This is a genomic window from Mesorhizobium sp. B2-7-3, from assembly GCF_006440715.1.
GTDB classification, from domain to species: Bacteria; Pseudomonadota; Alphaproteobacteria; order Rhizobiales; family Rhizobiaceae; genus Mesorhizobium; species Mesorhizobium australicum.
This window is the reverse complement of the sequence record NZ_VFTY01000017.1, coordinates 1-57,671: the sequence shown is the minus strand read 5'-3', so window position 1 is coordinate 57,671 and position 57,671 is coordinate 1. Positions and strand designations below refer to the sequence as shown.

Annotated in this window: 50 protein-coding genes (1 of these 50 running past the window's edge); 33 read left to right on the top strand and 17 right to left on the bottom strand. The window is 63.0% G+C overall.

The annotated features are described in order from the left end of the window. A protein-coding gene (tsf, locus tag FJW04_RS28110; RefSeq protein WP_015317779.1) for a translation elongation factor Ts crosses the window boundary here: on the top strand, positions 1 to 141 show its end. The gene continues 780 nt to the left of window position 1, outside the view; 141 of the gene's 921 nt are visible here — the last part of the coding sequence; its start codon lies beyond the left edge, outside the window; the stop codon is at positions 139 to 141. 4 nt (positions 142 to 145) lie between these two features. On the opposite strand, the gene FJW04_RS28105 is transcribed toward tsf, so the two are convergent. Then, a complete protein-coding gene (locus FJW04_RS28105) occupies positions 146 to 1,090 on the bottom strand; it encodes a LysR family transcriptional regulator (protein ID WP_140718037.1) in 945 nt (314 codons plus the stop codon). Between the two features lie 117 nt (positions 1,091 to 1,207). Here FJW04_RS28105 and FJW04_RS28100 point away from each other — a divergent pair, with 117 nt between their 5' ends. The 13 genes from FJW04_RS28100 to lpxB all read left to right on the top strand — a co-directional run bounded on the left by FJW04_RS28100 (position 1,208) and on the right by lpxB (position 14,327). Next, the gene (locus FJW04_RS28100) at positions 1,208 to 1,735 is read left to right on the top strand and encodes a nuclear transport factor 2 family protein (RefSeq protein WP_015317781.1); all 528 of its coding nucleotides are present in this window, start codon (positions 1,208 to 1,210) and stop codon (positions 1,733 to 1,735) included. Between the two features lie 35 nt (positions 1,736 to 1,770). Next, a complete protein-coding gene (locus tag FJW04_RS28095) occupies positions 1,771 to 2,880 on the top strand; it encodes an aldo/keto reductase (protein WP_140718035.1) in 1,110 nt (369 codons plus the stop codon). Positions 2,881 to 3,030: 150 nt separating this feature from the next. Next, positions 3,031 to 3,753 carry a UMP kinase gene (gene pyrH / locus FJW04_RS28090; protein WP_140718033.1) on the top strand — a complete coding sequence of 241 codons (723 nt, stop codon included), beginning with the start codon at positions 3,031 to 3,033 and terminating at the stop codon, positions 3,751 to 3,753. Positions 3,754 to 3,861: 108 nt separating this feature from the next. Beyond that, positions 3,862 to 4,416: a ribosome recycling factor gene (gene frr, locus FJW04_RS28085; RefSeq protein WP_015317784.1), complete on the top strand. Its 555-nt coding sequence runs from the start codon at positions 3,862 to 3,864 to the stop codon at positions 4,414 to 4,416. A gap of 32 nt (positions 4,417 to 4,448) precedes the next feature. Next, positions 4,449 to 5,183, top strand: a complete 735-nt coding sequence (locus tag FJW04_RS28080; RefSeq protein WP_140664120.1) for an isoprenyl transferase — start codon at positions 4,449 to 4,451, stop codon at positions 5,181 to 5,183. Beyond that, on the top strand, positions 5,180 to 5,995 hold the full coding sequence (locus FJW04_RS28075; RefSeq protein ID WP_140718031.1) for a phosphatidate cytidylyltransferase: 816 nt from the start codon (positions 5,180 to 5,182) through the stop codon (positions 5,993 to 5,995). The genes FJW04_RS28080 and FJW04_RS28075 overlap by 4 nt, the downstream gene beginning before the upstream one ends. Positions 5,996 to 6,089: 94 nt before the next feature. Continuing rightward, positions 6,090 to 7,232: an RIP metalloprotease RseP gene (rseP, locus tag FJW04_RS28070; protein ID WP_140718030.1), complete on the top strand. Its 1,143-nt coding sequence runs from the start codon at positions 6,090 to 6,092 to the stop codon at positions 7,230 to 7,232. Between the two features lie 217 nt (positions 7,233 to 7,449). Continuing rightward, the gene (gene bamA / locus FJW04_RS28065; RefSeq protein WP_140718028.1) at positions 7,450 to 9,834 is read left to right on the top strand and encodes an outer membrane protein assembly factor BamA; all 2,385 of its coding nucleotides are present in this window, start codon (positions 7,450 to 7,452) and stop codon (positions 9,832 to 9,834) included. Between the two features lie 73 nt (positions 9,835 to 9,907). Further along, positions 9,908 to 10,963, top strand: a complete 1,056-nt coding sequence (gene lpxD / locus FJW04_RS28060) for a UDP-3-O-(3-hydroxymyristoyl)glucosamine N-acyltransferase (RefSeq protein WP_140718026.1) — start codon at positions 9,908 to 9,910, stop codon at positions 10,961 to 10,963. After that, positions 10,956 to 11,423, top strand: a complete 468-nt coding sequence (fabZ, locus tag FJW04_RS28055) for a 3-hydroxyacyl-ACP dehydratase FabZ (RefSeq protein WP_015317790.1) — start codon at positions 10,956 to 10,958, stop codon at positions 11,421 to 11,423. The genes lpxD and fabZ overlap by 8 nt, the downstream gene beginning before the upstream one ends. Before the next feature lie 13 nt (positions 11,424 to 11,436). Further along, positions 11,437 to 12,270, top strand: coding sequence for an acyl-ACP--UDP-N-acetylglucosamine O-acyltransferase (gene lpxA / locus FJW04_RS28050; protein ID WP_140664109.1), 834 nt, complete (start codon positions 11,437 to 11,439; stop codon positions 12,268 to 12,270). After that, on the top strand, positions 12,257 to 13,156 hold the full coding sequence (locus FJW04_RS28045; protein ID WP_224719209.1) for an LpxI family protein: 900 nt from the start codon (positions 12,257 to 12,259) through the stop codon (positions 13,154 to 13,156). The genes lpxA and FJW04_RS28045 overlap by 14 nt, the downstream gene beginning before the upstream one ends. Beyond that, positions 13,149 to 14,327, top strand: a complete 1,179-nt coding sequence (lpxB, locus tag FJW04_RS28040) for a lipid-A-disaccharide synthase (protein WP_140718021.1) — start codon at positions 13,149 to 13,151, stop codon at positions 14,325 to 14,327. The genes FJW04_RS28045 and lpxB overlap by 8 nt, the downstream gene beginning before the upstream one ends. A gap of 87 nt (positions 14,328 to 14,414) precedes the next feature. On the opposite strand, the gene gltA is transcribed toward lpxB, so the two are convergent. After that, complete coding sequence (gltA, locus tag FJW04_RS28035; RefSeq protein ID WP_140718019.1) at positions 14,415 to 15,737, bottom strand: citrate synthase; 1,323 nt, start codon at positions 15,735 to 15,737, stop codon at positions 14,415 to 14,417. A 183-nt stretch (positions 15,738 to 15,920) separates the two neighbouring features. Further along, a complete protein-coding gene (gene gltX / locus FJW04_RS28030) occupies positions 15,921 to 17,345 on the bottom strand; it encodes a glutamate--tRNA ligase (protein ID WP_140718017.1) in 1,425 nt (474 codons plus the stop codon). A gap of 103 nt (positions 17,346 to 17,448) precedes the next feature. On the opposite strand from gltX, the gene FJW04_RS28025 reads away from it, so the two are divergent. Continuing rightward, complete coding sequence (locus FJW04_RS28025; RefSeq protein ID WP_140718015.1) at positions 17,449 to 19,902, top strand: ComEC/Rec2 family competence protein; 2,454 nt, start codon at positions 17,449 to 17,451, stop codon at positions 19,900 to 19,902. On the opposite strand, the gene lexA is transcribed toward FJW04_RS28025, so the two are convergent. Beyond that, the gene (gene lexA, locus FJW04_RS28020) at positions 19,896 to 20,639 is read right to left on the bottom strand and encodes a transcriptional repressor LexA (RefSeq protein WP_015317797.1); all 744 of its coding nucleotides are present in this window, start codon (positions 20,637 to 20,639) and stop codon (positions 19,896 to 19,898) included. The genes FJW04_RS28025 and lexA overlap by 7 nt on opposite strands. 410 nt (positions 20,640 to 21,049) lie before the next feature. After that, complete coding sequence (locus tag FJW04_RS28015) at positions 21,050 to 21,823, bottom strand: GntR family transcriptional regulator (protein WP_140718013.1); 774 nt, start codon at positions 21,821 to 21,823, stop codon at positions 21,050 to 21,052. A 149-nt stretch (positions 21,824 to 21,972) separates the two neighbouring features. On the opposite strand from FJW04_RS28015, the gene FJW04_RS28010 reads away from it, so the two are divergent. Genes FJW04_RS28010 through kynU form a run of 4 tightly spaced genes read left to right on the top strand, consistent with a single transcriptional unit; the run spans position 21,973 to position 26,021 of the window. Next, complete coding sequence (locus FJW04_RS28010; protein ID WP_140718011.1) at positions 21,973 to 22,959, top strand: ABC transporter substrate-binding protein; 987 nt, start codon at positions 21,973 to 21,975, stop codon at positions 22,957 to 22,959. A gap of 58 nt (positions 22,960 to 23,017) precedes the next feature. After that, complete coding sequence (locus FJW04_RS28005) at positions 23,018 to 23,797, top strand: ABC transporter ATP-binding protein (protein WP_015317800.1); 780 nt, start codon at positions 23,018 to 23,020, stop codon at positions 23,795 to 23,797. 5 nt (positions 23,798 to 23,802) lie between these two features. Then, the gene (locus tag FJW04_RS28000; RefSeq protein WP_140718009.1) at positions 23,803 to 24,726 is read left to right on the top strand and encodes an ABC transporter permease; all 924 of its coding nucleotides are present in this window, start codon (positions 23,803 to 23,805) and stop codon (positions 24,724 to 24,726) included. Between the two features lie 47 nt (positions 24,727 to 24,773). Further along, positions 24,774 to 26,021, top strand: a complete 1,248-nt coding sequence (kynU, locus tag FJW04_RS27995; RefSeq protein WP_140718078.1) for a kynureninase — start codon at positions 24,774 to 24,776, stop codon at positions 26,019 to 26,021. A gap of 62 nt (positions 26,022 to 26,083) precedes the next feature. On the opposite strand, the gene kynA is transcribed toward kynU, so the two are convergent. Together kynA and FJW04_RS27985 are read right to left on the bottom strand one after the other, a co-directional pair. Then, positions 26,084 to 26,920, bottom strand: a complete 837-nt coding sequence (gene kynA / locus FJW04_RS27990; RefSeq protein WP_140718007.1) for a tryptophan 2,3-dioxygenase — start codon at positions 26,918 to 26,920, stop codon at positions 26,084 to 26,086. Continuing rightward, the gene (locus FJW04_RS27985) at positions 26,917 to 28,542 is read right to left on the bottom strand and encodes an AMP-binding protein (RefSeq protein ID WP_015317804.1); all 1,626 of its coding nucleotides are present in this window, start codon (positions 28,540 to 28,542) and stop codon (positions 26,917 to 26,919) included. The genes kynA and FJW04_RS27985 overlap by 4 nt, the downstream gene beginning before the upstream one ends. Positions 28,543 to 28,852: 310 nt before the next feature. Here FJW04_RS27985 and FJW04_RS27980 point away from each other — a divergent pair, with 310 nt between their 5' ends. Then, positions 28,853 to 29,683: an alpha/beta hydrolase gene (locus FJW04_RS27980; RefSeq protein WP_140718005.1), complete on the top strand. Its 831-nt coding sequence runs from the start codon at positions 28,853 to 28,855 to the stop codon at positions 29,681 to 29,683. Positions 29,684 to 29,715: 32 nt separating this feature from the next. On the opposite strand, the gene glp is transcribed toward FJW04_RS27980, so the two are convergent. The 5 genes from glp to FJW04_RS27955 all read right to left on the bottom strand — a co-directional run bounded on the left by glp (position 29,716) and on the right by FJW04_RS27955 (position 35,218). After that, positions 29,716 to 30,921, bottom strand: coding sequence for a gephyrin-like molybdotransferase Glp (gene glp, locus FJW04_RS27975; protein WP_140718003.1), 1,206 nt, complete (start codon positions 30,919 to 30,921; stop codon positions 29,716 to 29,718). Further along, complete coding sequence (moaC, locus tag FJW04_RS27970; protein WP_140718001.1) at positions 30,921 to 31,403, bottom strand: cyclic pyranopterin monophosphate synthase MoaC; 483 nt, start codon at positions 31,401 to 31,403, stop codon at positions 30,921 to 30,923. The genes glp and moaC overlap by 1 nt, the downstream gene beginning before the upstream one ends. A gap of 66 nt (positions 31,404 to 31,469) precedes the next feature. Continuing rightward, positions 31,470 to 32,315 (bottom strand): indole-3-glycerol phosphate synthase TrpC, encoded by an 846-nt coding sequence (gene trpC / locus FJW04_RS27965; RefSeq protein ID WP_015317808.1) that lies wholly within the window; start codon positions 32,313 to 32,315, stop codon positions 31,470 to 31,472. A 3-nt stretch (positions 32,316 to 32,318) separates the two neighbouring features. Continuing rightward, positions 32,319 to 33,329: an anthranilate phosphoribosyltransferase gene (trpD, locus tag FJW04_RS27960; protein ID WP_140717999.1), complete on the bottom strand. Its 1,011-nt coding sequence runs from the start codon at positions 33,327 to 33,329 to the stop codon at positions 32,319 to 32,321. Next, a complete protein-coding gene (locus FJW04_RS27955; protein ID WP_015317810.1) occupies positions 33,326 to 35,218 on the bottom strand; it encodes a SurA N-terminal domain-containing protein in 1,893 nt (630 codons plus the stop codon). Before FJW04_RS27955 ends, trpD begins: the two co-directional genes overlap by 4 nt. 143 nt (positions 35,219 to 35,361) lie before the next feature. Between FJW04_RS27955 and tpiA the strand changes: the two genes are divergently transcribed. The 5 genes from tpiA (at position 35,362) to FJW04_RS27930 (ending at position 40,497) form a co-directional block, all read left to right on the top strand. Continuing rightward, the gene (gene tpiA / locus FJW04_RS27950; protein WP_140717997.1) at positions 35,362 to 36,132 is read left to right on the top strand and encodes a triose-phosphate isomerase; all 771 of its coding nucleotides are present in this window, start codon (positions 35,362 to 35,364) and stop codon (positions 36,130 to 36,132) included. 167 nt (positions 36,133 to 36,299) lie between these two features. Then, positions 36,300 to 36,776 (top strand): preprotein translocase subunit SecG, encoded by a 477-nt coding sequence (gene secG, locus FJW04_RS27945; protein ID WP_140616434.1) that lies wholly within the window; start codon positions 36,300 to 36,302, stop codon positions 36,774 to 36,776. Between the two features lie 209 nt (positions 36,777 to 36,985). Next, positions 36,986 to 38,116 carry a L,D-transpeptidase gene (locus FJW04_RS27940; RefSeq protein WP_140717995.1) on the top strand — a complete coding sequence of 377 codons (1,131 nt, stop codon included), beginning with the start codon at positions 36,986 to 36,988 and terminating at the stop codon, positions 38,114 to 38,116. A 195-nt stretch (positions 38,117 to 38,311) separates the two neighbouring features. Beyond that, positions 38,312 to 39,949, top strand: coding sequence for a CTP synthase (locus FJW04_RS27935; protein WP_083883046.1), 1,638 nt, complete (start codon positions 38,312 to 38,314; stop codon positions 39,947 to 39,949). Positions 39,950 to 39,957: 8 nt separating this feature from the next. After that, on the top strand, positions 39,958 to 40,497 hold the full coding sequence (locus FJW04_RS27930) for a DUF1697 domain-containing protein (protein ID WP_140664059.1): 540 nt from the start codon (positions 39,958 to 39,960) through the stop codon (positions 40,495 to 40,497). A gap of 34 nt (positions 40,498 to 40,531) precedes the next feature. Here FJW04_RS27930 and FJW04_RS27925 read toward each other — a convergent pair whose 3' ends face one another. Then, a complete protein-coding gene (locus FJW04_RS27925; protein WP_140717993.1) occupies positions 40,532 to 41,989 on the bottom strand; it encodes an NCS1 family nucleobase:cation symporter-1 in 1,458 nt (485 codons plus the stop codon). 252 nt (positions 41,990 to 42,241) lie between these two features. Continuing rightward, a complete protein-coding gene (locus FJW04_RS27920; RefSeq protein ID WP_140717991.1) occupies positions 42,242 to 43,144 on the bottom strand; it encodes a LysR substrate-binding domain-containing protein in 903 nt (300 codons plus the stop codon). Positions 43,145 to 43,402: 258 nt separating this feature from the next. Between FJW04_RS27920 and FJW04_RS27915 the strand changes: the two genes are divergently transcribed. The 8 genes from FJW04_RS27915 to FJW04_RS27880 all read left to right on the top strand — a co-directional run bounded on the left by FJW04_RS27915 (position 43,403) and on the right by FJW04_RS27880 (position 51,948). Beyond that, entirely contained in the window at positions 43,403 to 44,917 is a 1,515-nt protein-coding gene (locus FJW04_RS27915; protein WP_140717989.1) for a leucyl aminopeptidase, read from the top strand. A 39-nt stretch (positions 44,918 to 44,956) separates the two neighbouring features. Next, on the top strand, positions 44,957 to 45,856 hold the full coding sequence (locus FJW04_RS27910; protein WP_140717987.1) for a proline iminopeptidase-family hydrolase: 900 nt from the start codon (positions 44,957 to 44,959) through the stop codon (positions 45,854 to 45,856). An 18-nt stretch (positions 45,857 to 45,874) separates the two neighbouring features. After that, on the top strand, positions 45,875 to 47,536 hold the full coding sequence (locus FJW04_RS27905) for an ABC transporter substrate-binding protein (protein ID WP_140717985.1): 1,662 nt from the start codon (positions 45,875 to 45,877) through the stop codon (positions 47,534 to 47,536). 55 nt (positions 47,537 to 47,591) lie between these two features. Beyond that, entirely contained in the window at positions 47,592 to 48,608 is a 1,017-nt protein-coding gene (locus FJW04_RS27900; RefSeq protein ID WP_015317822.1) for an ABC transporter permease, read from the top strand. Further along, positions 48,608 to 49,579 (top strand): ABC transporter permease, encoded by a 972-nt coding sequence (locus tag FJW04_RS27895; RefSeq protein ID WP_140717983.1) that lies wholly within the window; start codon positions 48,608 to 48,610, stop codon positions 49,577 to 49,579. Before FJW04_RS27900 ends, FJW04_RS27895 begins: the two co-directional genes overlap by 1 nt. Further along, the gene (locus FJW04_RS27890) at positions 49,576 to 50,535 is read left to right on the top strand and encodes an ABC transporter ATP-binding protein (protein WP_140717981.1); all 960 of its coding nucleotides are present in this window, start codon (positions 49,576 to 49,578) and stop codon (positions 50,533 to 50,535) included. Before FJW04_RS27895 ends, FJW04_RS27890 begins: the two co-directional genes overlap by 4 nt. Before the next feature lie 8 nt (positions 50,536 to 50,543). Further along, positions 50,544 to 51,527, top strand: coding sequence for a dipeptide ABC transporter ATP-binding protein (locus tag FJW04_RS27885; protein WP_140717979.1), 984 nt, complete (start codon positions 50,544 to 50,546; stop codon positions 51,525 to 51,527). Positions 51,528 to 51,645: 118 nt separating this feature from the next. Beyond that, positions 51,646 to 51,948, top strand: coding sequence for a DUF982 domain-containing protein (locus FJW04_RS27880; protein ID WP_015317826.1), 303 nt, complete (start codon positions 51,646 to 51,648; stop codon positions 51,946 to 51,948). 94 nt (positions 51,949 to 52,042) lie between these two features. Here the strand turns inward: FJW04_RS27880 and FJW04_RS27875 are convergent, their stop codons facing one another. From FJW04_RS27875 to FJW04_RS27865, 3 genes are all read right to left on the bottom strand, one after another. Next, on the bottom strand, positions 52,043 to 53,569 hold the full coding sequence (locus FJW04_RS27875; protein ID WP_140717977.1) for an HlyD family type I secretion periplasmic adaptor subunit: 1,527 nt from the start codon (positions 53,567 to 53,569) through the stop codon (positions 52,043 to 52,045). Between the two features lie 3 nt (positions 53,570 to 53,572). Next, on the bottom strand, positions 53,573 to 55,288 hold the full coding sequence (locus tag FJW04_RS27870; protein WP_140717975.1) for a type I secretion system permease/ATPase: 1,716 nt from the start codon (positions 55,286 to 55,288) through the stop codon (positions 53,573 to 53,575). Between the two features lie 113 nt (positions 55,289 to 55,401). Continuing rightward, on the bottom strand, positions 55,402 to 57,671 hold a 2,270-nt coding region (locus FJW04_RS27865; RefSeq protein WP_246674047.1), incomplete at its 5' end, for a DUF5801 repeats-in-toxin domain-containing protein.

Sequence of the window (57,671 nt, the reverse complement as noted above, 5' to 3'; positions counted from 1 at the left end):
GAGAAGGCGCTGCAGGATGCCGAAAAGGAAATCGGCGCGCCGGCCAAGATCACGGCCTATTTGCGCTTCGCCCTTGGCGAGGGCATCGAGAAGGAAGAGACGGATTTCGCCGCGGAAGTCGCGGCGGCGGTCAAGAAGTAACTTCTTACCGGTCCATTTCGCCTGTGTTTTTTCGGCCGGACATCCGCTGGGATGCCCGGCCGATTTCGTTCGCGGTGTCGATAAAGGCCCTGAGTTTGGGCGCCATCGCCGCGCGACGCGGAAAGTAGAGGAAAAGGCCGGGTTCCTCGATCGCTGATTGCGGCAGAACCTGCACCAGGCGACCGGCCGCGAGATCGGCGCGCGCCAGCGGCTCGAACATGTAGGCAAGGCCCACTCCGGCGAGAGCCAGATCGATTGCCGCAAGCGAGTCCGTCACGATGGCCGTACCGCTGGTTTCCATGACCACGTCCTTGCCGTCCCAGGTCAAATCCCAGCGATAGAGGGCACCGGAGCGAACGAGACGGTATCCGATGCAATTGTGGTTCGTGAGATCGGCCACGCTGCGCGGACGGCCATGTCGCCCGATATAGGCGGGCGAGGCGACGATAACGGCTTTGAAGGGCTGCGTCAGTCGGATGGCCACCATGTCCTGGGCGATCATCTCGCCAAGCCGGATGCCGGCGTCAAAACCTTCGCCGACGATATCGACCAACCCTTGATCGGCAAAAATCTCGACCGTGATGTCGGGATATCGCTCGGCCATCGCCGCCACGACCGGCGTCACCGCCAACGGCATTGCAATGTTGGAGGCGTTGATCCTGAGCAGCCCGGACGGTCTGCCCTTGACGCTGCGAATACGATCCATCCGCTCGGCGATATCCTGGAGGGCAGGGGCCGCCGTTTCCACCAGCGCCTTGCCGGCCTCGGTGAGCGAAACGCTGCGCGTCGTGCGCGCAAACAGCGGCTGACCGATCCGCTCCTCGACGAGGCGCACTGCATGGCTGACCGCCGAAGGGCTCATGCCCAGTTCGGCCGCGGCAAGGGCAAAACTGCCGCGCCGGGCGACCGCAATGATGACAGGCAGATGGCTGAGCAGATCCCGGTCCATTCATGAACAGTATCGCATAGTCTTTGCGGACAATGCAATCTTATCGACGCCGAGGCAAAGGTCCACATTGTCGCCAACACATCGGCGATCGGGCTGATGGTATCGAGGAGAAGAGACATGAACGCCTTGAAACACGCTACCTTCGCCGCAGGGCTTGCCTTGGCGCCGCTCGACGCCGGCGGGGCCGAACCGATGGGCTGGCAGGCGCTTGCCGATGACCGCGCCATCATCCGCATCGCCGATGCCATCGACCGCGCGGTCGACGCGCAGGACTGGAAACGCGCGCGCAGCTATTTCGCGGATAGGGTCACCGCCGACTTCAGCAGCCTGTCCGGGCAGCCCGCGGCCAACATCGCCTCCGACGATCTGATCGGCGCCTGGGCCGGCAATCTCAAAGGCAGCAAGACCAGCCTGCATCTGCGCACCAATCACCAGGTCGTCCTTGAAGCGGACACGGCGACCGTTCTGTCGAACGGCTACGCCTGGAACCGGATGGAGGGCAATGGCGACCCGCTCTGGGAGGTCTGGGGCACGTATGAGCATCACCTCACGCGCTCCGCGGCTGGCTGGAAGGTCGATGGCTTCACCTTCCGCATGACGCATGAGCGCGGCAATCCCTGGGTCAAGGCGACACCTGGCCAATGACGCCCGCATCAACCGGACCAAGATCGGAAAAGACAATGACGATGAGCTACTACACACTCGGCAACAGCGGCCTGCGCGTCAGCCGGCTGGCACTGGGCACGATGACTTTCGGGACGGAATGGGGCTGGGGCGCGGACCGGGATACGGCGCGCGCGATGTTCGACGCCTATGTCGAGGCCGGAGGCAATTTCTTCGACACCGCCGACCTTTACACCGGCGGCACGGCCGAGACCTGGCTCGGTGAATTCGTGGCCGAGCGGGGCTTGCGCGACAAGGCGGTGATCGCCACCAAATTCACCATGAACTCGAACCCCGGCAATCCGAACGCCGGCGGCAATGGCCGCAAGAACATCATGCGTGCCGTCGACGCATCGCTGAAGCGGCTGGGTACCGACTATATCGATCTCTATCTCATGCATATCTGGGACAGGCTGACGCCGGCCGAAGAAGTGCTGCGTACGCTCGACGATCTGGTTCGGGCAGGCAAGATACGTCACATCGGCCTGTCCGACGTGCCGGCCTGGTATGCCGGGCGGGCGCAGGCGATCGCCGAACTGCGCGGCCATGAGCCGATCTCGGCGTTGCAGCTTGAATACTCCCTCGCGGAGCGTGCCATCGAGCATGAATTCGTGCCGTTCGGGACACGCCATGGCGCCGGCATCATGGTCTGGAGCCCGCTGGCAAGCGGACTGCTAAGTGGCAAATACCGCCCGGCGCAGGCGGGCAATGCCGGCCGGCTCGACGGCTTCCGCAACACCACCCACCCAGGCTTCCAGAAATTCAGCGAGCACAACTGGGCTGTGGTGGCGGAGCTGGAGAAAGTCGCCGCCGAACTCGGCCGCGGCATGGCTCAGGTCGCGCTGAACTGGGTGGCGACTCAGCCAGGAGTTGCCACCGTCATTCTCGGAGCAACGCGGCTTTCGCAGCTGCAGGATAATCTTGCGGCGCTCGATTTCTCCATACCGCCCGCGCCTCGCCAGCGCCTGGACAAGGTGAGCGGCACGCCGGCACCGTTCCCGCATTCTTATTTCGGTCCCGAGATCCAGGTCCGTGTCGCGGGCGGTGTCGTGACCGGCGACAAGCCGTCAGGCTACGCATTGCCGGTCGTGGTCGAAGGCGAGGCGGTTGCCATCAGCAGCAACTGATCCAGAAAGCCTGGAATTTTGCACAAGGGCGCGGCGTGACATCGCCGCGCCCTTCGTGTATCCGGTCAACCCGTCATGACAGCACCGCCGGGCGAAGCAGGGGGCGTTTTCGCCTTCAGAGCTTGCCACGCCGGAATTTCGAGGAACCAGATGACGGTCAAGCCCCGCTACCGACGTGTTCTGCTGAAAGCTTCGGGCGAAGCGTTGATGGGCGAACAGCATTTCGGCATCGACGTCTCGGTCGTCGACCGCATCGCCGGCGACATTGCCGAGGCCCGTGCGCTGGGCATCGAGGTGGGTGTCGTTATCGGCGGCGGCAATATCTTTCGCGGCGTGGCGGTCGCCTCCAAGGGAGGCGACCGCGTTACCGGCGATCACATGGGCATGCTTGCCACGGTCATCAATTCGCTGGCGTTGCGCACGTCGCTGAACAAGATCGGTGTCGATGCCGTCGTGCTGTCCGCAATTGCCATGCCCGAGCTTTGCGAGAGTTTTTCGCAGCGCCAAGCGACCGCCTACATGAACCAGGGCAAGGTGGTGATCTTCGCCGGCGGCACCGGCAATCCGTTCTTCACCACTGATTCGGCAGCGGCACTTCGCGCGGCCGAAATCGGCGCCGACGCGCTGTTCAAGGGTACCCAGGTCGACGGCGTCTATTCGGCCGACCCGAAAAAGGACCCGAGTGCGGCGCGTTTCGAGCGCATCAGCCACGCCGAAGTCATAAATCGCGGCCTTTCCATCATGGATACCGCTGCGATTGCACTTGCGCGCGAAAACAACATTCCGATAATCGTCTATTCGATCCACGAAAAGGGTGGTTTCGGCGATATTCTAAGGGGCGGCGGCCGCTGCACGGTCGTCGCGGACGAATGATCGGGGCCGATCCCTGGAAGGGGAAACCGGCTTTCGAACATCAGGCTCGAACACGGGGCCCTTGCCCCGAAGCAGTGAACCCGCGGCAAACGGGTCGAGGAGACTAAGATGAGTGGTGAGTACGACGATCTGAAGCGGCGCATGGATGGGGCCATCGCCGCGTTCAAGCATGACCTGGCTTCGCTGCGGACCGGTCGCGCCTCCAGCAATCTGCTCGATGCCATCCAGGTGCAGGCCTATGGCACCACCATGCCGATCAACCAGGTGGCCAACGTTTCGGTGCCGGAGCCGCGCATGATCTCGGTCTCGGTCTGGGACAAATCGATGGTCGGCGCGGTCGACCGCGCGATCCGGGAATCCAATCTGGGCTTCAACCCGATCGTCGATGGCACCAATCTGAGGATTCCGCTGCCGGAGCTCAACGAACAGCGCCGCAAGGAACTGGTCAAGATCTCGCACGGCTACGCAGAGAACGCCCGTGTCGCCGCGCGCCACGTGCGCCGCGACGGCATGGATTTCCTGAAGAAGGCGGAGAAGGACGGCGACATCAGCGAGGACGATCAGCGCAAGCGTTCCGACCAGGTCCAGAAACTTACCGACGAAACCATCAGCACCATCGATCATCTGCTTTCCGACAAGGAAGCTGAAATCATGCAGGTTTAGGGTTGGCCCTTGGCTGACCCGAAAGCGAGATCATGACAACGCCCGCGCATGTCGCGATCATCATGGATGGAAATGGACGCTGGGCCAAGGCGCGCGGTATGCCGAGGCTCGCCGGTCATCGCGCCGGCGTCGAGGCGCTGCGCAAGGCGGTGCGCGCCGCCCCCGGTCTCGGCATCTCCTTCCTGACCGTCTACGCTTTCTCGTCGGAGAACTGGTCGCGGCCGAAGTCCGAGGTCAGCGACCTTATGGGTCTGTTGAAGCTGTTCATCCGTCGCGACCTTGCCGAGCTGCACCAGAGCGGCGTACGGGTCAGGATCATCGGCGACCGCACAGGGCTGCAGGCGGACATCAGGGGGCTGCTCGACGAGGCCGAATCGCTGACGATCCACAACACCTCGCTGACGCTGGTGATCGCCTTCAATTACGGCGGGCGTGACGAGATCGTCCGCACGGCGCGCAAGCTTGCCGCGGCCGTGGCGCGCGGCGAAATGGACAGCGAGGCTATATCGGCTGAAAGCTTTGCCGGCTCTCTCGACACGCAAGGCATTCCCGATCCGGAGCTGGTCATCCGCACCAGCGGCGAACTGCGCCTGTCCAACTTCCTCTTGTGGCAGGCCGCCTACAGTGAACTCGTCTTCCTGCCGTGCTACTGGCCGGATTTCAACCGCGAGCATTTCGCCGAGGCCTTGCGCGAATATGCCGGCCGCGAGCGCCGCTTCGGCGGACTGGGGCCGCAGGACGTCGCTTCGCGGCCGGCCGCGGGATGAGCAACCTTCAGCTGCGCGTCATGTCGGCTGTCGTGCTGGCCATTGTGGCCCTCGGCCTGACCTGGCTCGGCGGCCTGCCGTTCCGGCTGCTGTGCGCCGTCATGGCGGCAATGATCTTTTACGAGTGGACACGCATGTCGCGGCCCGCCGCGGCCGACGGGCTTGGTTTTCTCCCGGAAGCGCTAATGGTCATTTTCGTCGGCGCCTTGATTGCCGGCCTGCCCGCACGGTGGCTGCTGCCGCTCGTTGTGATTCTGGTTGGGACAGCTGCGATCACCGCTGGAGTTCGCAAGATCGGCCAGTGGGACGCCGGCGGCCTTGCCTATGCCTGCATGTCGGGCCTGTCGCTTGCCCTGCTGCGCGACGGCGACCATTCGGGCCTTGTCGCCATCCTGTTCCTGTTCGCGGTCGTCTGGGCAACCGACATTTTTGCCTATTTCGTCGGGCGTGCCGTTGGCGGGCCCAAACTGGCGCCTTCGATCTCGCCAGGCAAGACCCGCAGCGGCGCCCTCGGCGGGGCGGTCGGCGGTGTCGTGGCAGGGCTTCTGCTTGCCGCCTTCGCCGGCGCCGGCAACCTGGCGTTGCTGGGTGTTGTGGCGCTGGTGCTGTCGATTGTCGCCCAGGCCGGCGACCTCTTCGAATCCTGGGTCAAGCGGCGTCACGGCCGCAAGGATTCTGGCGTGCTCATCCCTGGGCATGGCGGCGTCATGGACCGTGTCGACGGGCTTGTCGCGGCCGCTCTTGCCCTATACGTCATCGGCTGGATCGCGGCGGGCGCCGAGCATCCGGCACAGGGGCTGTTTCCCATTTGAACGGTGTCATTCCACGATCTGGCGCGGGCGCCTTGGATTCGCCTGTATTGATGTCACAGTCACGCAGCGACGCGGAAGAACTTGAGGGCCTGAATTGAACGAGATTCTTCACGCGATTTTCAGCACGGAAGGCCTCTTTCTCGGCACGCTCGTGCCGTTTCTCTTCGTTCTGACCGTCGTGGTGTTCGTTCACGAGATGGGCCACTATCTCGTCGGCCGCTGGTGCGGCATCGGGGTCAGGGCCTTCTCAATCGGCTTCGGTCCGGAGCTCATCGGCTTCAACGACAGGCATGGTACGCGCTGGAAGCTTTGCGCCATACCGCTTGGCGGCTATGTCAAGTTTGTGGGCGACATGAACGCCACCTCCAGCCAGCCGACATCGGAAGAACTCGAAACGCTGACCGACGAGGAACGCAAGGTTGCCTTCCACACCCAGGCGATCTGGAAGCGCGCGGCAACGGTGGTGGCCGGGCCGCTGTTTAACTTCCTGCTGACGATCGTCGTCTTTTCCGTGCTGTTTGCCGCGTATGGGCGTTATGTCGCGGAGCCGATGGTCGCGGAGGTTACAACAGACAGTCCCGCGGCCAAGGCCGGCATCTTGCCAGGCGACCGATTCGTCAGCGTTGACGGCAGCAAGGTCGAAACCTTCGGCGACGTGCAGCGGCTGGTCTCCGGCCGCGCCGGCGACACCATCACCTTCGTCATGCTGCGCGGCGGCAAGGAGATCACGGTGACCGCGTCGCCGCAGCTGATGGAGCAGGAGGACGCGCTCGGCAACAAGGTCAAGGTGGCCGTGATCGGCGTCGTCAACAACAAGGAACTCGGCCAGCCCCGCCTCATCACCTACACCCCGGTCGGAGCCGTTGCGGCGGCCGTTGCGGAAACCGGCCACGTCATCGAGCGCACCGGACAGTTCCTGCAGCGCTTCGCCGTCGGGCGCGAGGACAAGTGCCAGTTGGGTGGCCCGGTCAAGATCGCCGACATGGCCGGCAAGGCGGCCAAACTCGGTTTCGAATGGCTGGTGCAGCTCGTCGCGCTGCTGTCCGTTGGGATAGGCATTCTAAACCTTTTGCCGATTCCCCCCCTCGACGGCGGCCATCTGTTGTTCTACGGGGTGGAGGCCGTTATCCGCCGGCCGGTGTCGGAACGGATGATGGAAATGGCCTATCGGGCCGGTCTGCTTCTGGTGCTGTGCTTCATGGGGTTCGTGTTCTGGAACGATCTCTTTGGGTGCTGAAATCATGAAGGAATTTGGCCTGAGCATGGCGGATGTTGAGACGCCGTTTACCATGCACGGGGATATGAGTGACGCGAAAGCCACGCAACAGGGTTAAGTAAATACAAATTAACCAGAAGCCTTGCGTGTAGGGAAAATCCGGTTAATACGGTAGGGGAAATGACCGCACGTCCGGTTTTCTCGCCGTGGGGACTACGAGAAAAGGTTATTAAGCCCGATGAAGGCAGCATCCAAGTTTCTAAACGCCGCGTCAGCGGCGGCACTGTCCGCCGCTCTGGTCGTACCAGGTGCGCTCGCAGTGCAGTTCGTTGCCACATCGGCGGCCGAAGCCGCGGTCGTAAGCCGGGTGGAGGTGAGCGGCAACCAGCGTGTCGACGCCGATACCATCCGCAACTACATCACCATCAAGCCCGGCAAGGCCTTCTCCAGCTCCGATGTCGATAGCGCGGTCAAGGCGCTGTTCGGCACCGGCCTGTTCTCGGATGTCCAGATCAACCAGGTCGGCTCGACCCTGGTGGTCAAGGTTTCGGAATACAAGGTCGTCAACCAGGTGCTGTTCCAGGGCAACAAGAAGCTCAAGGACAATGCGCTTCAGGCAGCGGTTCAGCTGAAGCCGCGCGGCACGTTCTCTCAGGCTACGCTGGATTCGGATGTCGAGGCGGTCAAGGCCGCCTACAGGCGCATCGGCCGTGACGATGCCGGCGTGACCGCGCAGATCATGGAGCTCGGCGACAACCGCGTGAACGTGGTCTTCCACATCACCGAAGGCGATCGCACGCAGATCGCGGCAATCAATTTCGTCGGCAACAGCGCCTATTCCAGTCGCCGCCTGTCTGATGTGATCAACACCAAGCGCTCGTCCTGGGTCTCGTTCATCCTGCGCGACGACGTCTACGACGAAGACAAGCTGCGCGCCGACCAGGAGCTGCTGCGCCGCTTCTATTACAATCACGGTTATGCCGACTTCCAGGTCGTGTCCGCCGTCGGCGAGCTCGACAACGCGACCAACAAATACACGGTCACCATCACCGTCCAGGAAGGCGAGCGCTACAATTTTGGCGACATCAGCGTCGAAAGCACGATTCCGGAAGTCGACTCCAAGTCGCTGGAATCGGTGGTCGAAACCCGCAAGGGCGATGTCTACAATGCCAAGAACGTCGAAGACTCCATCATTGCGCTGACGGAGAAGGTGGCTGGTTCCGGCTATGCTTTCGCCCAGGTGACACCGCGCGGCGACCGCAACTTCGAGAACCACACGATCTCGGTGGTCTACACCGTCGACCAGGGCACCAAGGCCTATGTCGAGCGCATCGAGATCCGCGGCAACGACCGCACGCGTGACTATGTCATCCGTCGCGAATTCGATGTCAGCGAAGGCGATGCGTTCAATCAGGTGCTCATCCAGCGCGCGAAGAAGCGCCTGGAAGACCTGAATTATTTTGACAAAGTCGACATTTCGACCGTGCCTGGCTCGGCCCCTGACCAGGTCGTGCTGGTGGTCGACGTGGTCGAGAAGTCGACGGGTGAATTCTCGGTTGGCGCCGGCTATTCGACCGGCGGCGATTCGGCTGGACCGTCCGTCGAAGGATCGATCACCGAGCGCAACTTCCTCGGTCGCGGCCAGTTCATCAAAGTGTCGGCGGGTGGCGGCAAGAATTCGCGCGACTACAGCCTGTCCTTCACTGAGCCCTATTTCCTCGGGCGGCGCATCGCAGCCGGCTTCGACATTTTCAAGTCGACGCGGGAATACAACAACAATTACGACAGCGACACCACCGGCGCGACGATCCGCTTCGGACTGCCTATCACCAACAGCATCACGACCCAGTTGGCGTACAACATCTCGCAGGAGAAATATAAGGTCGACGATAGTTGCGGCCCTACCGATCCTCCAAATCCTCCCGGCGGCACCTGTAACATCTCGCAGGCCATCCTGGACGGCATCGATCAGAGTCCGTGGATCAAGTCCTCGGTCAGCCTGGGACTGGTTTATAATACGATCGACGACATGAAGAACCCGCATGAGGGTATCTACGCCAATACGACCGTGGAGGTCGCGGGTCTCGGCGGCGATGCCAAATTCGTGAAGATCACCGGGCGCGGCAGCATCTACCAGACGCTGTCCGAGCAGCTTGACCTTGTCGGCCTCCTTTCGGGTGGTGCAGGCCATGTCGAGGGTTACGGCAGCGACGGCGATCTGCGCATCTTCGACCACTTCCAGAGCACCGATCGAATGATCCGCGGCTTTGCCTACGGTGGCATCGGCCCCGTCGCTTCCGGCACCAGTGGCGATCACCTTGGCGGTACGACCTATTTCAACGCTTCGGCCGAGGCGCAATTTCCACTCCCGGTTATTCCCGAGAGCTTCGGCTTGCGTGGCGCGGTGTTCGCCGATGCGGCGACGCTCTACGGCAACAAGATTGCCGATCAGTCACTGGTCAATCAGGACTCGACCGGCTTGCAGATACGCGCCTCGGTTGGTCTCGGCCTGATGTGGGCGTCTCCGTTCGGCCCAATTCGTATCGACTATGCAATCCCGGTCAAAAAGGAAGCCACAGACGACGTGCAGGAATTCAACTTCGGCATATCGACCCGCTTCTGATCGGCGGCCAACGATGCTCCCGGGTTTTGGATCCGGGAGAAATGTTCCGACCTAGCTGGATATAGCTTCTGGAATGACCGATCCGGTGTTCTTCGCGCCATCACGCCGGTATACGGCGGCCGAAGTCGCGAATCTGACCGGCTCGGTGCTTGTCGATTCCGGCCAATCCGACGTTTTGATCGAAGCGCTGGCGCCGGCCAATGAAGGCGGCGCCAATGCGCTTGTCTTCGTCGACGGCAGGCGTAATTCCGCGCTGATGCCGTCGCTGCGGGCGGCGGCGGTCCTGTGCACGGCCGAATTCGCAAACAAGGCGCCTTCCAGCGTCGCTGTCTTGACTCATCCACGGCCGCAGCAGGCTTTCGCGCTGGTTGGGCGCCTGCTGTTCCCGACAGCCGCCACGCCGGGGCCAATGACCAGTGAAACCGGTGTTTCGCCGCATGCCCATGTCGATCCGACGGCGCATGTCGAAGCCGGGGCTATCATCGAGGCCGGCGCGGTCATCGGGCCTGGTGTCTCGATCGGCGGCGGCACAGTCATTGCGCCCAACGCCGTCATCGGACAGTCCTGCCAGATTGGCCGTGACGGTTATGTCGGGCCGGGCGCCAGTATCCAGTACGCTCTGATCGGCAATCGGGTCATCATCCATGGTGGCGCCAGGATCGGCCAGGACGGCTTTGGCTTTGTCGGCGGCGCCAAGGGGCCGGAACGTGTTCCACAGATCGGACGCGTCGTCATCCAGGACGATGTCGAGATCGGCTCCAATTCCACCGTCGATCGTGGCGCCATGTCCGATACGATCATCGGGCAAGGCACCAAGATCGACAATCTCGTTCAGATCGCCCATAACGTCCGCATCGGCCGCAATTGTATAGTGGCCGGGCTGTCGGGTATTTCCGGTTCCGTGGTGGTGGGTGACAATGTCACCATGGGCGGCGGTGTCGGGCTTGCGGATCATCTGACGATTGGTACAGGTGCCAAGCTTGCAGCCAGAAGTGGATTTATGAGCAATGTTCCCGCCGGCGAGATCTGGGGTGGCTATCCGGCGCAGCCGATGGCGGAAGCCATGCGAGAGATAGCCATGTTGCGCACGATGGCCAGGGCACGCAAGCAGGGCAAGGACAATGGCTGACATGGTGGCGGCGACAACGCTGGAAGCGGTCGACATATTGGGGCTGATGAAGCTCCTGCCGCACCGCTATCCCTTCCTGATGATCGACCGCATCGTGGACATCGACGGCGACGACTCCGCCATCGGCATCAAGAACGTGACCATAAACGAGCCGCATTTTCAGGGGCATTTCCCGGAGCAGCCGGTGATGCCTGGCGTGCTGATCGTCGAGGCCATGGCCCAGACGGCCGGAGCCATCTGCATCCGCAGCCTCGGGGCGTCAAAGCCATCGCTGGTCTATTTTCTGACCATCGACAACGCCAAATTCCGCAAACCGGTCGTCCCCGGCGACCAGTTGAAGATCCATGTCAAGAAAATCAAGAAGCGCGGCAACCTGCTCAAATTCGCCTGTGAAGCCCTGGTCGAAGGTACCAAGGCGGCCGAGGCCGAGATTTCAGCCATGATGGTCACCGGCGACTGACGATCGAGTGCCTATGAAAATCAAGACGTCAATCCATCCTTCCTCCGTCGTGGAAGAAGGCGCCCAGATCGGCCAGGGTGTGCGCATTGGGCCGTTCTGCCATGTCAGCGCCGATGCCGTGATCGGCGACGGGGTCGAACTGGTCAGCCATGTCTCGGTGATGGGCGCGACCACTATCGGGGCGTCGACCAAGGTCTATCCGATGGCGACACTGGGCGCACCGCCGCAAAACACCAAGCACAAGGGCGGCCGCACGACGCTGGTCATTGGCGCCAACTGCACCATCCGCGAAGGCGTGACCATGCATGTCGGCACCGACACCAGCCGTGGCGAAACCACGGTCGGCGACAATGGCAATTTCCTCGCCTACGCCCATATCGCCCATGACTGTGCCGTCGGCAACAACGCCACCTTCGCCAATGGGGCGACATTGGGCGGCCACTGCGAGATCGGCAACAACGTCTATATTGGCGGCCTCAGCGCCGTCCATCAATTCGTGCGCGTGGGTGACAACGCCTTTCTTGGCGGGTGCTCGGCTTTTGTCGGTGATGTCATTCCCTATGCCATCGCCGTCGGTAACCGCGCCAGCCTGCGCGGCTTGAACATCATCGGCCTCAAGCGCGCCGGTCTGCCGCGTTCCGAAATCCATCTGCTGCGCAAGGCCTACAAGACGATCTTCGACCGCTCCCGCACCGTGGGCGAGAACATCGAGTTCGCCAAGGTGGAGTTCGCCTCGTCGCCGACAGCGATGAAGATCATCGACTTCATCACCAGTCGCGGCAAGCGGCACTATGCGGTGCCATCGCTCAAGGGCGGCGATGGCGACGATGCCGATGACGAAGGCTGAGACAGCCGCGGCTGGTCTCGATCTCCCGCCTGGTGCCAGGGTCGGCATCATCGCCGGCGGCGGCAGCCTTCCGGTCGAAGTCGCTGCCGGTTTGGCCGGACAGGGTCATCCGCCCTTCGTCGTGCTCATGGACGGTGAGGCCGACCGCCTGGCTGAATTGTGCCGTTACGAGCATGAGACCCTTGCCCTGGAGGCGATAGGATCGCTCATTCCGCTGCTCAAGCGTAACCGGATTACGCATCTGGTGCTTGCCGGCGAGATTAAGCGCAGGCCAAGGCTGACACAGATGCGCCCAAGCCTCAGCCTGCTCGCTGTGATACCCGTCGTCGTCATGGCGTTGGCGCGCGGCGACGATGGACTGCTCAAGGTGGTGGCGCGCGGGCTCGAGGCCCGGGGGATAAAGGTCGTGGGCGCCCACGAGATCGTGCCGAACCTTGTCGCCGCCGAAGGGGTGTTGACCAGGGCCACGCCCCGGAAGTCGGACTGGCGCGACATCGAGGCAGGTTTTGCCGCGGCAAAAGCCATCGGGGCGCTGGATATCGGCCAGGCGGCGATCGCGGTCGGCGGCCGGACCATTGCGCTTGAAGGCATCGAGGGCACGGCCGGATTGCTGGACCGCGCCAGGCTGCTGCGCGGCCACGGCCGTATCGCCGGCAAGACGCGCGGTGTGCTGGTCAAATGCGCCAAGCCTGGCCAGGAGCTGCGCGCGGATCTTCCTTCCATAGGGCCCCAGACGGTAGAAGCAGCGCATGCGGCCGGGCTTGCCGGCATTGCCGTCGAGGCGGGACGCTCCCTAATCCTCGAAGCTCCCGCAACCCTCTCGCGTGCCAATGACCTTGGGCTGTTCATTGTCGGCCTGGCCGCAACGGAGTCAGGTCATGGCTGACAGGGCGCTGAAGATCGCGATCGTCGCGGGCGAGGAGTCAGGCGACCTGCTTGGCGCCGACATTGTCCAGTCGCTGCGCCAAATAACAGGACGCGAGGTGCAGCTCGTCGGCCTCGGTGGCCGCCACCTGCAGGCGCTTGGGCTGGTTTCGCCGTTCGACGCCAGCGAGGTCGCGCTGATGGGGTTCAGCGCCGTCCTGCGTGACCTGCCGCGCCTGATGCGGCGGATCGGTCAGCTGGCGGGGCTGGTTGCGGATGCCAAGCCGGACTGCCTCGTCACCATCGACAGCCCCGATTTTTCGCTGCGCGTCGCCAAAAAGGTGCGCGCCGCCAACCCGACGATCCCGATCGTCCACTATGTCTGCCCGAGCGTCTGGGCATGGCGGCCGGGCAGGGCGGTGGCGATGAAGCCGTATGTCGATCACATCCTGTGCATCCTGCCGTTCGAAGTGAAGGAGCTCGATCGGCTGGGTGGCCCGCCCGGCACCTATGTCGGCCATCGCCTGACGCATGATCCAGGCGTGCTGTCGGCCGCTAGGGCGCAGGCCCAGCCGCGTGATCTTTCACCAGACCGCGTGAAGACGCTGCTTGTCCTGCCCGGCTCGCGGCGCGGCGAGGTGCGACGGCTGCTCGAGCCGTTCGGCGAGACCGTGTCGATGCTGCGGGCACGCGGGCATCGGCTTCGGCTGATGTTGCCGACGGTGCCGCATGTCGCGGACACCGTACGATCCGCGGTCACGCGCTGGGATGAAAAACCCGAGATTATCCTGGAGCCGGAACGCAAATGGCAGGCCTTCGGCAAGGCCGACGCGGCGTTGATCGCGTCCGGCACCGTCTCCCTGGAACTGGCACTGTCCGGCGTGCCGATGATCTCTTGCTACCGTCTCGACCCTGTCGCACGCGCCGTGGCGCGATATCTCGTTTCGGTCTGGTCGGCGCTGCTGCCCAACCTGATCTCGGATCGCGCACTGATCCCGGAGTTCTACGACGAATACGTCAGGCCGAACAATCTGGCACGCCAGCTGGAAGCGCTGTTGGCCGACAGTGGCATGCGCGCCTGGCAGAAAGACGGGTTCGCCGAGATTTCACGGCGCATGGCAACGGACAAACCGTCCGGTGAGATCGCGGCGCAGGTGGTGATGAGGTGTATCAAGAGAGTGAGTAGGCAGTAGTGAGTGGTGAATAGTGAGTAGTGAGTAGTGAGTTAGAAAACTCTCTAACCTCACTACTCACTAACCACTACTCACTACTCACTTGTCTCAGCGCTTGGCGATCGGCACGTAGTCGCGCTCCGGCGCGCCGGTATAGAGCTGGCGCGGACGGCCGATCTTCTGGCGTGGATCCTCGATCATTTCCTTCCACTGGGCGATCCAGCCAACCGTGCGGGCGACCGCGAACAGCACGGTGAACATGGTGGTGGGGAAGCCCAGCGCCTTCAGCGTGATGCCGGAATAGAAGTCGACGTTCGGGTAGAGTTTCTTCTCGATGAAATAGGGATCGGTCAGCGCGATCTTTTCCAGTTCCATCGCGATGTCGAGCAGCGGATCGTCCTTGATGCCGAGTTCGCCCAGAACCTCATGCGCCGTCTTCTGCATGATCTTGGCACGCGGATCGTAGTTCTTGTAGACGCGGTGGCCAAAGCCCATCAGGCGGAATGGATCGTTCTTGTCCTTGGCGCGGGCGATGAATTCCGGGATGTGATCGACATGCCCGATCTCGCCCAGCATGTTGAGCGCCGCTTCGTTGGCGCCGCCATGGGCCGGGCCCCACAGGCAAGCAATCCCGGCGGCGATGCAGGCGAACGGGTTGGCGCCCGAGGAACCGGCGAGGCGAACGGTCGAGGTCGAAGCGTTCTGCTCATGATCGGCATGCAGGATGAAGATACGCTCCATGGCGCGCGCCAGCACCGGGTTGATCTTGTACTCCTCGCACGGCACGGCAAAGCACATGTGCAGGAAGTTTGCCGCGAAACCGAGATCGTTCTTCGGGTAAATAAAGGGCTGGCCGATGTGGTACTTGTAGGCCATGGCCGCGATCGTCGGCATTTTGGCGATCAGGCGCATGGAGGCAACCATGCGCTGGTACGGGTCGGAGATGTCGGTCGAGTCATGATAGAAGGCCGACAGCGCGCCAACCACGCCGCACATCACCGCCATCGGGTGCGCGTCGCGGCGGAAGCCGGTGAAAAAGCGCGACATCTGCTCGTGCACCATTGTGTGGCGCGTTACGCGGTAGTCGAAATCGTCCTTCTGCGCCTTGGTCGGCAATTCGCCGTAGAGCAGGAGGTAGCAGACTTCGAGGAAGTCGCCATGTTCGGCCAACTGGTCGATCGGATAGCCCCGATGCAGGAGGATGCCGGCGTCGCCATCGATGAAGGTGATTTCCGACTCGCAGCTTGCCGTCGAGGTGAAGCCCGGGTCATAGGTGAAGGCGCCGATGGTGCTGTAGAGCGAGGCGATGTCGATGACGTCAGGTCCGACCGAGCCGCTTCGCACCTTGAATTCGTGAGTCTTGCCGGCGAATTCCAGCGTTGCCGTGGCCTCTTGGCCGCCCACATCCAGTTTTTTCGCAGCTTCGGTCATTGCAAACTCCTTCTTGTTTCCTCATGCCGGCAAAGGCAAATTCCGCAGAGCGACACGTCGAAATCACCGCAATGCGCGTATTCGCCACCGCATTCTAGGAGGTGCGTGCCAGATTGGGCCAAGGCCTAATGTTGCACTGCGAAACCCGCCTTTCAATGCCAATCTTCTTGGGCCAGTTTGCTCCTAATCGATTTGATCCGCTACGCGCGCCAGGCTTTCCTCACGCCCCAGAACGGCAAGCACGTCGAATACGCCCGGTGACGTGCTCTTGCCGGTCAACGCAGCCCGCAACGGCTGGGCCACGGCGCCAAGCTTGTGCCCGCCAGCCAGCGCAAAGTCGCGGATCGCGGCCTCGGCCGTGGCCGCCGTCCAGTCGCCTGACAGCGACTTCAAAGCTTCGTGAGCGCCACGCAGGATCTTGCGCGCGTCGTCATTGAGCAGGAGTGCCGCCTTGTCGTCGATCGGCAGCGGCCGCGCGGCAAACAGGAAGGCGGCGCCGTCGACAAGCTCGACCAGCGTCTTGGCGCGCTCCTTCAGGCCTGGAAGTGCTGCCAGCAGCTGCGCCTTGTTCTTCTCGTTGAGCCGCGCCGCCATCGCCGGGCCGCCCTCCAGATAGGGCAAGGTGGCGATAAAGATATCGAACAGCTCGGTGTCGGCCATACGTCGCATATGCGCGCCGTTGATCGCTTCCAGCTTGGCGAAATCGAAGCGCGCCGCGCCCTTGTTGACGTCGCCAATGTCGAACCACGAGACCATGTCCTCGATCGACATGATCTCGTCGTCGCCATGGCTCCAGCCGAGCCGCGCAAGATAATTGAGCAGCGCCTCCGGCAGATAGCCCATGGCGCGATAGGCTTCGACGCCGAGCGCGCCATGGCGCTTCGACAGCTTGGCGCCGTCGGCGCCGTGGATCAGCGGGATATGCGACATCGACGGCACGTCCCAGCCCATGGCGTTGTAGATCACGGTCTGGCGGGCGGCGTTGGTCAGGTGATCGTCGCCACGGATGATGTGGGTGACGCCCATGTCGTGATCGTCGACGACGACGGCATGCATGTAGGTCGGGTTGCCGTCCGAACGCAGGATGATGAAGTCGTCGAGATCCTTGTTGGGGAAGCGCACGTCTCCCTGGACCCGGTCCTGCACCACCGTCTCGCCCTCGGCCGGTGCCTTGATGCGGATGGCGCCCCTGACGCCGGACGGCGCCTCCGACGGGTCGCGGTCACGCCAATGGCCGTTATAGCGTGGCGGTAGGCCCTTGGCACGTGCAGCTTCGCGCATTGCCTCGAGCTCGGCTGAAGTCTCGTAGCTGTAATAGGCCTTGCCCAGGCGCACCAGCTCCTCGGCCACCTCGCGATGGCGCGGCGCGCGCTCGAATTGGGAGACCGCGTCACCGTCCCACGAAAGGCCAAGCCAGGTCAGGCCATCGAGAATGGCCGATGTGGCCGCATCGGTCGAACGCTCGCGATCGGTGTCCTCGATGCGCAGCAGCATCGTGCCGCCGGTATGCTTTGCATAGAGCCAGTTGAAGAGCGCCGTGCGCGCGCCGCCGATGTGCAGATAGCCGGTCGGCGAGGGGGCAAAACGGGTGATGACCTTGTCGGGCATGGAACTCTCGGAAAACGTCTGAAGCTGGGTGCGGAGCGTGCGGACTTTCGCGCGTTGCGCGTTCATGTAGCATAGGACGTCGAGGGTGCAAGGGGCAGACCCGATGACTGGACGAGGCCGGGGCTCGGATCGGGGCGAGGATGCCGCTATCGGCGTCAGCGAGCGATCCCTGTTTGCGGCGCCTGCGACGATCCCACTGCCATCTCCGCTCGTGGCTGCGCCCGAAACCAGGTCGCTGCAGGCAGGTGGGCAGGAGCCGGCGCCGGCTCCTGCCGCGGGCAGGATCGCGCGCGTGCGCCGGCAAGTCGGCCTGGTATCCTTGCCTCGCCTGCGCCATGGCGTGGCCAAGGCGGCGGAGCTCGAACTCGACCGGGGCATCGCGTTCCTGCTGGTGCCGGTCTGTCTGGCCGTTGGGGCAATCGCCTATTTCTCGCTGGCATCCGAGCCCGACTTTGCAAAACCCGTCGCGGTCGTGGTGCTGATGGCGGTCTGTGTTTTCGTCTCGCGTTCCTGGTCGAAAACCCAGCTGTGTTTCATGGCAGTGCTGTTGTGCGCGCTGGGCCTGCTCGCGGCGAAGGTCGAAACATGGCGAGCCGGAACCCGGATGCTGGGTTCGGAAATCTCCACGCAATTGACCGGCCGCGTGGTCTCGCTCGAAGAGATGGAGAGCGGCCGCATCCGGCTGACCATGGACGTGATTTCGACCGCCCGGCCGAAACTGCGCTATGCACCGGAAAGGGTCCGGCTTTCCGCACGCAAGATACCGCCGGGAATGACCGCCGGCTCGCTCATCACAGGCTACGCCAAACTGTTGCCGCCGACCGGCCCGGTGCGGCCGGACAGCTACGACTTCTCTTTCGACAGCTATTTCGCCGGCATCGGCGGCAGCGGCTTCTTTCTCGGCAATCCGACGGTTGTTTCCGCCGACGACGGTGAGATGCCGCTATCGGCTCGCCTTTTTTCAGGCATCGAAAATGCCCGCGAATCCATCGCCGACCACATCAGGGGCAGCGTCGGCGGCGCTGAAGGCGAGATCGCGGCGGCGCTGATCGTCGGCGTGCGCGCCGGCATACCCGATGAAATCAATGAAGCGATGCGGCGTACCGGCATCTATCACATCATCTCTATTTCGGGACTGCATATGGCGCTTGTGGCCGGCACCATCATGGGTCTGCTGCGTGGTGCCTTCGCGCTGTTTCCAGACTTTTCCGCGCGCCGGCCGGTGAAGAAATACGCGGCCGCCGCCGCACTGTTCTCGATCGCGGCCTATCTCATCATTTCCGGTGTCGTCGTTGCCGCCGAACGCAGCTTCATCATGCTGGCGGTGATGCTGATTGCCGTCTTCTTCGATCGCGCTGCCCTGACCATGCGCAATCTGGCGATCTCGGCGATCGCCGTCATCCTGGTCTCGCCTCACGAGGTCGTCGGCCCGAGCTTTCAGATGTCGTTCGCCGCGACCGCGGCCCTGGTTGGCGCTTATGCCGGCTGGGCCGATCACCATGCGGGAAAGACGCGGCCACCGCCGCCAAAGCGATCCCTGGCGGGGTTCCTGACGCGAAAATTCCTGCTGGCGACAGGAGGATTGGCCATGACGTCCATTATCGCCGGCAGCGCCACGGCACTGTTTGCCATCTGGCATTTCCAGCGGGTATCGCCGCTCAGCCTGTTCGCCAATCTGGCCGTGATGCCGATCGTGTCGGTCGTGATGTTCCTGGCCGTCGCCAGCGCCCTGCTGATGCCATTCGGACTGGATTGGCCGGCTCTCTATCTCATGGGCAAGGGCCTGACAGCTATGATCGCCGTGTCGGCGTGGATATCGGAGCGCTCTCCGGTCGATGGAGTCGGGCTGATTTCGCAGCAATCCGTGCTGCTGGTCACCGTCGCGCTGGCAATCGCGACGATGGCGACGACATGGCTGCGGCTCGCGGCGCTGCCATTCGCGCTTGCCGGCCTGTTGATTGTGTCGCACACACGCGCGCCCGATGTGCTGATCTCGGAAGATGCGCGGCTGGTCGCGCTGCCGATCGGCAATGGCGAACTGGCCGTCAACCGGGAACGTCCGAACGAATTCGCAACCGACAACTGGAAGCGCGCCCTGATCTCCGAAACAATCGTCAAACCGGAAATGTTCGACACGACAGACAGGCAATTCGATGTTGCCAGTCCCACCGACCTGCCGCCGGGATCGCCCTTCTACTGCCGCGAAGGCCTGTGCCTTGCCAGGCACCCTTCCGGCGCGATCATTGCCTATGTCGAGGACCGCAAGACCACCTGGAAAGCCTGCGCTTTCGCCGACCTGATCATCGTCAACGACGCAACCGCCTATGACGCCTGCCATAATCCACTGGTTCTCGTCGTCACCAAACGGCAGCTCGCCCGCAAGGGAAGCGCTGCCGTCTTCTTCAATCCCCAGTCGGCCACGACCCGGGCCGCGATCGCATTCGCCATCGACGGACCATACCGGCCCTGGCACGAACAGCGAAAATTCTCACGCGAGGCGAGGGGGCTGCCGCCGTACAAAAAACCCGACAAGCCCGATGGCAAGCCGGCTCAGTAACGCCTGATCAACCCGACCAGCTTGCCTTGCACCTTGACCCTGTCCGGCCCGAAAATGCGCGTTTCGTAGGCTGGATTGGCGGCCTCGAGCGCGATCGAAGCGCCTTTGCGGCGGAACCGCTTCAGTGTCGCTTCCTCTTCGTCGACCAGTGCCACGATAATTTCGCCCGGGCTTGCCGTGTCGGCATTGCGGATAATGACCGTGTCTCCATCGAAGATACCAGCCTCGATCATCGAGTCGCCCTTGACCTCCAACGCATAGTGCTCGCCGCCCATGATCATGTCCGGCGGCACCGAGATCGAATGCGTCTGATGCTGGATGGCATCGATCGGCACACCGGCGGCGATACGGCCCATGACCGGGATGGACACGGCTGAAACCGCATCGTCGTCGTTGCCGGCCGCGGGCAGGCGCGAAGGCGCAGCGGCCGGCCTGATCTGGCGTCCGAGACTGCCTTGGCCAAGGCTGCCTTGGATGACGCTTGGCGAGAACTTCTTTGCCGCATTGAGGCCCGGCGCGATCGAGTCCGGCAACCGCAGCACTTCCAGCGCGCGCGCCCGATTGGGTAGCCGGCGAATGAAGCCGCGCTCCTCCAGCGCCGTGATCAGGCGATGGATCCCCGACTTGGAGGCAAGATCGAGTGCTTCCTTCATCTCGTCGAAGGAAGGCGGTATCCCGCTTTCCTTGAGCCGTTCGTGGATGAACATCAGCAGTTCATGTTGCTTGCGTGTCAGCATGGCGGCCCCCAAGACATTGAACGAAAGGTTGAACCAGAATCGAAAAAACAAACCCAGAACAAACACTATCTGTTCCAGTTGTGTTCTGCAACCGTTTAAAGTTTAATGAATTTGTTAAGGGGTCTGAAGTTTTTTGCCCGCGACGGCGGGCGGCAACCAGTCCTTTCCGCCGTCGGCAGGCGCATTGAAATCGTTTTGGTTAATGGCCTGTGGCCCATCCGCCGACGAGGCTTTGGCATCAGTTAGTTGGAAGGCTTCTCCTCGGAAGGACGTATAAATCGCGGAGCCATTATTCGCGGAACGAAACGAAACCAAAATGCCAACGATTGGTAGCTTCGGGCGGCCATGGATCGGGGCGTTCGGCGCACTCCGGCCAGCGCGTTCGAATAGGCGTCGCGGAAGCGCTGAAGTTATCCCGAACCCGCCTTCAAGCTGCCGGCGCGAGCGGCGTATCTGGTAGCGCCGCTGTCTTCGCTGTGGACATAGACGTGCAGTGTGTAGCCGATATGCGCCGTCATCAGCGCCTTGGCCCGCTCGACGTCACGGTCGAGCGCCGCTTCCATGATCGCGGTATGGTGTTCGATCGCAATCGCTTCGCGTAGCGCTTCGATTGCCTCTTCATAGCCATCCTTGAGGCCGGCCGCGGCCCGCAGTGTCGGCGCCAGACCAAGAAAGCGATGATGCCGGCGCAGCTGATCCGAGATCGTCGAGCGGAACCGCAACAGCCAGTCGCATGTGGCGGCGCTCAGCAGCGCCGCATGGAAAGCCTCGTGGTTCTCGTCCCATCTGTCGACGGCCGCGTCCGAGGGATCGTCGACCGCCGTCTTGCAACGCGAGAGCCGGTAGTGGGCGGTGACCACGGCATCCTCCCACTCCCTGCCGCCTTTTTCCATCGATTCGAGGAACAGGGGTATCTCGACCACCATCCTGGCGCGTGCCAGATCCTCCAGCTCGGCCCGCGACACCGGAGCCACGGCAAAACCACGATTGCTGATCGCGGTGACCAGGCGTTCGGCCTCGAGCCGCGACAGGGCTTCGCGCAACGGTGTCCAGCCGACGCCATAGGTGCCGCGCAGCGCACTCAGTTTGAGCGGGGCGCCGGGCATGAGGCGCGTGGTCAGGATGTCGCGCCGCAACAGCTGATAGGCGGCTTCCGTTTTTGTGGAACTCGTTTCATCCCGCATGGTGATCAATCCGTCGTCTGGCGAAAGTATATATGATATTGAGGCACAGCAACAATTATATATAATGTTTGACACAGACCGGCGGACTGACCATGATCGCCGTAGTAGCCGCGTTTCCAAGCGGCCCTGATCAAATCTGGGAGGAAATGATGTTGAAGTCGAAATCCGCTTGGTTGTCGGGTTTGGCCCTGGCAGGCGCATTGATGGTCGGTGCCGGCAGTGCCGCGGCCGATCAAATCCGTATCGGCATTGCCAATTTCGGCGAGCATCCGCAATTGAACGCCGCCACAGCCGGCTTCAAGAAGGCGCTGACGGATAATGGCTTCGTCGAGGGCAAGGACGTCGTCTACACGGAGAGCCACACCAATTTCGATGCATCGCTGGTGCCGCAGATGATCGCCAAGCTGCAGGCCGAGCAGCCCAAGCTGATCTACACCATCACCACGCCGGTCTCGCAGATCGCCAAGAAAGCGCTCGCCGGTTCCGGCATTCCGATCGTTTTTGCCGCGGTCACCGATCCAGTGGCGGCCAAGCTGGTGCCGTCATGGGACGCCGGAGACGAAGGCATGACCGGCGCCAGCGATCTGCAGGACGTCGCCGCGGTGATGGCCTTCACCAAGAAGCTGCTGCCGAACGCCAAGCGCTTCGGCGTGCCTTATAATCCCGGTGAGGCCAATGACGTTGCCTTGGTCGAAAAGATCAAGGCGGCGGCACCGGCCGCGGGCTTCGAGGTGGTGGAGGTCGGCATCGACAACGTCAATGACATCCAGCAACGCATCGCTTCGCTCGCCGGCAAGGCCGACGTGATCTACGGCCCGGCCTCGAACCTGATCCAGCCGGCGATCGCCGCTGTCTCCGCGGCCGCCCGCCAGGCCGGTATCCCGGTCGTCAACTCCGATGACAGTGCGGTCCGCAACGGCACCGTGCCGGCGAGCTTCGCGGTCAATTACACGCAGGTCGGCGTCAACGCCGGCAACATCGCCGCCGAGATCCTCAAGGGCAAGGATCCCAAGACGATCGCGCCGTCGCGCCCGGCCTACAAGGACCACATGGCAACGATCTCGCGCAAGGCGATGGCCGCGTTCGGCATAGAGATACCGGCTTCAATGGCCGATTGCGGCTGCATCGTCGACTAACATCGGAACTGCTGGGGTGACGGCGTCGGCGCCGTCATCCCGAGGTCAGGGAGAAACGATGCTCGAGATTCGATCCGCGCGCAAAGTGTTCTACAAGGGCCAGGCCGACGAGAAGGTCGCGCTGGACGGTCTCAGCCTGTCCTTGGCCACCGGAGAGTTCGGCATCGTCATCGGCTCCAACGGGGCCGGCAAGAGCAGCATGCTCAACGCCATTTCCGGCGCCCTGATCCTCGATTCCGGCCAGATCCTGATCAACGGCGCCGACGTGACTGCAATGCCGGTGCACAAGCGCGCCGCGAAACTGGCGCGCGTGTTCCAGGACCCGATGCGCGGCACCGCCGCCAGCATGACGGTTGCGGAAAACATGCTGCTGGCCGATTTGCGCAGCCAAAAGCGCACCTTGCGCCCGGGGCTGAACACCACCCGGCTTGCATCCTACAGGGAACGCCTGTCGATACTGGGTCTCGGTTTGGAAAATCGTCTCGACACGCGTGTCGACCTGCTCTCCGGCGGGCAGCGGCAATCCTTGTCGCTGATCATGGCGGTCGGCGGATCGCCGGACTTGCTGCTGCTCGACGAGCACACCGCGGCCCTCGACCCGCGCACGGCCGAAATCGTCATGCAAGCGACCGTGCGCGCCGTCAACGCGCTGAAACTGACGACTTTGATGGTGACCCACAACATGCAACACGCCGTCGATTATGGCAGCCGGGTGATCATGCTCGATGCGGGCCGGGTGCTCCTGGAAGTCGCCGGGCAGGAGAAGGCGAGGGTCACGGTTATCGATCTGATCGGCCATTTCTCCGTCAAGACCGATCGCATGTTGCTGGCGAGCTGATCATCATGGGTTTTGTTGGGAACGTTCTCACCAGCTTCGTCGCGATCATGCCGGTCACCCTGGCGCAAAGCCTGATCCTGGCCTTTGTCGTGCTCGGGATCATGATCCCGTTTCGCATGCTGAATTTTCCCGATCTCACCAGCGAAGGCGCTTTTCCGCTGGGCGGCTGCGTCTGCGGCGTTCTCCTTGCCGCCGGCGCATCGCCGCTGATGGGCGTTGCTGCCGCCCTTGTCGCTGGCTTCGCGGCGGGCTGCTGCACCGCCTTCATCCATCTGCGCTTCCGCATCCACACGCTGCTTGCGGGCATCCTGATGATGACGATGCTCTACAGCATCAACCTTCGCATTATGGGCAAGTCCAACCTGTCCGTCTTCGGTTCGCCCTCGGTGTTCGACTGGGTGCCGTTCGCGCGGCCGGGTTTCCCCGCCAGCAAGATCGTCGTCGCGGGTCTCCTCGCGCTTGCCGCCTTCATGCTGCTCTACATGTTCTTCAGGACCGAGAAGGGGACTGCCGTGCGCGCCGTGGGCGCCAATCCTGACATGGCCGAGGCGCAAGGCATCAATGTCTGGGCCGCGACCATAGGCGGTGTCGGGCTGGCCAGCGCTTTTTCGGCGTCAAGCGGTGCGCTGATGGTGCAGTCGCAAGGCTTCGCCGACGTCAATATGGGCCTGGGAATTCTCATCAACGGCCTTGCCGCGCTGATGATCGGCGAAGCCGTCGTCGGCAAGCAGACGGTGTGGCGGCAATTGCTGGCGCCCTTCGCCGGCGCGATCATCTACTACCAGCTGGTGTCGTTCTGCCTTGCGGCCGGCATGCCGCCGCCTGACCTGAAGCTTGCCACGGGCCTGTTCGTACTGGCCATGCTTGCCTTGCCCAGCCTCAAGCGCAGCCGGGGTTCCGCACCGGTTCGCGAAGCGATTCGTGAGTAACCGGCGTGAATGACCAAGGCGTGAATAACCAGGGAATGTCACAAATGATGCCTGCAACGCTCGATCTCGCAGCCGTCGAAGCCATGGATGCGGCGGACCCGCTGCGTGCCATGCGCGACCGGTTCATCTTGCCGGAAGGCGTGATCTATCTCGACGGCAATTCACTCGGCGCCGCAGCACCCGCCGTCTTCGACGAGCTGCGGAAAGCCGCGACCCAGGAGTGGGCACAGGATCTGATCCGTGCCTGGAACACCGCCGGCTGGTTCGACATGCCGGTCGCGCTCGGCGACCAACTGGGGCGGCTGATCGGCGCGGCGGCCGGCCAGACGGTGGTCTGCGATACGACCTCGATCAACATCTACAAGGTGCTGCATGCCGCACTCGGCATGCGGCCGGACCGCTCGGTCATCGTCGCCGAGGGAGACAGCTTTCCAACCGATCTCTACATGGCCGAAGGCGTGGCCTCGACGCGCCCCGGCACGGTGTTGCGGCTTGAGGGCGTTGATGCGCCGACCATTGAGGAGCTGATCGACGAGCGCGTTGCGGTCATCCTGGTCAACCACGTCAACTACAAGTCCGGCCAGCTGCGCGACATGGCGGCACTGACATGCAAGGCCCATCAGGTCGGAGCGCTGATCGTCTGGGATCTCTGCCACACCGCCGGCGCGCTGCCTGTCGAGCTCGACAGCGCCAATGCCGATTTCGCCATCGGCTGCACCTACAAATATCTCAATGGCGGCCCGGGCGCGCCAGCCTTCATCTACGCCGCCGAGCGTCATCACGATAAAGTCCAGCAGCCGCTCAGCGGTTGGTGGGGCCATGCGCGGCCCTTCGCCTTCGAGCAGGGTTATGCGGCCGGCAGCGGTATCCGCCGGTTCCTGTGCGGCACGCAGCCGGTGTTATCGATGCGGGCGCTGAAGGGGGCGCTGGATATCTGGGACGATGTCGACATGGCGACGGTGCGCAAGAAGAGCATCGCGCTCACCGACCTGTTCATCCAGCTCGTCGAGACCAGATGCGGCGCCTACGGCCTGGAGCTGGAAAGCCCGCGCGACGGCAATCAGCGTGGCAGCCAGGTGTCCTTCCTCCATCCCAACGGTTACCAGGTGATGCGGGCCTTGATCGAGCGCGGTGTGATCGGCGATTTCCGTGCGCCGTCGACGATCCGCTTCGGCTTCACCCCGCTCTATGTCGGCTACGCCGATGTATGGCAGGCGGTCGAGGTCCTGGAAGATATCCTGCGCACTGGCGCCTGGCAGGATACACGCTTCGCGGTCAAGACGGCAGTGACCTGAAGCCGGCGCGAAGTCGGAAAAGTGTGACACGGTTTCCCACAGGAATTGCGTCAGACGAGAGTTCAGAGCCGGGTGCGAACCGTCCACAGTTCCGGAAACAGGACGACTTCGAGCATCTTCTTGAGATAGGAGGCGCCCGACGTGCCGCCGGTGCCGCGCTTCAGGCCGATGATGCGCTCGACGGTGGTGACGTGGTTGAAGCGCCAGCGGCGGAAATAGTCCTCGAAGTCGACCAGCTTCTCGGCCAGTTCATAAAACATCCAGTAGCGCTGCGGATCGCGGTACACCGTCTGCCAGGCGACCAGGACTTCTTCGTTCCCGGTCCGCGTCTCGCGCCAATCCGTGCGCTTTGCGTCCGCCCCGATGTCGAAGCCATTGCGGGCCAGAAGCAGCAGCGCTTCATCGTAGAGCGACGGCTCGGCCAGGATCGCCTCCAGCTTCTGGCTGAGGTCCGGCCGGTGCTTGTGCGGCCCGAGCATGGCGAGGTTGCGGTTACCGGCCATGAACTCGATGGCGCGATACTGCCAGGACTGGAAACCCGAGGACTGGCCGAGCGCGTCGCGGAACTCGGTGTATTCGCTGGGCGTCATCGTGCGCAGCACGTCCCAGGCATTGTTCAACTGCTCGAAAATGCGGGCGACACGCGACAGCATCTTAAAGCTCGGTTCGAGGCGGTCGGCACGGATCGAGCGGATCGCCGCGCCAATCTCGTGCAAAGCGAGTTTCATCCACAATTCCGATGTCTGGTGCTGGATGATGAACAGCATTTCGTCATGCGCCGAGGACAGCGGTGTCTGGGCCTCCAGCACTTTCTCCAGGTGCAGATAGTCGCTGTAGGACATCCGCTCCTTGAACGACATCTCTGCGCCTTCAGAGGCCGGATCGTAAGGCTCGCTCAATTGATCTTCTCCGTGCGCAGCCGAAACCGCTGGATCTTGCCGGTCTGGGTCTTCGGCAGAGCGGCGATGAATTTGACCGATCGGGGATATTTGTAGGGCGCGATGGCTGCCTTGACGTGGTCCTGCAGGCGCTTGACGGTCATTGCGTCTGGCGGGACACCTTGCACCAGCACGACATGCGCCTCGACGATCTGGCCGCGCTCGCCATCCTCGGCACCGATGACCGCGCATTCGGCGACATCGGGATGCGACAGCAGCGCCGCCTCGACCTCGGGTCCGGCGATGTTGTAGCCGGCGCTGACGATCATGTCGTCGGAACGCGCGGCGAAGTGGAAGAAGCCGTCCTCATCCTGCGTAAAGGTATCGCCGGTGAGGTTCCAGCCGTCGCGCACATAGTCCTTCTGCCTGTCATCGGCCATGTAGCGGCAGCCGGTCGGCCCGCGCACCGCCAGCCGTCCGGTCTCGCCACGCGGCACCTCGCGCATCTCCTCGTCAACGATGCGCGCCTCGTAACCGCCCACCGGCTTGCCCGTCGAAGCGGGCTTCCTGTCGTCAAAGCGGTTGGAGATGAAGATGTGCAGCATTTCGGTGGCGCCGATGCCGTCAAGGATAGGCTTGCCGGTCTTTCGCGTCCACTCTTCGAAGACCGGGGCCGGCAAGGTCTCGCCGGCCGAGACGGCAACGCGCAATGATGACAGATCGGCGCCTTCGTCCATGGCCTTCAGCATGGCCCGGTAGGCGGTCGGCGCGGTGAAGGAAATGGTCGCTTTGTAGGTCTCGATGATGTGGACCATGTTGGGTGGCGTCGCCTGTTCCAGAAGCGTTGCCGCCGCGCCGAAGCGCAGGGGGAAGATGGCAAGCCCGCCAAGGCCGAAAGTGAAGGCGAGCGGCGGCGAGCCGACGAAGATGTCGTCGGGCGTCACCTGCAGGACTTCACGGGCGTAGGCATCGGCGATGATCAGCAGGTCGCGGTGGAAATGCATCGTCGCCTTCGGCACGCCGGTCGTGCCCGAAGTGAAGCCGAGCAGGGCGACATCGTCGCGGCCGGTGCTGACGGCGGTGAAGGTAACCGGCTTGTCGAGGGCGGCGCGATCGAGCTCGGCGTCATGGTTGGCGGTGCCGTCGAAGCCGATCACCTGCTTCAGGAACGCGCTGTCCTTGGCGCAGGCGGTCATCTCGTCCATCAGCCTGGTGTCGCAGAGCGCGGTCGTGATCTCGGCCTTGTCGACGATCTTGGTGAGTTCACCGGCGCGCAACATCGGCATGGTGTTGACGACGACAGCACCGACCTTGGTGGCGGCCAGCCAGCAGGCGACCATTGCCGGGTTGTTGGCGGAGCGGATCAGCACCCGGTTGCCCGGCTCGACGCCGTAGTTCTCGACCAGCGCATGGGCGAGCCGGTTCGTCCAGTCGGACAGTTCCTTGTAGGTGCGGCGGCGGCCATTGCCGATCAGCGCGGTGTGGTCACCAAGGCCCTTCTCGACGAGCCTGTCGGTCAATTCGACACCGGCATTGAGGTGTTCTGGATAGTCGAAGCCGTCGAGCAGGAAGTCGGGCCATTGCTCGGGTGGCGGCAGATTATCGCGGGTGAACGTGTCGGTATGCGCTGAAGGCCCAAGCATGTCGCCGCTGTCCCTGTCTGCCGCCTGGCAGTGTGCGTGGCACCTGGCCGGCGGCGGTGGATCTGAATTCCTGTCTCTCGCGGAAGGCTTCGTGCGGCCGGCTACACCCTTGTCGACATGTCACCGGAAAGGTGACCATCGGCGGGTTCGGACGGCACAGCGGACCTCCCATTTTGTCGGCTGTTCCGAAGGCAGGATCGCACCAGTCGAAATTTGTTTCAAGCCTAAAATGTTTCATCCCAAAGCCTTGACGCACGGCCTGGTGGCGGCCATTGCTAGCACTGAGACGACGCTTTTGGGGAGGGTGCCGATGCTCGACCATCGCATTGCCGATTGGGACAATGCCTATGCCAACGGCGCGAATATTGCCGGCAGCGACCGGTGGCCGGCCGCCTGGTCGGAACCAGCGCAAGCGTTCCGTGACGCACTGTCGGGGGAGGGCCGGGCACGGTTCGACATCGCGTATGGCGATCGACCGCGCAACCGGCTCGACCTTTTCCTGCCGGAGACCACGCCCAAGGGGCTCGTCGTGTTCATCCATGGCGGCTACTGGCTGGAGTCCGATAAAAGCGGATGGTCGCATCTCGCCAAGGGCGCGGTCGGCAACGGCTTTGCGGTGGCTATGCCTTCCTACACGCTGTGCCCGGACATCCGCATTGCCGGCATTGTCAGCGAAATCGGGGCGGCGATCGGCAAAGCGGCGGCAATGGTCGGGGGACCGCTGATGTTGACCGGACATTCGGCCGGTGGACATCTCGCCAGCCGCATGGTGACCACAACCACACCGCTCGCCACCGATGTCGTGCGGCGCATACGCCACGTCGTTTCGATTTCCGGCTTGCATGATTTGCGCCCGCTGATGCGCACCGGCATGAACGCCGTGCTGAAAATCGATGAGCATGAGGCGCTGACGGAAAGCCCGGCACTGCTGCGGCCAATCGATGGTGCCCGCATCACCTGCTGGGCCGGCGGCGGCGAGCGCTCGGAGTTCCTGCGACAGAATGCGTTGCTGGCCAACATCTGGACCGGGCTTGGCGCCACCACCAGTGTCGTGGTCGAGCCGGACCGGCATCATTACGACGTTGTCGATGGCCTTGCCGATCCGACGCTTGCATTGACGCGGACCTTGATCTCGGAATAAGCCCTGTGATCAGTAAGTTATTACGAAATACTTCAGCGTAACATCAGAACGCTGCAAGCGTCGCCCGCAGCGGATGCAGGGGCAAAAGGCGCGCGAACGACCAGTCCGTTGGCATCGGCTAGCATCCTCAGCATCGAGGAATCCTGGATGCCGAACGGCGTCGCCACCAGTTCGCCGTCATCCTCCCTGACCACCGCCCTCACATAATCCTGGCGCAGATCATTGGCCGCCATTGCGGCGCCCAGCCGTGCCGGACGGATGTCCTGACGATGGTCGCGACCGCCCAGCCTTGCCAGAAGCGGCTTCAGGAACAGTTGCGAGCAGACCAGGCTTGCTACCGGGTTGCCGGGCAGGCCGATGCATCTGATATCGCCGAGGCGCCCGAACATCAGCGGCTTGCCGGGGCGCATGGCGATCTTCCAGAAGCCGAGCGTCATGCCTTCGCCTGTCAGCACGTCATGAACCAGGTCGTGGTCGCCGACCGAGGCGCCGCCCAGCGTGACGATGACATCGGCGCCCGCCGCGACCGCTCTCCTGACCAAGCCGGCGATGTCGTCCTTGCGGTCGGCGGCGATCCCGAGATCGAGCGCACAGGCACCGACCGATTGTGCCGCCGCGGCGACGCCGTAGGCGTTGGACGAAATAATCTGGTCGGGTCCGAGTTCGCTGCCGGGCGGCAACAACTCGTCACCGGTGGCGATGATGGCGACCAGCGGCCGTTTCACCACGCTTACTCGGGGATGATTGGCCGATGCCGCCAGCGACAGTGCCGCCGGGTCGAGCACGCGCCCGGTCTCCAGCAGCACGTCGCCCCTGGAAAAATCGAGGCCGACGCGGCGAATGTTACGCCACGCGGCGGTGGGCGAGATCACTTCGATGTTGCCGCCGCCGAGATCCTGGACGTTTTCCTGGATGACGATGGTGTCGGCGCCGTCAGGCAGCGGTGCGCCGGTGAAGATACGCACTGCCTGAGCCTGGCCGACGGCGCCGTCAAAGCCGCGTCCGGCCGGCGCCATGCCGATCACCGAGAGTTTCGACGGCACCGACGCGACATCGGCGGCTCGCACCGCATAGCCGTCCATGGCCGAAGCGTTGAAGGGCGGCTGGGTGCGCAGCGCCATGACCGGTTCCGCCAGCACACGATCGATCGCCTCGATGAGCGGGACGCTTTCGCCGGCCAGCGGCACGGCGCCGTCGAGCAGGCGCTCGAGCGCGTCGGCGACCGGAACCAGTGCCATCAGAGCCCTGCCTTGTAGTCGCCGGACTTGCCGCCGGTCTTTTCGACCAGCCGTATGCCGGAGATGACCATGGCGCGGTCAACCGCCTTGGCCATGTCGTAAATGGTCAGGCAGGCCACCGAGGCTGCCGTCAATGCTTCCATTTCGACGCCGGTCTTGCCGGTGACGCGTGCAAGGGCGGTGACCTTCAGGCCGGGCAGAGTATGGTCAGGCTCTATGTCGACGGAAACCTTGGTCAGCAGCAGGGGGTGGCAGAGCGGGATCAACTCATGGGTCTTCTTGGCTGCCATGATGCCGGCGATGCGCGCCGTGCCGAGCACATCGCCTTTTTTGGCATTGCCGGCGAGGATGGTCTTCAACGTCTCTGGCTGCATCGAGACGAAACCCTCGGCGATCGCGGTGCGCGTCGTCTCGTCCTTGCCGCCGACATCGACCATGTTGGCCTCGCCCTGTGCGCCAAGATGGGTGAGAGCGCCTGTCATCGTCAAATTGCCATAGAGCGACGTGCGTCCATTCGGACGCACAGAGTGCGCTCTGTCACTTTGACTCTATGCATCGTGCTCTCCGAAAATCGATTCCGATTTTCGGCCCGCATCGGACGCCTTGCCCGTGAGCAGCGAGCGCGTTGCAGCGGTCACGTCCCGTTGGCGCATCAAGCTCTCGCCCACCAGGAAGGCACCGATGTCCATCCTTTGCAGTCTAAGGCAATCGTCATGCGAGAAAATGCCGCTTTCGCTGACCAGCAAATGACCCCCCGGCACCATCGCCCGCAGCCGCTCCGACGTATCGAGGCTGGTCTCGAATGTCCGCAGATTGCGGTTGTTGATGCCGATCAATTGCGATGACAGTTTCAGCGCTCGCTCGGTCTCGGCTTCATCGTGCACCTCGATCAGGGCGTCCATGCCGAGCTCGAACGCAGTCGATTCGAGTTGGCTGGCCATGGCATCATCGACGCTGGCCATGATGATCAAAATGGCGTCCGCGCCCCAGGCCCGCGCCTCGTAGACCTGGTAGGGGTCGAACAGGAAATCCTTGCGCAGGGCGGGCAGCGTCACGGCGGCTCGCGCCTCGGTCAGAAACTCCGGTGCGCCCTGAAAGGAGGGCGCATCGGTCAGCACGGAAAGACAGGCCGCGCCGCCTTTTTCATAGGCCCTGGCCAGGCTCGGCGGATCGAAATCGGCACGGATCAGCCCTTTGGACGGACTTGCCTTCTTGATCTCGGCTATCAGTGCGAAGCCACCCGATCCGCGCTTGGCTTCGAGCGCGGCGAGGAACCCGCGCGGCGCGTCGGCGTCCTTCGCGCGCGCCTTGATCTCTGCCAGCGGCACGCTTGCCTTGGCGGCGGCGATCTCGTCGCGCTTGTAGACTTCGATCTTGCGCAGAATGTCAGACACGGTTCACCCGTTCGAAATCTCGACCAGCCGGTCGAGCACCTGCAGCGCCCGGCCGCTGTCGATGGCCTGTGCGGCGATGGCGATGCCGTCACCGAGCGTCGTCGCCTTGCCCGCAATCACCAGTCCGGCGCCGGCATTCATCAACACCGTGTCGCGATAGGCGCCGGCGGTGCCGCCCAGCATATCGCGCAAGGCCTTGGCATTGTAGGCGGCGTCACCGCCACGCAACTCATCCTTGGTATGACGCTTCAGTCCAACCTCTTCCGGGGTCAGCGTGAAGCTGCGGATTTCGCCGCCAACCAGTTCGGCTACCTGTGTCTCGCCTGTGGTGGTGATCTCGTCATAACCATCGCCGTGGGCGACCCAGGCATGCTCGGTGCCGAGCGCCTTCAGCGTTTCGGCCACCGGCATGATCCATTCCGGCATGAACACGCCGACCATCTGCCGCCTGACGCTAGCCGGGTTCGAAAGCGGGCCGAGCAGGTTGAAGATGGTGCGCGTACCAAGCTCGCCACGAACCGGACCGACATGCTTCATAGCCGGATGGTGCGCTGGCGCGAACATGAAGCCGACGCCGGCTTCATGGATGCACTTGCCGATTAGCTCCGGCGCGATGTCGATCCTGACGCCAAGGGCAATTAGCACGTCGGCCGCGCCGGTCAGCGAGGACAGGCCGCGATTGCCGTGCTTGGCGACCGGCACGCCGCTGCCGGCAATGACAAAGGCGGAAGCCGTCGAGATGTTGACCGAGTGCGAATTATCGCCGCCGGTGCCGACGATGTCGATGGCGCCGTCAGGAGCATCGACGCGCAGCATCTTGGCGCGCATCGTGGCGACAGCGCCCGAAATCTCGCTCACCGCCTCGCCGCGTACGCGCAACGCCATCAGGAAGCCGCCGATCTGCCCTGGGGTCGCATCGCCCGACATGATGATGTCAAAGGCCTCGCACGCCTCCTCGAAGGACAGGGCGGTGCCGGTCGCGACCTTGGCGATATGGGTTTTCAGCGCGCTCATCTTGTCGAGGCTTGGGCAACGGCGGCCTGGTCGACGCGGACGTCGTACTGCGTCTGCAACTGCGCCACCAACTGGTCGAGCAGGTCGTCGGACATGCCGGAGGTGAATGATTTCTGCGCGTCGTCCGGCACCGAGCTGGCGTCGGCGCCGGCCGGTTCGAACACTTCGGCGACCTTGAACAGGATCTGGCCGTCGCCGGTGGGCGAGGGGATCAATCCGGTGCCGCCTTCGCCGACGCCGAACATGACGGCGGCGCCTTCCTTGCCGAAATCGGCATCGTCGGCTTCGCGCTTCAAGCCGCGCTTGGTCTGCTTCTCCAGCTTGAGTTCGCCGGCGATGACGTCGAGCGTGGTGCCGGCCTTGAGGCGCTTCTCGAGTTCGTCCGCCTTGGCGGCGAGCCGCTTGGCGGTCTCGGCCGCCGTCCAGTCGGCGACAACCTTTTGGCGCACCTCATCAAGAGTGCGGTCGCGGGCCGGTGTGATCGAACCGACCTCATAGAAGACGAAGCCGTTGTCCGCCGTGGTCAGCGCCTCGTTTTCGGTGTTCGGTTCCGCATCGAAGACGGCCTTGATCAGCGCCGGCGATTCCGGCAGGTCCTTGACGATGGAGCCATCGGGCCTCAGGCCGTTGCGATCGATGGCGTCGATGGTGATGTCCTTAAGCTTCAATTTGGCGGCGGCATCGGCCAGCGAACTGCCGGAGGCGCGGGTGTCTTCATAATTGTCGTGCACATCCAGAAGGATGCGGCTTGCCTCGCCCAGCGCCAGATCCTTGCGGATCTGGTCCGACACTTCGGCGAGCGGCTTCACCACCTCGGGCTTGATCTCGGTCACGCGCAGCAGCACCGGACCGAAGGCGCCCTGCACGACCTGGCTGACTTCGTTGGCGTTGAGCGCGAAGGCGGCATCGGCAACCGCCTTGTCGGCGATCTTGTCCTTGGCGAGCGTGCCAAGCAGCGTGTCGGCCGGGGTCTTGCCCTCAGCGGTCACCAGCTTGTCGAAGGTGGCGCCGGCCTTGAGCGAATCGAGCGCCGCCTTGGCGGCATCCGGCGTCTTGAACACAAGCTGCTCGATGGTGCGCATTTCGGGCGTGGTGTAGCGTGACTTGTTCTTGTTGTAGTCGTCACTGACCTGCTGGTCGGTGACCGCGGTCGTATCCATTATGTCCGCCGGTTCGAGGCGAACATACGAGAATTTGCGGTATTCAGGTGCGGCGTAGCTCTTCTTGTTGGCCTCGAAATAGGCCTGAAGCACGCTGTCGCTCGGCGCCGCGATCGGCTCGACCAGCGCCTTCGGCAAAGTCAAATAGTCGACGGTGCGGTCTTCACCGCGGTAGAGCGCGACCGCCTTGAAGAACGTGTCCGGCGCCTTGAGGCCGTCCGAGACCGCCTCGACGATCTGCTGGCGCACCGCTACCTGGGCACGGTTCTTCAGATAATCCTCGGGCCGCATGCCGACCTGGTGCAGCATGTAGTCGAATGTCCTTCGGTCGAACTGACCGCCAGGGCCCTTGAAAGCCGGGTCTTCGCGGGTGAGTTCGGCCAGCCGATCCTTGGAAAGGCCGAGGCCGAGCTTGCGTGCCTGCTCGTCGAGGACGGCACCGGAAACGAGTTGCGCCAGCACCTGGTTGTCGATGCCGAGCGCCTTTGCCTGTTCATGCGTGAGGCGCTGACCAAACTGCTGCGACATGACGGCGAGCTGGCGGTCATAGGCGAGGCGGTATTCGTTGATCGATACCTTGGTGCCGCCGGCCGTTATTACCGAATCGTGGCCCGCGAAGCCGCCCATCAGCCGTCCGGAGATGCCCCAGGCGGCGAAACTGACCACCAGCAGCGAAAGCAATGTCTTCGCGACCCAGGTACCCGCCGCGCTTCTCAATATACCAAGCATGGTTACTTCCGATTTATGCGCATTTTCGCATGCGCCGAGTCTGAACCAAGCGCAATAGCGCCCTTCCTGCCCACTGTCGATTGCTTTGTGGCCTGATTTTGGTAGTGAGGGCCAGAGCTTGATATCGCCCGGAGAAGCACACCATGACACCAGGAATTCGCCCGCTTGTCGCCGGCAACTGGAAAATGAACGGCACCAGCGCCTCGCTGAACGAGCTCAGGATGATCGGCAACGGTTTCATGAGCGGGCTCGACGCCGAGACCGAAGCGCTGGTCTGCGTTCCCGCGACGCTGCTTTCCCATGCCGCGAAGATTTTGTCGCGCACGCCGGTCCATGCCGGTGGCGAGGACTGCCATCCCAAGGAAAGCGGTGCCTATACCGGCTGTATCTCCGCGGAGATGCTGAAGGACGCAGGCGCCAGCCATGTCATTGTCGGCCATTCCGAATGCCGCGAGCAAAGCGGCGAGGACGATGCGACGGTCAAGGCCAAGGCCACCGCCGCCTGGCGGGCCGGGCTCGTGGCCATCGTGTGCATCGGCGAGACGCGGCAGGAGCGTGAGGCTGGAGCGACGCTGGAGGTGCTGTCGCGCCAGGTCGCCGGCTCGGTGCCGCCAAGCGCCACGCCATCGAACACCGTCATTGCCTATGAGCCGGTTTGGGCGATCGGCACCGGCCTGACGCCAACCGCGGCCGATGTGGCCGAGGCGCATGCGCATATCCGCGAAAAGCTGGCGGAAAAACTTGGGGCCGCCGCCGCCAGGATGCGCATCCTGTACGGTGGCTCGGTCAAGCCTTCCAATGCCGTTGAACTGCTGGGCGTCAGGAATGTCGACGGCGCGCTGGTCGGCGGTGCCAGCCTGAAAGCGGCTGATTTCCTGGGCATCGCCGAAGCCTATCGCAGCATTGCTGGCTGAGATTCGCGAGGATGGACGGGTCTCGTCCCGTCCAAATTCGTTGCAAAGAGGGCGTTGCTTCCCATATTCCGGCCACGGGCTTGGAAATGCCGTGAAAGCATTGTATTGAGCCGCCTCCAATTCACCGGCCGTGTCCGCGGCCGGGCAGGGCCTTGCCAGGATAAATTATGCAAACCGTACTGATCGTCATCCATCTCATGGTCGTGCTCGCCCTTGTCGGCGTGGTGCTGCTGCAGCGCTCCGAAGGTGGCGGTCTCGGCATTGGTGGCGGATCGGGCTTCATGACCGCGCGCGGCGCGGCCAACGCATTGACCCGGGCGACGGCGATCCTGGCGGCAGCGTTCTTTGTGACGTCGCTGACCTTGTCGATCATTGCCCGCTACGGCGAAAAGCCGATCGACATTCTCGATCGGGTTCCCGCGACCTCGGATGGCGCCGGCAAGGGCGTGCTCAACCAATTGCCGGGTACGGCCACGCCGGCACCCGCCGGCAACACCACGCCGACGCCGCCGTCCGGCAACGACGCCGCGACAAAACCGCTGGCGACGGCCCCGGCCACCGCGCCCGCCGGCAGCACCACGCCGCCAGCGGCCAATGGAACCACCAACACCGCGCCGGCGTCGCCTCAGGTTCCGAACCAATAACCTTATGTTCTAAACCGCGATCTGTGTTCGTTTGAACACAGTCGCGGCAAATGCTGCGCAATCACGAAGATTCGACAGACCGCGGCGCGGTCTCGCGCTTGAGGCATACGCGCTTATTCGACTATAGATTGCACGCGGCATTTTCGGCGTCCTTGGGGGACGCCGGGCGACGCCGTGGGCAACAAGCATTGAACGATCGGATCTTCGCCATGCAGCTTCGCAGCTTCATTTTCCTGGGACTTTGCGCCGCAATCGGCATGAGTTCCCCGGCCTCCGCCGCCATGCCGGCAAACATGGCCGCACAACAGTCGGTGTCGCTTGAAAAGACCGACGCCATCCCCGTCGCGGCCAAAAGCGATGCGACGCAGTTGAAGCTTCTCAAGAAGAAGAAAAACCCTACGCCGGAGGATCTCGCCCAGATCAAGAAGATCGAGGCCAAGATCGTTGCCGACAAGGAGGATGCCAAGGCCAAGGCGCTCGAGGCCAGGAAAATGGCGATGCGCGAGGCGGCCAAGGCCAGGGCTGACGCAGATCGGCAGGCGTTCCTGGCCAGCAAGGGCCAGAAAGCGGCGGCAACCGAAGTGGCCGATGCCAAGCCGGCCAAGAAGACCGTCAAGATCATCGAACCGATCGAACCTGTAACCCCGATCCCGGCGGCCGAGCCGATCCCAGCCGAGGCGATGAATGTCGCTTTGACGGGCAACAATGGCGAACTGCGCAGCGAGGTCGTCGGCGGCCAGAAGCAGTCAAGCGGCGGCCTGTTCGCGGGTCTGTTCGGTGGAACATCGTCTGGCTCATCGATCAGCTATCTGCCCGAGACACGCGCGCTCGACTCGGCACTTGCCCAGAAGAACGCCAAGAAGCCGTTCAAGGTGAAGCCGGAATTCGTGCCTCAGGACGTGGAATTCACCGGCTACGACGCCGGCACAATCGTCATCGACACCAGCGCTCGCCGACTCTACCTCGTCGAATCATCGACCACCGCACGCCGTTACGCCATCGCGGTCGGCCGCGAAGGCCTGCAGTTCAAGGGCACGGTCGCGGTCGGGGACAAGCAGGAGTGGCCGCGCTGGATCCCGACGCTCGACATGCAGAAGCGCGAGCCCAAACACTACGGCCAGTACAAGGACGGCATGGCCGGCGGCGGCCAGAACCCGCTCGGCGCCCGCGCCATCTATCTCTATGACGGCAGGAAGGACACGCATCTGCGTATCCACGGCACCATCGCGCCGCAGTCGATCGGCACCAGCGCGTCCAATGGCTGCTTCCGCATGATGAACGAGCACGTCATGGATCTATACAGCCGCGTCCGGATCGGCACCAAAGTCGTCATCATCTGACGTTTCCGTCATCATGCCGAAGGGCCGGCTCAGCCGGCCCTTTTGTTTTGCTTAGAGCGATTCAAAACCCTTTGGCCGTGATGCCTGTCCGAAAGCCGGATCCCACTTTTCGGGATCATGGTCCGAGCGCCTTTTTGGGAAAAAGCCTTCGCGGCGGTTTTTTCTCTGGCGGAATCAATCCGGCCGCGTTAAGCGATGACTCCCATGGCGCGATATGTATTCATCACAGGCGGCGTGGTTTCCTCACTTGGAAAAGGCATTGCCGCCGCGGCCCTTGGGGCTCTCCTGCAGGCGCGAGGTTATCGCGCACGCATCAAAAAACTCGACCCTTATCTGAACGTCGATCCCGGCACGATGTCGCCGTACCAGCACGGGGAGGTGTTCGTCACCGATGACGGTGCCGAGACCGACCTCGATCTTGGCCATTACGAGCGCTTCACCGGCCGGTCCGCCAATCAGCAGGACAACATCACGACCGGGCGTATCTACAAGAACATCATCGAACGCGAGCGGCGCGGCGATTATCTCGGCGCCACCGTACAGGTCATCCCGCACGTGACCGACGAGATCAAGAATTTCGTCCTCGACGGCAATGACGATTATGATTTCGTGCTGTGCGAGATCGGCGGCACGGTCGGCGACATCGAGGCGATGCCGTTCCTCGAGGCGATCCGCCAGCTCGGCAACGATCTGCCGCGCAACAACGCCGTCTATGTCCACCTGACGCTGATGCCCTATATCCCGACGGCGGGCGAACTGAAGACCAAGCCGACCCAGCATTCGGTCAAGGAGCTGCGCGGCATAGGCATCGCGCCCGACATTCTTCTGGTGCGCGCCGACCGCGCCATCCCCAAGGAAGAGCGCCGCAAGCTGTCGCTGTTCTGTAATGTCAGGGAAAGCGCCGTCATCCAGGCGCTCGACGTGCCACATATCTACGATGTGCCGATGGCCTATCACAAGGAAGGTCTGGATTCGGAAGTGCTCGCTGCCTTCGGCATCGAGCCGGCGCCCAAGCCGCGCATGGAGCCGTGGCAGGCCGTCTCCAACCGCATCCACAATCCGGAGGGCGAGGTCACCATCGCCATCGTCGGCAAGTATACCGGCCTCAAGGATGCCTACAAATCGCTGATCGAGGCGCTTTCGCATGGCGGGCTGGCCAACCACGTCAAGGTCAAGCTCGACTGGATCGAATCGGAAATCTTCGAAAAGGAAGACCCGACGCCTTGGCTGGAGAAGGTGCACGGCATATTGGTGCCCGGCGGCTTCGGCGAACGCGGCTCAGAAGGCAAGATCCTGGCGGCCAAATTCGCACGCGAGCGCAAGGTGCCGTATTTCGGCATCTGCTTCGGCATGCAGATGGCGTGCATCGAGGCGGCGCGATCGCTGGCCGGTGTCGAACATGCCTCGTCGACCGAATTCGGCCCGACCAAGGAGCCGGTCGTCGGTTTGATGACCGAATGGCTGAAAGGCAACATGCTGGAAAAGCGCAGGGCGACTGGCGATCTCGGCGGCACCATGCGGCTCGGCGCCTATCAGGCCGAGCTCGCCAAGGGTTCGAAGATCGCTGACATCTACGGCGACACCCAGATTTCCGAACGTCACCGGCACCGCTACGAGGTCAATATCGACTACAAGCAGCGCCTGGAGGATTGCGGGCTGGTGTTTGCAGGCATGTCGCCCGACGGTGTGCTGCCGGAGACGGTCGAATACCCCGACCATCCCTGGTTCATCGGCGTGCAATATCACCCCGAACTGAAGAGCCGGCCGCTCGATCCGCATCCGCTGTTTGCCAGCTTCATCGAGGCGGCGGTGGAGCAGAGCCGCCTGGTCTGATCGCTCCCATGCGGACCTATGTCGCGCTTCTCTACAGCATCGTCCTGGGAGAGGGGCGGCGGGTCGTCATGTCCGACCTCAAGGCCATGGCGGAAAGTCTCGGCCTGAAGAATGTCCGCACCTTGGTGGCGACCGGCAACCTGGTCTTCGAGAGTGAAAAGACCTCGATCACTACGCTTGAGACACGCCTGGAATCCGCCTTCGAACAGGCCTTTGGCCGCCACGTCGATATCATCGTGCGTGCCGCCGAAGACTGGCGCAAACTCGCAAGCGGCAATCCATTCCCGACCGAGTCGGTGGAAGCCGGCGACCAGGTGGCGGTGCGCGTAATGCGCAAACCTGTAGCCGAAGACGCCATATCCGGGCTTCAGGCCTGTGCCGCCATGGACGAGAAGGTATTTCTGGTCGGCGGCGACATCTGGGTCGCCTTTTCAAGGGAGAGGCCTAGCTCGCGCCTGCTTGCCGCCGCCAACCACAAGCGCATGGGCGTCGGCACCTCGCGCAACTGGAACACCGTGCGCAAGCTGGCCGAAATGGTCGCGCGGTAGAGCGGGGCGGCTCGGGCCACCCCGCTCTGGTTCATCAAGCTTTCGCCACCTTGGCGCCGGCGCTCACGGCCGCGGCGCGCAGCACGTAGTAGATGACGCCGGCAATCGCCACGCCGACGAACCAGCCATAGACGCCCCACCAGGACGGCAGCCAGTTGGTGAAGTTGGGCAGGATCGACGAGAAGATGGCGCCAATGCCGGCGGCGATGAACGCATTGACGTGCCAGCCACCCTGGAAGCGGAACTCGCCGTCCTCGCGATACAGCGCCTCGACGTCGACTTCACCTTTGCGGATCAGATAGTAATCGACCATCATCACGCCGAAGATCGGCCCCATCGTTGCGCCGATGACGTTGACGAAGGAAGCCGCACTGCCTTCCCACGGTGCGAAGGGATAGAGCACCAGCGCGATGACGGCCGCGATGTAGCCGCCTTTCTTGAAGTCGATCTGGCGGGGAAAGACATTGGAAAAGTCGAAGGCCGGCGAGACGAAGTTGGCCACGACATTGATGCCGAGCGTCGCCACCGCGAAGGTGAGCGCCGCGAGCGCGGCCAGGAACCAGCTGTCGAACTTGGCCGAGATCTGGTCGGGGTGCAGCAGCACCTCATGGTAGACGTCGTAGGCGGCGATGGTGGTGACGCCGGCGACCAGCGAGAACAGGATCAGGTTGATCGGCAGGCCCCAGATATTGCCCTTGCGCAGCGATGCCTGGTCGGGGGCATAACGGGCGAAATCGCAGAAGTTTAGATAGAGCGCCGAGAAGTACGTCACCCAGATCGCCGCCACGGCAAACAGTGCGGTCCAAGACCCTGGAGTACCAGGGACGCCCGCATCCTTGGTCTTTTCCAGCAGTACATCCATTGGGATATCGCTGGTGAAGGCGAAGGTTCCTGATTTGACGCAGAGATAGACCGCCAGGATCAGCATCATCACCCAGACCGCCGGGCCGGCCCAGTCCTGGAAGCGGCGCACCGTTTCCATGCCGCGCTGGATGATCAGCAGTTGCAGTGCCCATATGATCACGAAGCAGATCACCTCCAGGCCGGAATGGCCAAGGAAATGGGTATTGGCGTTGAAATCGGCGAACCATTGCGAGCGGATCAGCAATGCGACGATGGCGCCTGAGGCGGCCGCTGTCTGCGCGCCGTACCAGAAGCAGGCGACGATGGCGCGCACCAGTGCCGGAATGTTGGCGCCCCAGATGCCGAAGGAGGCGCGGGCGAGCACGGGGTAGGGCACACCGGTCTTCACACCGGCATAACCGACCATGTTCATCAGTGCGTAGATGATCAGCGAACCGATGCCGATGGCGATGATGAAATTGACGAAGCCGCCACAGAACAGAAACAGGCTGGCGGCGAGGTAGTAGCCCCACAGGCTATGGACGTCCGACGTCCAGACGTTGAAGATCGAGAACGGTCCCCAGTTTCGAACCTTGGCAGGAGCGAGGTCTTCATTATACAGGTCAGGCGATGCGCCTTGTATCGTCATTGCAATGTCCCCTTCTTGCAGCACGCGCCCTCACGCGTTGACCGCAGAGGTTACGCCTGACGCAGGGGAACCGGCAAGCAATCGATTTGCCGGCTTTGGCCTTAAAGATATTCAATGCGAACCGCGATTATCGAGAGCCCGTGATGGTGAGCCGCTTTTGAAACAGGCCTGCCTGTCGATTCGAATTCTCGATCCACGGCTACCAAGCTGGACAAATCCGCGTTCCCGACGCCTATCGGCAAGCAAGGCTGCCTAGCCGATGGCCATCACCCGCTTGTGGTCCTCGACTTCGGAAAGCAGCCAATCCTGAAACAGGCCCGTACCCGGCTTGTTTCCGATGCTGCGGCGCTGATGCAGGTAGATGCCGGCCGGATAGGTATGGCGGGCGCTGAACGGGGCGACCAGTTTGCCCTGCTGCAGCAGATCCTGGGCCATCATCGTGTCGGCGAGCGCTATTCCAGCGCCATTGATCGCCTCGCGCATGATCAGCGTACAATCATCCAGCGTCGTACTGGATCTCGGCGTTGTGTCCAACACGCCTTCCTGCTCAAGCCAGCGCTTCCATCGCATGGTCTCGCATTCGTGAATCAGGTGGTGGTTGACCAAGTCGGCGGGCGATCGCAGCGGCATCGGCCCTTCAAGCAGCGAGGGCGCACAGACCGGCGTCAGGACCAGCGGGATCAGCAGCGTCAGAGCCGGGCCGGCCTTGTAGACGAACTCGTCGACGATGGCCAAATCGAAATTGGCCCGCTTGCCCGATGTCGAGATCTCCAGATCCACGGACGGATGCCGCCGGCGAAAATTCGGCAGCCGGTCCGCCAGCCAAAGGTTCAGGACAGCAGGGACGCACAAAACCCGGACACGCTGGGTCCTGCCGTGGCTTGGGGCCCCGGCGAGACTGACATCATCGGTGGCCCGCCAGATGGCTTCGAATGCTTCGGAGAGGCTGCGTGCGTAATAAGAGCCCCGAATGGTCGGCGTTATCTGCCGAAAGCCGCGCTCGAACAGGTCCTGGCCGAGATTCCGTTCGAGTGCGCGGATGTGACGGCTGATAGCCGAGGGTGTCAGATGCAGCTCTTCGGCTGCGTCCTTGACGCTGCCGAGACGGGCGGCGGCCTCGAAAGCGCGCATGCCATTGAGTGAGGGTAGGGCCATCGGCCGATCATGAATTGCCAGTTGAGTTTTTGTCAATCGATATGGACAAAATTGGCGTTTGATCGCCTGACCCGTTCGGGGATACCCAAGAGGCAAGAGCAATTAAGTCGTCTCAAGAACGACAATTTGGGGACTTCGGCACGATCCAACCAGAGGTGACGGCCGGTTTGACCGGTTTCCACCGGTGGCGGGAGAAGCCTTGCGCAAACTGCAAGCCGCGCCTCGGCCAAAGCCCCGCAAAGAGGAGAACGCCTACCTATGCCTCAATCGCCGGTGCCGGTCTTTGAAACGGCGGACGAGATTTCCGCGGGAACCTCCGTCGTCGTGATCTTGCAGGCCGCTCAAACCGGCTTTGGCCCGCGTGCAACGGCCCTAGACACCGAAATGGGCGGGATCCTCTCCCGGGCCTGTGCGGATGCGGCTGCCTTGGCTCAATCCGGCGCCTGTATCGATGTCATCGCCCCCCAGGCGGTATCGGCGCGGCGCGTGATTGTCCTGGCCATGGGCAAGGCCGAGGCCGTCACCGCACTCTCCTTGGCGCGTGCCGGCGGCCTGCTTGCCGCGCATCTGGAGGGCAAAGGGGAATGCGCGGCCACCCTGGTCCTGGACCCCATTGCCGGCATAAGTCTGCCGGGAGCGGAAATCCTGGCAAGAGTCGCGCTTGGCATGCGGCTGCGGCGCTATCGTTTCGACATGCGCAACCGGCGCCAAGGGGCGGGGGCCGATCGGACCCTTCGGGTGCAACTGGTCGGGGCCAGCGGTCCGGAGCTGAATTCGGCGCTGGCGCGGATCAATGCCATCGCGGATGGCGTCGAATATGCGCGCACACTGGTCAACCTGCCGCCGAACCATCTCCATCCCGACAATTTCCACGATCACCTGGAGCCTCTGCGCGAAGCCGGCATCGACGTCGAGATACTCGATACGGCGAAGCTCAGGGAATTCGGCATGAACGCGATACTGGCCGTGGGGTCGGGTTCGGTACGGCCGCCACGAGTCGCCGTCCTGCGCTATCGCGGCAAGGGTGCTCCTGCGCAGCCGCTGGCGTTCGTCGGCAAGGGTGTCTGTTTTGATTCCGGCGGTCTCTGCATAAAGCGCGGCGAGCAGATGTTCGATATGAAGGCCGATATGGGCGGTGCGGCCGCGGTGGTCGGCCTGCTGATCGCGCTGGCCCGGCAAGGCAGCCCGGTGCACGCCGTCGGCGTGCTCGGCATTGCCGAGAACATGCCGTCAGGCACCGCGCTCAAGCCGCGCGACATCATCACGACAGCTTCCGGGCAAACCGTGGAAGTGTTCGACACGGATGCGGAAGGCCGCCTGATCCTGGCCGACTGCCTCTATTATACCGCTTCGCGCTTCAATCCATCGGTGATCGTCGACCTCGCCACCTTGACCTATTCGGTGATGCGCGGTCTTGGATCGGTATTCGCCGGTCTCTTCAGCACCGACGATGCCATCGCCTCGCGGATGATCGCGGCCGGAGAAATGGTCGGCGAGCGGTTCTGGCAGCTGCCGCTCGACCGGGCTTATGACGAGGGCCTGCAATCGCCGTTCGCGGACCTGCGACATCACGCCAAGGACATGGAAGACGGTGACGCTCCCTACGCCGCGGCGTTCCTGCGCCACTTCACGGAAGACCGCCCCTGGGTGCATCTCGACATCGCCGGCAAGGAACTGACCGAGAAGGATCAGCCCCTGGGCCGGGAAGGCGCTACCGCATTCGGCGTGCAGATGCTGGAAGAATGGGTTCGCTCCAGTCGGGTTGCAAACTAGGTGACCAGCGGCATGCCTTCAAACATTCAGGAGATCGGGATGTCATCGGAGATCGTCACCAGGGAAGGGCGGGCCGATTTCGGCGACTACGAAACCTGGTATCGCGTCAGCGGTAGCCTCGATGCCGACAAGGCTCCGATCGTCATTCTGCATGGCGGGCCGGGCGCCGCCCACAATTACGTCGATGCCTACAAGCTTCTTGCCCGAAGAGGCCGCGCCGTCATCCACTACGACCAGCTGGGCTGCGGCAATTCCACCTTGCTGCCGGACAAAGGCGCCGATTTCTGGACACCCAGGCTGTTCATCGACGAGCTTGAAAACCTTGTCGACCATCTCGGCATCCGCGGCGGCTTCCATGTGCTCGGGCAGAGCTGGGGCGGCATGTTGGGCGCCGAGTATGGGGTGACGCGGCCGAAGGGCCTGAAGTCGCTGACCATCGCCAACTCGCCGGCGTCCATGAAGCTCTGGGTAGAGGAGGCCAACCGGCTGCGCGCCGACCTGCCCATGGACGTACAGGAGACACTGACCCGGCACGAACAGGCTGGCACGACGGATCATCCGGACTACCAGCAAGCGACGATGGTGTTTTACGAGCGGCATGTCTGCCGGATCGTTCCGTTCCCGGCCGAAGTGACCGAGACCTTCGCCCAGGTCGTGCGCAATCCGACCGTTTACAACGTCATGAACGGGCCGAACGAGTTCCATGTCATCGGTACGCTGAAGAACTGGACCATCATCGATCGGCTGCCCGCCGTCGATGTTCCGACGCTGATCATTTCCGGCCGTTACGACGAAGCCACGCCCGCGACCGTGCAGCCGTTCAAGGACGGCATCGAGGGATCGCGCTGGCAGGTATTCGAGCATTCCAGCCATATGCCGCATGTCGAAGAGCAGGATCTATGCATGCGGGTGGTGGGAGACTTCCTGGACGACAACTGAAAAAAGGGGAACTGCGACATGAAGAAACTGCTCTTGGCGGCCTCAGCCGCGGCATTGCTGGCCGGCTCGTGGCTGGCTCCGGCACAGGCCGAATACCTCAAGGAACATCGCGGCGGCACTATTCGCCTGCTGGCCCGCTCGGCCGCCGGAACGCTCGATCCGCACATCAATTACACCGACCAGGGCTGGCAGATGTATCAGCCGATCTATGACGGGCTGGTCGCCTTCCGCAAGGCCGAGGGCATGGATGGCTTCACCATCGTCCCCGATCTGGCCGAGGCGCTGCCCGAGGTGACCAATGACGGCAAGACCTTCACCTTCAAACTGCGCAAGGGCATCAAGTTCTCCGACGGCAAGGATCTCGGCGTGAAGGACGTCGTTGCTTCCTTCCAGCGCATCTTCAAGGTCTCGGGGCCGACCTCGGGCACCTTCTATGCCGGCATCGTCGGCGCCGACAAATGCCTTGCCGAAACCAAGAGCTGCACGCTGGAAGGCGGCGTTGTCGGCGACGAAGCGGCAGGCACCATTACGTTGAATCTCACCAAGCCGGACGCCGAGATCCTCTACAAGCTTGCGTTGCCGCATGCCGTGGTCCTGCCGGCGGATACGCCTGCGGAAGACATGGGCTCCAAGCCCATCCCCAGCACCGGCGCCTACATGATCTCCGCCTTCGATCCCAACAAGGGCATGACGGTGACCCGCAACCCCAATTTCAAGCAATGGAGCGAGGACGCCCAGCCGGACGGCTATCCTGATGTCGTCCAGTATGATTTCGGCCTCTCCGAGGAAGCTGCCGTCACCGCGATCCAGAACGGGGAAGCCGACTGGATGTTTGACGCGCTGCCCAGCGATCGTCTCGGCGAACTCGGTACCAAGGCCATGGACCAGTTGCATATCTCGCCGCTCTCGGCCTGGTGGTATGCGCCGCTCAACAACCGGCTGGCGCCGTTCGACAATGAAAAGGCGCGGCAGGCCGTTGCCTACGCGGTCGACCGCAACACGCTGGTCAAGCTGTTTGGCGGCAAGGTGCTGGCCTCGCCGGTGTGTCAGGTCCTGCCTCCGGATTTCCCCGGCCACGAAGACTACTGCCCCTTCACCAAGAACCCCGGCGCCAAGTGGTCGGCGCCAGACCTCGACAAGGCAAAGCAGCTCGTCGAGGAATCGGGCACCAAGGGCCAGAAGGTGACCATCATCGTCGAGGACACGGCCATTTCCCGCTCCATCGGCGTCTATCTGCAGAGCGTGCTGACCACCATCGGCTATGTCGCCGACGTCAAGCCGATCTCGTCGAACATCCAGTTCACCTACATCCAGAACACCAACAACAAAGTGCAGATGTCCGTCACCCAATGGTACAAGGACTATCCCGCGGCTTCGGACTTCCTGAACATCCTGTTCAGCTGCGCATCTTTCCGTGAAGGCTCGGACGCATCGATCAACATCGCCGGCTTCTGCGACAAGAATATCGACGCCAAAATGCAGAAGGCATTGGACCTCGGTGTGACCGACCAGAAAGCCGCCGACAAAATGTGGGCCGAAATCGACAGGCAAGTCACGGACAAGGCACCGGCCGTCGGCCTCTTCACGCCGAAGCGGCTTGACTTCGTCAGCAAGCGCGTGGGCAATTTCAAGTTCAACCGGCAGTTCAACTGGATGATCACCCAGTCGTGGGTACAGTAATGGCCTGGGTACAGTAGTGGCCTGGGTGCAGTAACGAACCGCGGAGGGCACGTCCGTGTCGTACCAAGTCGCTGCTGTGCCGCGCAAAACGCGAGGGCCCTGGGCCGTCGCGTTTGCGAAGCTGGCAAGAAACAGGGCCGCCATGGCGTCCCTGGCCGTGTTCCTCGTCATCGTCCTTGCCTGCCTCAGTGCGCCTCTCTACGCGAAATGGGCAGGAACAGACCCCTTCGCCTCGACGCTCGACGCCGTCATTCAGATCGACGGTGCCGACGTTCCGGTGATGGAACAATCGACAGAGGGGCTTGGGCTTGGCTACACGCCGCTCGGCCCGACCTGGCGGGTCGGCAACTATTTCCTCGGTGCCGACAGCCAGGGGCGCGATGTCATGGCCCGGATGCTCTATGGCGGGCTGAGCTCGCTGCTGATCTCCGGGGCCGCGACCATCTTCACGCTGGTCCTCGGCACGGCGGCGGGATTGATCGCGGGGTATTTCGGCGGCGTTACCGACACGGTTCTGTCGCGCTTGCTGGATGTGCTCTGGGCATTTCCGATCTATCTCCTGGCGATTTCGCTTTCCATCGTCACAATTTCGCAGGGCATCTCGATCGGACCGATCGAGATCGAGTCCGGCAGCCTGTGGTTGCCGGTCATCATCATCGGTATCGTCTATATACCCTATGTGGCGCGTCCGATCCGGGGGCAGGTTCTGTCGCTGCGGCACAGCGAGTTCGTGCTGGCCGCGATCAATCTGGGCGTACCGGGATGGCGAATATTGTGGCGCGACATCCTGCCCAACATCACCACCACCCTCATCGTGTTCATACCGCTGATGATGGCGCTGAACATGCTTACCGAATCGGCGCTCTCCTTCCTCTCGATTGGCGTCCAGCCGCCGGCGGCGAGCTGGGGAACCATCATCCAGGACGGGCAGGCGCTGCTTTACACCAGGCCACTCGTGGCGCTGGTGCCGGGCCTGGCGATCGCGATTTCCGTCATGACCCTCAATGTCTTCGGCGACGGCCTGCGCGACGCGCTCGACCCGCGCTCGAAGGTTCGGCTGGGGCGCGACTGATGATCTACGCCATCCTGCGCCGTTTCGGTCAGATGCTGTTCGTGATGTTCGGCATCTCGGTCATCGTCTTCCTGATTTTCTTCGCCACGCCCGGCGCCGACCCCGCGGCCCGTATCGCCGGCCGCAATGCATCGCCCGAAGTGCTCGAGGCGGTACGCCACAGCTTCGGCTTCGACCGGCCGCTCTACGTGCAATATGTGACCATGATGGAGAAGATCTTCGTCACGGGCGATCTGACTTCCTTCGTCAATCGCGGCTGGAAGGTGGTGCCGGCGGTGATGGATTCCATACCCGTCACGCTCTCGCTGGTGTTCGGGGCGGCGATCCTGTGGGTGGTTGTCTCCATCGGCATCGGCATCATCGCCGCCGCCACACGCGACAGTTGGCTGGACAGGCTGCTGATGGCGTTGGGCTTGCTCGGCATTTCCATGCCGGTCTACTGGCTGGGCGAGGTGATGAACCTGATCACCCAGAGCCGCTATCACGACAGCTGGGCGTTTTCCTGGGTGCCGCCGCTTGGCTACAAGAATTTTTCCGACGACCCGAAAGGCTGGTTCCTGACGCTGGTCATACCTTGGATCACGCTCGCCATCCTCTACATCGGCATTTACGGGCGGGTCTTGCGCGCGGCGATCATCGAATCCCTGCAGGAAGACTATATCCGCACGGCCCGCGCCAAGGGCCTTTCGGAGACCCGCATCCTGCTGCGCCATGCCTTGCGCACGTCGCTCATCGCCTTCGTCACCTTGTTCGGTCTCGACTTCGGCGCACTGGTGGGCGGCTCGGCCCTCCTGACCGAAGTGGTGTTCGGGCTGCACGGCATCGGCAAGCTCACCTATGACGCACTGCAGAACCTCGATCTGCCAATGATCATGGCGACGGTGATGTACGCTTCCATGTTCGTGGTGGTCGCCAACGCGGTCGTCGATTTCGTCTACATCCTTCTCGATCCGCGCCTGAGGACATCATGATATTGTCGGTGCGTGATCTCCGTGTATCCTTCCGGACCGATGATGGCCTGGTGGGGGCCATCGATGGTGTTTCCTTCGACCTCGCGGAAAGCGAAATTCTCGGTGTCGTCGGCGAGTCCGGCTCCGGCAAGACCGTGTCGCTGCTTGCGGTGATGGGGCTTATCACCGATCCCAACGCCATCATCGAAGGCTCGATCCGCTACAAGGGTCGCGAGTTGGTCGGACTGCCGCCGCGCGAACTGAGGCACCTGCGGGGCAACGAGATCGCAATGATCTTCCAGGATCCGATGACGGCGCTGACGCCGGTCTACACCATCGGCTGGCAGATCGCCGAACAGATCCGCGCGCATCGCAACGTCAGCAAAACCAAAGCCATGGAGCGCGTGGAGGAACTGCTGGCGGAGGTGAATTTCCCCAATCCGCACGAAGCAATGTCGCGCTATCCGCACCAGCTCTCCGGCGGCATGCGCCAACGGGCGGTGATCGCGATGGCGCTGTCCTGCAACCCGGCGCTGCTGGTGGCGGATGAGCCGACCACGGCGCTCGACGTCACGGTGCAGGCAGGCATTCTCGATCTCGTGCGCAAGCTGCGCGCCACGCACAAATCGGCGGTGGTCTTCATCACCCATGACATGGGCGTGGTCTCCGAACTCGCCGACCGGGTCATGGTGATGTATGCGGGCCGCATCGTGGAACGCGGCAGCCGCACGGAGCTGTTTTCCGACCCGCGACACCCCTATACGCGTGCATTGCTTGGTTCGATCCCGCCGCTGACCGGTGCCAAACCCCGCCGCCTGCCGGCCATTCCCGGGTCTCCGCCATCGCTGCTGCGATTGCCGCAAGGCTGCGCCTTCGGTCCGCGTTGCCCCGTCGGGTACGAGCCCTGCCTAACCGGCAAGCCCGAGCTTGGCGCCGCCACGCACGCGGCGGCCTGTTTCCGGGTGGCGCAGACATGAGCGGACCGATGATCGACAAAGACCGTCCAATCCTCGAAACGCGCGGGCTCGGCAAACGCTTCTCGATCGGCAGCCGTTTTTCCGCGGAGGGCAGGCGAACCGTCCACGCGGTCGACAATGTCTCCCTGACAGTGCGGCGCGGCGAAACCGTTGGATTGGTCGGCGAGTCCGGGTGCGGCAAGTCCACGCTGGCGCGATGCCTGGTCAGGCTCTACGACATTTCGGACGGCAAGCTCCTGTTCGAAGGCGACGACATCACCTCGAAGTCACTGTCTGAACTGAGGCCGCTGCGGCGGCGCCTGCAAATGGTCTTCCAGGACCCGTCGGCCTCGCTCAATCCGCGCCGGCGCGTCGGCGACCTGGTGGCCGAACCGCTGCGCATCCATGGCAGGCTTTCATCGCGCGAGATCGCCAGCCGCGTCGCGGAACTCTTCGACCTCGTCGGACTGTTGCCGGACCATGTCATGCGCTTTCCCCATGAATTCTCGGGCGGGCAGCGCCAGCGTGTCGGCATTGCGCGCGCCATCGCCCTCAATCCCGATCTCGTCGTTCTCGACGAACCTGTCTCCGCGCTCGACGTGTCCGTACAGGCGCAGATCGTCAACCTGCTTGCCGATCTCCAGGAAAAGTTGGACCTCACCTATGTCTTCATCGCCCACGATCTGTCCGTGGTGCGTCAGGTCTCGACCCGCATCGCGGTCATGTATCTCGGCTCGATCGTCGAGGAAGGACCGGCGGAAGAGGTGTTTTCAGCCCCGGCCCACCCTTACAGCCAAGCCTTGATCTCGGCCGTTCCCGTCGTGCAGACGACCAGTGGGACGCGTAAGCGTATTATCCTTACAGGCGACGTACCGAGCCCGCTCAACCCGCCCTCCGGCTGCCGTTTCCACCCCCGATGCCCAATCGCGGTTGAGCGCTGCCGTTCGGAACGGCCGGAGCTGAGAGAGCACCAATCCGGCCGCAAAGCGGCTTGCCACTTCCCGACGGTATAGCCGACCTCATTCCGATCGCCAGAATTTTTAAAAATTCTGTTTCCATATGGAACAAATCGCCAGGCGGGGCGTTTCATAAGGTTCGATCGAGCGCATCTTGATCGACCGGGAGGAAACAATGGACTACCTGCATTTCTTTGCGCCCGTGCGGATATCGCGCGGGCAGGGGCATCCTGTAGAAGAAGTGGATAGTGTTGCCGAGGCGATGGTTTTCTTGCGTAAATGGCCGACGGGACGACGTGGGCCAGTGTATCAGTGCGCGCTGAATTGCTGCTCGGCTGCCCTGTCGGGACAGATGTCGGCGGAGGAAGCCAGAAAGGCGTTCACCGGATTTGCCCGGATCACGCGGCTTCTCGACGATGACATGGCACTGCCGATGGGCAGCGACAGCATGGCGAGCATACACGCGCTGCGGCGATAGCCGCCACGCCCCTCTGCCTCTGGTGGATCGCGCCCCTTACGGGCGCGATGGAGGTTATGCTTGACCCTCGGGGCAGGTCGGCGGGTATCACTTCTCAATTCTCCCTGAACCCACGATTGAGCGAATCGCGAACCGGCGCCAACATATAGTCCAGCAGCGTGTGCTCGCCGGTCAGGATCATGACTTCCGCCGGCATGCCGGGCGATAGATGGATGTCATGCAGATCCCTGAGATCGGCCGCGTCGATCTTGACCTTGGCAAGGAAATAAGGCTCTCCGGTTCTCTCGTCCGTCAGCCGGTCAGCCGAAATCGAGGTCAGCAGGCCATGGATTTGCGGCAGGTGTCTGGTTGGATAGGCCGACAGCACCACACGGGCCGGCATGTCCGGATGCACCACGTCGATATCCGTGGGCTTGATGCGGGAATCGATGATCAGATTGGCCTCGTTCGGGACGATGTCGAGAAGCACCTGACCGCTGGAGATCACGCCCGATTCCGTTGTTACGCGCAGGTTCATCACCGTTCCGGCGATTGGCGCGACGATGTCCGTCCTCGCCAGCACGTCCTGGCGCAAAGGCAATTGGCTGCGCAATTCGGCGAGATCCGTGCGCGCTTTGGCAAGATCCTCGTTGGCGCTCTCGCTATCCTGCTGACGCAGGTTGAGGAGTTGGAACTGGGTCTCGCCGATCTGCTGATCGTTCTTCGCTATCTGCGCCCGGTTCGATGCCTGGTTGGCTCGAATGTCGGCCTGGGAGCGCTGAAGCGCCAATATCCGCGGCAGGCGTTCGAGGCCCTTCCTGTACATCTCCTGCGCGGAGGCGATCTCCTGGTCGATCAGGCCGAGTTGCTCGGCCTCGGCCGCCATGACATCCCTCGCTCCCGTGCTTTGCTCTTCGATCTGCGCGATGCGCTTGTTGAGGATCTGTGTGCGGCCTTCGCGGGTTGCGAGGCGGCTGTCGAGCAGCGCCTGTTCTTCGGCGACCACCTTTCGCGCGCTCTCGCTGTCGATCGAGGTCAGCTCCTTGGGGAAGGTGATCCGGTCCCGACCGGCAAGTTCCGAAACAAGTCGCGCCTCGGTCGCCAGCAGGCGAACATAGCGCCCCTCCAGCTCGTCATATCGCCCTTGCGCATCGGTCGTCTTCAGGCTGATAAGCACTTGGCCGACGCTGACTTTATCGCCCTCCTTAACGTGGATCGCGCCGATGATGCCGCCCTCCAGATGCTGGATGGTCTTACGATAACCTTCGGGGCTGACGACGCCGTTGGCAACGACAGCGCTCGCCAGCAGGGCGACGCTTGACCAAGCAGCGGTGCCGCCTACGAAAAGGATGGCCGAAGCGTAGCCCAGCATTCGCGCCGGCCGCGTCCGCAGCTTCAGATTGCGCCTGCTGGCACGGTAGGCGCGCGAGCGTCGCCGGAGCAATCCCGCAATCAAGAGCAGGAAGAGCGCGCCAGCCACCGCCAGCAACATTATGCGAGACGGCGTGTCGGTCCCATCCAACCAAACCGATACCGCTGTGCTGAGGTCGTTGGCGGAGGCGGTCAGCCTGTCGGTGAGTTCGTGCAAGCTGTCCGTCAGCCGGTTCAGCGTCGTCGAGAAGTCGCCAAATCGATCGCTCATGGCTCACTCCGCTGCGTTCAGTTTCGTTGCCGCGTTGGCAACAAGCTTTTCCCGCAAGGCCGCCGGAACCGGAATGCGCCTGGGCGGTCCGCCGAGCGCGCCGAGCACCTCGTCGCGCGTGCCGAACATCGAAACCGATCCGTCATGGAGGAAGACGACATGATCGGCGGTGCGCAGGAGATTGGTCTGGTGGCTGACGAGAATGACGGTGCGGCCCCGCTCCTTCAGTTGCTGGAGCACGTTGAACAGCGCCACTTCGCCTTCACCGTCCAGGCCGGTGTTCGGTTCGTCGAGAACGATCAGCTGCGGATCGCCGAACAGTGCCCGGGCCAGCGCGATACGCTGGCGCTGGCCGCGCGAAATGCGAGCGCCATGCGGTCCCACTTCGGTCCGGTAGCCGTTCGGCAGCCGCAGGATCATATCATGGATGCCGGCAAGCTGCGCCGCGGCGATGACCGCGTCGCTGTCGACGTCACGCAGGCGCGCGATGTTCTCGCCGATCGTTCCGGGGAACAGCTCGACCTGCTGCGGCAGATAGCCGAGATGCATGCCAAGTTCGTCCGAAGGCCAGTTGCACACCTCCGCGCCATCCAGCCTGACATGGCCGAGCGAAGGCCGCAGCGCGCCGACGATAAGACGACAGAGCGTGGTCTTGCCGGAACCGGACTGGCCGATCACACCGCAGGTCTGGCCCGGCTCAACGCCGAAGCTTATGGCATTGACAAGCGCCTGGGACGTTCCCGGCGCGCAGTAATGCAGGTTCTCGAGCTTCAGCCTGCCTTGTGGGCGGGGCAATGTGACGCCAACCGTTTGCATCGATCTGGTGTCGGCGAAAAGCTTCGTGAGATTGCGGCGCGCGGTTCGCGCGCTGACCAGGCCGCGCCAGGCGCCGATAGAGCGCTCGATCGGCGCCAACGCGCGGCTGAGCAGGATCGAGGCCGCAATCATCGAGCCTGGCGTCAGCTCGCGACGCAGGACGAGATAGGCGCCGAGCCCGAGCACCGCCACTTGGAGCGCTAGGCGAAGCGAACGCGACAAGCTGCCGATGACGGTGGTGCGCCGCAGGAGCCGGGTCTGGATATCCATCAGCGACTGCTGGTTTTCCTCCCAGCGCCGCAGCGCCGGCTCGGACATGCCGAGCGAGCGCAATGTCTCGGCGCCGTCGATAAACTGCCCTACGGCGGTCTGGCTGCGGCGCAGTCCGGCCGCGGCCTCCTGGCTCTTGCGGCGGGTGAGGAAATCATTGGCGAGCGCTGCACAGAACAAAAGCACGGCGCCGGCAAGACCGACCACGCCCAGCGCGGGATGCAGCAACCACATGAACGCCAGGAAGACCGGTGTCCATGGGGCGTCGAGAAAGGTCAGGATGCCGTCGCCGGCGATGAAACTGCGCAGGTCCGCTACGTCCTTCAGGCCGGCTTCGAGGCTGCTGCCGGCGAGCCGCGCGTCCATGGCGCGTTCGATCACCGGAACGCTGAGCTGGTCGTCCAGCCATTGGCTGATATGCCCCAGCATCATACGGCGGGCGTGTTCCAGCATGCCGTAGACGGCGATGGCGCCGACAACGGCCAATGTGAGCCAGAACAATGTGTCGATGGAACCGCTCGACAGTACCCGGTCGTAGATTTGCAGCATGTAAACGGTGCTGGCGAGCAGGAGAAGATTGGAGACCAGGCTGAAGAGGAGGAGGGCGGGGACCTGGTGGCGTGCCAGATGCATTACCTCCTGGAATTGCGGTCTTGGCTGCATCACGGATACCCCACTTCGATGCTTGCCGGCACCCGGCCGGTGTGAAACGGGGACAGCTGATGCCGCCCCCGTCGGGTCTGGTGTCAGGCGATGTCGACAAGGATGTGCTGCATCGCTGTGTGATCGGCGTCCGCGTCCGCCACCTGGAAAGCGAAGTCGAGGTGAGCGTCCGGCGTCTGCGTCACGGTCGAGGTGAAGCCGATATCCGTGATCTTCAGCACGTCGTTGTCGACGGGGTCGAAGTTGACCAGACTGGCGGTCGTGTTGCTCCCACCGCTAGCGCCGGTCGCTCCGTTCAAGTCGATTGCCTGGCCGGTGATGCCGTTGCCGGACTGCATGATCTGAACGCCTTGCAGCGAGTAATGTTCGCCGGCCGCGTTGTAGTCGTTCTGCTCGATGATCACGAGGCCGTCATTGTTGTCGAGTGTGAACTCGCCATTGTAAGGGGCCGGCACCTGACCCTTCTTGAAGATGTCGGAGTTCGAGACATACACGGCCCGTGTGATCTCGTTTGTGCCGTCGGTCAGGTCGAGGATTAGCATCAGGTCTTCGCTGTTGCCGATGCCGTCGAACTTGATGGCCATCGCGCCGGCCGTCGCGGTCGGATCGGTAGCCTCGGTCTGGATGCCGACACTGCTGTCGAAGAACCGCAGGGTAAGCAGTTCGCCTTTCTGGATCGTGTCGCCGGCGACACCGTTAGTGCTCTGGGTGGCAGAAACCCAGGTTTCATTGCTGTTGCTGACCATATCGTGGGTACCGGCCGTCGGCAGCGAGTTGAACGTGGAGTCGCCGGAAGACCCCTCTCCATTATTCGTCAGGCTGAACGGATGGCTTCTGTCGATCAGGTTGCCGGTGAACTGCACGTAAAAGTCTTCGTCGGCCGCCGTGCCCGGGTCATCCGCCTGCAACTTCTCCACCACGATCGGCGGGTGGCCTGCATTGCTCAAGGGCTCCTTGGACAGGAGTTGGCTGGTGTGAATCACGTCGAAAGTGAAGCCTTCGAGTGGGTCGGTCACGGTGATGGCGTAAGTGTCGTTGACCTTGTCGAAGACGAGGGTGCCACCCGCCGTGCCGGTCTGGAGCCCGGCAGCCGAATCCTTGTCGTAGGTGAAGCTGAAGTTGAATGTTGCGGTCGTGTCGGTCTCCGATGCGAGCGTCACATCCGGGGTGAGGACATTGCCGCCGCCACCGCCGACGATCGTGCCGCTCAGCCCGATCTGGACGCCGGCAAGCGCGCCGTTCTGGTCGACAAAGTCGGAACCGCCGCCGGCGTAGAACGCAGTCGGGTGCGCATCGGCGCCGATGTCGTAGCCGAAGGCTCCGGAGGCGGATGCATTCAGCGCGTTGGCCAGGGTCTCGTTCTGGATACCCGCGGTGCCTGGGTCGCCGTCGAACGGCGCGGTGATCGTTGGCGCGTCGTCCTTGAAGATGAGGCTGGTCCCGATATTGACATGGTCCGATGCCTGATCGCCGTCACCATCGGTGATGGTGGCGGTCAAAGTGACGAGATTATCAGCCGCCAAAGTTGTTGCCTGATCCGGTCCGGAGTCGGGCGAATGTATGACCGCACGTTCCTGGTCGAGGGTCACGTTGCCGTCGGCGGCCACGCTCACCGTGAATACCACGGCGCCCGCGGCCGATCCGGCGCGGCCAACCACCTCGCCGCTTTCGACGAAGAGCAGAATCGACAGGCCGCTCAAGGTGTCTGTCAGGCCGCTGACGTTGGTGACCTGATTGATGTCGAGCGTGTAGCTCATGGCACCGCCATCCGCACCGGCATGCGGGGTAAAGACAGCCGCGAAATCGGCGGCGTTGCTGCCGAGGCTCGACTCGTCGACGGTTAGCGTCGGCTCGGTGCCGGTCGTCGATATGCTCGGCCCGTCATCGTGGAAGTTGAGGTTCTGGCCGATGTTGAGCGTTGCCGACTGGTGGTCGCCGTCCTTGTCGGTAACGGTTGCGGTGAGCTTGACCAGGTTGTCGGCGGAAAGCGTGGCATTGTCATTGGGGTCGTTGGAGTCCGAGTGGACCAAGGCACGTATCTGGTCGAGGGTGACGTTGCCGCTGGCATCGACGGATACCGTGAAGACGAGGTCGCTGGTGCCGGAGGTGCGGCCCTCGACGACGCCGCCGGCAGTGACCGACAGCACGACCTCCTGGTTGGTCGCAGTGTCGATCAACCCGGTCGAGCCGGCCGTGACGGCGAGCGCATAGGTGACCGCTCCGGCGCCGTCGGCGCCGTAGACCGGGCTGAAGTTGGCGGCAAAGCTCTTGGTGTCGTCGGTCCCAAGAACCGTCTCGTCGACGGTTAGCGTCGGCTCGGTGCCGGTCGTCGATATGCTCGGCCCGTCATCGT

Bases quoted from the DNA above. Each gene is read 5' to 3' on its own strand.
- FJW04_RS28105 (WP_140718037.1), bottom strand. From the start codon at position 1,090: ATGGACCGGGATCTGCTCAGCCATCTGCCTGTCATCATTGCGGTCGCC.
- FJW04_RS28100 (WP_015317781.1), top strand. From the start codon at position 1,208: ATGAACGCCTTGAAACACGCTACCTTCGCCGCAGGGCTTGCCTTGGCG.
- FJW04_RS28095 (WP_140718035.1), top strand. From the start codon at position 1,771: ATGACGATGAGCTACTACACACTCGGCAACAGCGGCCTGCGCGTCAGC.
- pyrH (WP_140718033.1), top strand. From the start codon at position 3,031: ATGACGGTCAAGCCCCGCTACCGACGTGTTCTGCTGAAAGCTTCGGGC.
- frr (WP_015317784.1), top strand. From the start codon at position 3,862: ATGAGTGGTGAGTACGACGATCTGAAGCGGCGCATGGATGGGGCCATC.
- FJW04_RS28080 (WP_140664120.1), top strand. From the start codon at position 4,449: ATGACAACGCCCGCGCATGTCGCGATCATCATGGATGGAAATGGACGC.
- FJW04_RS28075 (WP_140718031.1), top strand. From the start codon at position 5,180: ATGAGCAACCTTCAGCTGCGCGTCATGTCGGCTGTCGTGCTGGCCATT.
- bamA (WP_140718028.1), top strand. From the start codon at position 7,450: ATGAAGGCAGCATCCAAGTTTCTAAACGCCGCGTCAGCGGCGGCACTG.
- lpxD (WP_140718026.1), top strand. From the start codon at position 9,908: ATGACCGATCCGGTGTTCTTCGCGCCATCACGCCGGTATACGGCGGCC.
- fabZ (WP_015317790.1), top strand. From the start codon at position 10,956: ATGGCTGACATGGTGGCGGCGACAACGCTGGAAGCGGTCGACATATTG.
- lpxA (WP_140664109.1), top strand. From the start codon at position 11,437: ATGAAAATCAAGACGTCAATCCATCCTTCCTCCGTCGTGGAAGAAGGC.
- FJW04_RS28045 (WP_224719209.1), top strand. From the start codon at position 12,257: ATGACGAAGGCTGAGACAGCCGCGGCTGGTCTCGATCTCCCGCCTGGT.
- lpxB (WP_140718021.1), top strand. From the start codon at position 13,149: ATGGCTGACAGGGCGCTGAAGATCGCGATCGTCGCGGGCGAGGAGTCA.
- gltA (WP_140718019.1), bottom strand. From the start codon at position 15,737: ATGACCGAAGCTGCGAAAAAACTGGATGTGGGCGGCCAAGAGGCCACG.
- gltX (WP_140718017.1), bottom strand. From the start codon at position 17,345: ATGCCCGACAAGGTCATCACCCGTTTTGCCCCCTCGCCGACCGGCTAT.
- FJW04_RS28025 (WP_140718015.1), top strand. From the start codon at position 17,449: ATGACTGGACGAGGCCGGGGCTCGGATCGGGGCGAGGATGCCGCTATC.
- lexA (WP_015317797.1), bottom strand. From the start codon at position 20,639: ATGCTGACACGCAAGCAACATGAACTGCTGATGTTCATCCACGAACGG.
- FJW04_RS28015 (WP_140718013.1), bottom strand. From the start codon at position 21,823: ATGCGGGATGAAACGAGTTCCACAAAAACGGAAGCCGCCTATCAGCTG.
- FJW04_RS28010 (WP_140718011.1), top strand. From the start codon at position 21,973: ATGTTGAAGTCGAAATCCGCTTGGTTGTCGGGTTTGGCCCTGGCAGGC.
- FJW04_RS28005 (WP_015317800.1), top strand. From the start codon at position 23,018: ATGCTCGAGATTCGATCCGCGCGCAAAGTGTTCTACAAGGGCCAGGCC.
- FJW04_RS28000 (WP_140718009.1), top strand. From the start codon at position 23,803: ATGGGTTTTGTTGGGAACGTTCTCACCAGCTTCGTCGCGATCATGCCG.
- kynU (WP_140718078.1), top strand. From the start codon at position 24,774: ATGCCTGCAACGCTCGATCTCGCAGCCGTCGAAGCCATGGATGCGGCG.
- FJW04_RS27985 (WP_015317804.1), bottom strand. From the start codon at position 28,542: ATGCTTGGGCCTTCAGCGCATACCGACACGTTCACCCGCGATAATCTG.
- FJW04_RS27980 (WP_140718005.1), top strand. From the start codon at position 28,853: ATGCTCGACCATCGCATTGCCGATTGGGACAATGCCTATGCCAACGGC.
- glp (WP_140718003.1), bottom strand. From the start codon at position 30,921: ATGGCACTGGTTCCGGTCGCCGACGCGCTCGAGCGCCTGCTCGACGGC.
- moaC (WP_140718001.1), bottom strand. From the start codon at position 31,403: ATGACAGGCGCTCTCACCCATCTTGGCGCACAGGGCGAGGCCAACATG.
- trpD (WP_140717999.1), bottom strand. From the start codon at position 33,329: ATGAGCGCGCTGAAAACCCATATCGCCAAGGTCGCGACCGGCACCGCC.
- FJW04_RS27955 (WP_015317810.1), bottom strand. From the start codon at position 35,218: ATGCTTGGTATATTGAGAAGCGCGGCGGGTACCTGGGTCGCGAAGACA.
- tpiA (WP_140717997.1), top strand. From the start codon at position 35,362: ATGACACCAGGAATTCGCCCGCTTGTCGCCGGCAACTGGAAAATGAAC.
- secG (WP_140616434.1), top strand. From the start codon at position 36,300: ATGCAAACCGTACTGATCGTCATCCATCTCATGGTCGTGCTCGCCCTT.
- FJW04_RS27940 (WP_140717995.1), top strand. From the start codon at position 36,986: ATGCAGCTTCGCAGCTTCATTTTCCTGGGACTTTGCGCCGCAATCGGC.
- FJW04_RS27935 (WP_083883046.1), top strand. From the start codon at position 38,312: ATGACTCCCATGGCGCGATATGTATTCATCACAGGCGGCGTGGTTTCC.
- FJW04_RS27930 (WP_140664059.1), top strand. From the start codon at position 39,958: ATGCGGACCTATGTCGCGCTTCTCTACAGCATCGTCCTGGGAGAGGGG.
- FJW04_RS27925 (WP_140717993.1), bottom strand. From the start codon at position 41,989: ATGACGATACAAGGCGCATCGCCTGACCTGTATAATGAAGACCTCGCT.
- FJW04_RS27920 (WP_140717991.1), bottom strand. From the start codon at position 43,144: ATGGCCCTACCCTCACTCAATGGCATGCGCGCTTTCGAGGCCGCCGCC.
- FJW04_RS27915 (WP_140717989.1), top strand. From the start codon at position 43,403: ATGCCTCAATCGCCGGTGCCGGTCTTTGAAACGGCGGACGAGATTTCC.
- FJW04_RS27910 (WP_140717987.1), top strand. From the start codon at position 44,957: ATGTCATCGGAGATCGTCACCAGGGAAGGGCGGGCCGATTTCGGCGAC.
- FJW04_RS27905 (WP_140717985.1), top strand. From the start codon at position 45,875: ATGAAGAAACTGCTCTTGGCGGCCTCAGCCGCGGCATTGCTGGCCGGC.
- FJW04_RS27895 (WP_140717983.1), top strand. From the start codon at position 48,608: ATGATCTACGCCATCCTGCGCCGTTTCGGTCAGATGCTGTTCGTGATG.
- FJW04_RS27890 (WP_140717981.1), top strand. From the start codon at position 49,576: ATGATATTGTCGGTGCGTGATCTCCGTGTATCCTTCCGGACCGATGAT.
- FJW04_RS27885 (WP_140717979.1), top strand. From the start codon at position 50,544: ATGATCGACAAAGACCGTCCAATCCTCGAAACGCGCGGGCTCGGCAAA.
- FJW04_RS27880 (WP_015317826.1), top strand. From the start codon at position 51,646: ATGGACTACCTGCATTTCTTTGCGCCCGTGCGGATATCGCGCGGGCAG.
- FJW04_RS27875 (WP_140717977.1), bottom strand. From the start codon at position 53,569: ATGAGCGATCGATTTGGCGACTTCTCGACGACGCTGAACCGGCTGACG.
- FJW04_RS27870 (WP_140717975.1), bottom strand. From the start codon at position 55,288: ATGCATCTGGCACGCCACCAGGTCCCCGCCCTCCTCCTCTTCAGCCTG.